We start from the raw sequence: 56,716 nt of genomic DNA on the forward strand, positions 1-56,716 counted from the left end.
TTAAATAAAATTTATATTAATATTCAATAAATGAAACATTTTAATTAAATAACGTATATTATTCATGGCTACAGCAGGTAACAAGGAGTTTGACATCAAGAGTTTTAAGCAAAGCATAGGACAGGCTCCCCAGCAGAAAAACGCAGAAGAGAAAGCTGCACAACCAGTTCCTGAGAAAAAAGAGGAGGATGCGGCGCCAGCAGTTTCAGAATCGGGCAAAAAAGGTGAAAAGCCTAAGGCTTCTTCTACCACTACAGCAGGCAAAAGGCAGGAGGCGCCTTCCTCGAAAAAGACGGCGGCAAAGGCTTCGGTTAAGGCAGCGTCAGGTTTGAGCTTTGAACAACTGCTTGCTGAGCTCGATAGTGCGAAGGATGAGTTTACCTTTACCTCCAAAACAGTCTATGTGGACGTGCATATACATGAAGTGCTAGACCTGCTGAAGAAAAAAGGAGGGATCAAAATCAATGTGCTGGCAAGCTACCTGTTTGCCAAATTTATTGAAGAGCATAAAGAGGAGATTCAAAGGCTCCGTGATAGAACGGATAACAAGTTTTTGAACTAAGCTGAATCTATAACATTAGGTAAAAAAGTATATAAATAAATAATCTAATCTTAAAATATACGTATAAGTATAAAACCGTATTTCATATCGATTATATATTTAAAGTAGGAATGTCTAGTTTGTAAATCGATGTTTTAACTTAAATTATATAGCTATGTCTTGGGGCGTTTTCTTTGCTACGGTAGCAGTACTCTATGTGCTTTATTATGCAGGTAACCTGTTGTTTGACCTGTACCTTCGAAATGCAAAAGGCGTAGCCGCAGATATGGTGGCGCAGTACAGTGTTTCAGATTTAGTAGACACTACAGAGACACCCCAAGACATTGTGGACGAGGATTACCTAGAGGAAGAATTCGAGGAGGATTATGAGGACTACGAGCAGGAGGAGTTACCCTTGGATAGCGGTTCCCAAGAATATCCTGTTGCAGCCGATGGGCACGCCTTTGCGCATCAGACGGCCTCTGAGAATAGTGTCGCCATGCCCGTGATAGGGCAGGGTATACCCCTAGAGGAGTTCCTTCAGAACGCCAGGCGACTTTCAAACGCAATACCTTTTTCTTCATAAATTTTTAACTCAATGACAGAGATTATGAAAAAGTTACTTGCTATGCTCGTATTGGTAGTCCTCGCTGTCCCATCTTCCTTTGCTCAAGGGGCCGGAGGCATTGATGCCGGAGCCTCTGAACTCCAAACTTACATTGACCCTGTAGGCAACCTAATCCTGGTCATCGGAGCTATTGTTGGCCTGATTGGGGGAGTTAGGGTGTACATCAAGTGGAACTCCGGGGACCAGGACACACAAAAGGCTGTCATGGGGTGGATGGGGTCCTGCGTATTCCTGATGGTGGTGGGGGTAGTAATCAAAGCCTTCTTCGGCTTGTAAGCCGTGGCTCCCGAAGATAACAGAGGATTTAATGTCTACAAGGGGCTGCAAAAACCCCTTGTATTTAAATCCTTGAAAGGTAGATATATCTACTGGGGCCTGGCCTCCGTTCTAACTGGCTTCTTTGCGGCAGTTGTCTTATCTGTTTCGCTCAACTTCTTTTCAGGTCTGGTAGCCTTGGTGATCGTGACTTTCGGTGGTATGGGGTTTACGGCTATGCAGCAGAAGAAAGGGTTGCATCATAAAACGAAGTCCAAAGGGGTATACATCATGCCCGCACAATGGAGGCGTTCTGCACGAAGATAGGAGTCTGGCCCTGGCAGCACAACTTTAACGTCATCACTTTTCTCAGCCATGAAAAAGCAGCGGTTTGGTCTGCCATACATTGGCATAGACCGTCATGCCCATGATATTCTATATCATGAGCGCGGAGATTATTCGGTTATCATCAAAGTACAAAATCCTGCCCTGCAGTACTGTGCAGACGTGGAGGCTTACCATCTCTTCCACCAGACCTTTGCCAACATTGTTAAAATTCTAGGCGCAGGCTATACCCTTCAGAAAACGGACATACTAGCCAGGAAGTGCTATGTGCCGAAGCAAATGGATGATCTCCTGAGTCAGAAATTTCAGGAGACATTTGCAGGAAGAGAGTACCTAGACGTCTCTACATACCTGACTATAACAAGGGGCGTGCGGCGCTCCAGCTTCTTTACATATGACGAGAAAGACTTCAAAGCATTCCAGCGGAACGTTGCCAAAGTGCTGGACATACTGGAGAGCAGGTCTTTCAAGCCCTATGCTCTGAAAGAGACCGAGGTGAAGCAATTTATTTCCCGCATTCTTGCCTTCAACTTTTCCGATGAGGTTTATGCGCTCAATAACCTCCTTGCCTCAGAGGAAGGCCTGCAAGTTGGTGGCAGCGTTATCCGATGTATCTCGCTTGTGGACATAGATGAGATCAACTTTCCATCCAATCTTAAGCCAAACACAGCGCTTCACATAGGGTACAGCCTCCCGGTAGACCTGATGCATTTTCTGCACCAGGTGCCTGGTTGTGACTGCCTGGTGTACAACCAGGTGATCCAGATTCCTGACCAGCGCCATGAACTGGCCAGGCTACAGGCCAAAAGAAAAAAGCACCTCTCCATGCCTGACCCGGCCAATGATTTAAGTGTGCAGGATATTGATCAGGTGATGGCCGATATCGCCAAGGATAACCAGCTGCTTGTGTACGGGCATTACAGCGTGCTGCTTTCAGCCAGAGAAAAGGAGATATACCGTGCCGTTAACTATCTGGAAAGCGCTTTGTTTTCCATTGGTATTATTCCCTCCCGAAACGCATATAACCAACTCGAACTATTCCGGTGTGCCTTGCCCGGCAATAGTTCGGAGCTTAAAGTATATGATAAATTTTTGACTACTTCAGACGCGGCCTTATGTCTGCTTTTTAAAGAACGTTTGCTGCAAAGTGAGTCATCCAGCTTTCAGGTATACTTCACGGACCGGCAGGGGATTCCTATCACGATTGACACGAGTGATGCGCCCATCTTCTCAGGCCGGATGAATAACCGTAACAAGTTCGTGTTGGGGCCTTCGGGAGCAGGGAAGTCATTTTTCATGAACCACCTGATCCGGCAGTATGCCCTGCAGCACACAGATGTTATTTTGGTGGATACCGGACACAGTTACTCCGGCCTGTGTGCCTACTACAGGGGCCGTTACATTACCTACTCCGAGGAGCAGCCTATCACCATGAACCCCTTCCGGATCTCTGCTGCCGAATTCAACGAGGAGAAGCGGGAGTTTCTCAAGTCATTGGTGGGCCTGCTCTGGAAAGGTGCCGAGGGCACTGTCAGCCAAATCGAGGACAGCGTCCTCTCTTCCGTTATCACTTCCTATTACCAATACTACTTTGAAAACGGCTTGGAGAGCAGCTACCTTTCCTTCCAGTCTTTCTATGACTTCTCCATCAGAAAGATCGACGAGATTACGCAAAAAGAGTCTATTAACTTTGACCTGACCAGTTATCGCTTTATCCTCAAGAAGTTCTGCAAAGGAGAGGCGTATGGCCAGATCCTGAACAACGAGATAGATACCACCCTGTTCGATGAGCCCTTTATTGTTTTCGAAATAGATGCCATCAAGGAGCATAAGGTACTTTTCCCGATCACCACCCTGATCATCATGGATGTGTTCCTTCAGAAGATGCGCCACAAGAAGAACCGTAAGGCGCTCATCATCGAGGAGGCTTGGAAGGCCATTGCCTCTCCGCTGATGGCCGGCTATATCCTCTACGTCTATAAAACGGTCCGTAAGTTCTGGGGAGAGGCCGTGGTCGTGACACAGGAGCTGGATGATATCATCGGCAATGTTGTGGTTAAGAACTCCATCATCAACAACTCCGATACCATCTGCCTGTTGGACCAGACCAAGTTCAAGGACAATTTCGACGAGATCGCCACGCTGCTCTCCCTCAATGAGGTGGAGCGCAAGAAGATTTTCACCATCAACAGCCTCGACAACAAAGAGGGGCGGGGCCGCTTCAAGGAAGTCTACATCAAGCGAGGGGCCATTGGTGAGGTATACGGGGTGGAGGTATCACTGGAAGAGTACCTGACCTTTACCACCGAGCGCCAGGAAAAAGAGGCCATGCAAGTATACCTGAGCAAGTATGGGGATTTCAGGGAAGCCTTGGAAAAGTTTGTCACAGACTTCAGGGCCTCGGGGCTCAAGCTAAATGAATTTGTTCAACTGATTTTGCAACGCAGCTATGAAAAAGTACCTCTACACGCTTAGCTTTCTGGGCCTGATAACAGGACATGTACTAGCCCAGCAGGTTGTTTTTGACCCAGCGGTCGTCTCCACACTTGTTGTGAACCATACGGCCCAGCAGGCGGCCTTAAACGACATTAAGGAAAATGAAGGAAAGATTGCGGCCCTGCAGACTACTATTAGCCTGAAGATGACGCAGATCAAGGAGCTGGAGGAAAAAATGTACAACTCTCTCAAATCCGTGCAATCCATTATCGGGCAGAGTAAAAACATTATCTATGCCTCCCAAATTGCCGCAGACATAGGCCATTACCAAAACCAAATGATGGAACTGGCGCGCGGTGATAACGAACTGCTCCTGATCGCTGCCAAGACAGAGCTGGAGCTGCTCAACCGTACATCCGATCTGTTTACCTATATCTACCAAGTTGCTGTCATCGGCACAGATGTGAACCTGATGAACAATGCCGACAGGCTCACCCTTATCCGCCATGTGGTGGACGAGCTGCGGGTGATGCGGGGCCTGGCCTATTCCATTACCCGAAAGATGCGCGTGGCCAAGTACGCGGGGCTTTTGAAGACCATGAATCCGATGGGACTTGCCTACCCTGACAACAGCCAGGCGATCATCCGTTCCCTGATGGATGAGTACAAGGCAATCAAAAAGTAAATTATCTCTATTGCTATGAAGACGTTATGTGTACCTGCTTTGTGCCTGGCCCTGCTTCCTGTACTCTTTACAGATGCCCTGGGGCAGGGCGTGCAGCCAGTTAACAGTAAAAACACAAGGTATCAGCTGGAGCGGGAGGTTATTACTCGTTGGGGAAAGTTCAACCCGAAATGGTACTTTATTCTTTTCCATAACAAGTACCGCAAAGGACCTGACAGGCGTAACATGCTGCAGCTTGCGCCTACCATGGCTTTGCTAAGCCAGAACAGGGTGAAGGCGGAGGCGCAGGAGGAAGCAGTAAGCCAAGTATATGAGCAGGAGATGTTCAAGTTTGCCGACAGGTCCCTGAATAAAGGATACCACCTGTTGTATAAAAAGAAGATTGATGAACTCAACACTGCCCTATTGGGGATGAATGCTGAGGCGGTGCAGGCCGGGGTGCAGGCAGATTATATTTTGGCCATCCATACCGAGCGGGACAGAATCAACGCCGATATTAAGATTATCCTGGACTCTTACCTGGACGATGCCAAAAAAGGGGAGCAGCTGCGGGTATACATCGGGGAGCTTACAGCATTGAGGAATGATTTCAGGCGGCTCATCTCTCTCTTTAAAACGAGCCAGAACTTAACCGACTGATGCCATGCGTGAATTGATAGATAAAGCCATATTTGACCTGTTCGACGGGCTCTTTCTCAATATACAGGAGCTGGTCAGCGTGTTCCTCTACGATGCGCAGGCGCTTTGCGCCATCAGCATGCTGCTGTACTTTGGCTTGGAGGCTTACAAAATGATGGCCGGGGATGAAACGCTTCGCATCATGCCCTTGCTGCGCCCTTTCGCCTTAACACTGGTGATTGTTTTCTGGCCAGGATTTATTGACGCTGTGAACCTGCCGCTGCAGCTGGTCAACGATCAGGCAAAAGGCATGTACGGCGCACAGGTAGACCAGGTGGAGGATTTGCACCGGGAACGCCTCGCGCTGGTGGACAGTGTGGCCCGGAAACTCTCTGAGAGCAGCGCCGAGTTTGAGCGGATTGAGAGCGAGGCGAGTGACGCGAGCTGGTACGAAACCATGGGGATTGACCTGCAACCCCTGTTTAACAAAATGAAAGGCTATTACCTGATGCTGATGGCCAAGCTACACTTTACGGCGATGATGGTGGTAGAGTGGGTTGTGATCAGCATCTTTCAGGTATGCTCCTACATTATCTATTTCCTGCAGATCATCTTTGCAGGCATCCTGGTGATCCTGGGCCCCTTCTCCTTTGCCCTTAGCGTGCTGCCGGGCTTTCGGGATTCTTACCTGGCCTGGATTGCCCGCTATATCTCCGTGGGGCTGTACTCGGGGCTGGGCTATATCATTATGTCCATCTCCTTTGTGTTGGTCAAGTATGGCTTGATGAAGGAAATAGACATCCTGAAGGCGGTACTGGGCAACGAAGAGATGTTTATTGCCTACGTTTCTTTCCCCTCGGGCGGCATCAGTTTCTACATCGTCTCCTTGATTGTGGGAGGATTGGCCATGCTGACCATTCCCATTATTTCCACCTGGATCGTGCACACCACGGGCGTAGGTAATGCCATTGGTACGATGGCAGGAGGAGCGGCGAAGGCGGCAGGAGGAATTCTAAAATAAACTGAAAAGCGCTTGCTATGATAAATAACCTCGAAAAGAAAATGAAGCTGGCCTTTGCGGTGAGTATCGGCAGCTTTATCTCCTCCATCATTATAGTAGGTACGGTTTGCACCTTTGCCTTTCGTTATGCCGAGGAGCAGCGGAAGAAGATTTATGTGATCGACCACTCGGTGCCGCTATTGGTGGAGCAGACCGAGCTGGGGGTAAACCGGACGGTAGAGTACAAGTCGCACGTGAATATGTTTCACCTGCTCTTCTTCACGCTACCTCCAGATGATGCCTACATCAGGAATAACATCTCCAAGGCCATGTACCTGATCGATGAGTCCGGGCTGGCACAATACAACAACCTGAAGGAGAAGGGCTATTACAACCAGATTCTGGCTAGTTCTGCGGTTTTGACGATCAAAACCGACAGCGTTAAAGTGGACGAAAACAGGCACTTTACCTACTACGCCACGCAACGCATCGAGCGGGAGACCTCTGTGATGAAAAGACTTCTTGTCACAGAGGGGGACCTCGAGGAAGTGCCGCGCACAGAGAACAACCCCCATGGACTTTTGATAAAGAACTGGAAAACGGTCCTAAACAAGGACTTGGAGTATGTCGAAAAGAAATCCTTTTAACGGTATCATAAAGCAAAGGCTTTCATCTCTCAAGGAAAGTGTCAGGGACTACTGTGCCTCGAATCCTAAAGCAGTGGTGCTGGCCATGCTGGTTTTACTGTCTGTGGCTGTCATGGGGCTATTAGTCGTCCGGCACCTGCACCAGGGGACCTATGCAGTGTCGGCTGGCACGCTGTACAGGCAACTTGGTACTTCTGGCAACAAGATGAATACAGGCAGGTCAAATACCGCAGATATGCTTGAACTGATAAAGCTCTATAACGCGGCCAGGCAGTTAAATCCTGACAGCCTGCGTGCCAAAGACAGTGTTTTCCTGAAAGATATTGATCAGCGTTTAAACCGAATCATCCATGAAGAGAATTAACTTTCGGCATCCCAGGTATGCCATCCCTCTCATCATACTGCCTTTCCTTGTCCTGCTTAATTACCTGTGGCTGGACATGACACCGGCGGCCACCGCAACACAAACGAAAGTAGAACTCAACGAGACAACAGCCCTTAATACCTCCCTTCCGGATGCCAACCTGAGAAAGCGGGACATGAAGGATAAGTTCTCGGCTTTTCAGGATGAGTTTAAGTATAAAACCGACTACTCGGCCATGCAGGAAATCGGACAGGATAGGGTAGACCCCAAGGACATTGCCTATGGCAGCGTGTACACGGAGGAGGAGCGGCGGATGCTCGACAGTCTCAATAACCGTATCCTATCGGATCAGCAGCCGGAGGGATTTATGGAGCGGGTAAGCCAGCGGCAGCGCCTCAGCCCAGAGCGCTATGCACCGGCCACTGCCTCTGTGCCTGGACGGTCAACCCGCCCTATGCGGAAAGTTGAATCGGCATATGAAAATGAAATGCGGCTGTTTCGGGAGCAGATGATGTTTATTGACAGCCTGAGCCGGGTAGGAGAGGACCCTGTGCCCTCGCGCAGGGATGCGCAGCCGAAAGCCCATGCGCCGGCTTCCGAGAAGCAAGAGCCGACACCGTTGCCCGTAACCAAATACAGAAATACGAACAAAGCCTTTTTCAACACCATTACAGCCGACGGTGAGGAGCAGTTTATCAGAGCTATCCTGGACGAAGGGTTGAAGGTGATGCAAGGCGGCAGGATCAGGATTCGCTTGCTGGATGACATCTATGTGCGGGACTACGAAATAAAGAAAGGCAGCTACCTCTACGGCACTGTTTCCGGTTTTAGTGCCCAACGAATTGAGATAGCCATCCGCTCTATACTCTACGGCAACCAAATCATCCCGGTAGACCTGAGTATCTACGACAACGACGGTTTGGCTGGGCTGTATGTCCCAGATTCACAGTTCCGGGACTTTACAAAAGAGCTTGCCGGGAATGTGAGCAGTGGTCAGACACTGACTTTTGAGGATTCACCTGACAATGCCAGCCAAATGCTTTATTCTATGCTGGAAAGGGTTTCTCAGACCACCACCCGCGCCGCAGGCAAAGCCATTCGGAAGAACAAAGCTAAGTTGAAATACAACACCATTGTTTATTTGATAGATAGTAAAGCCCCATAATATGAAAAAGCTACTGCTTCTATATGTGTTGTTTGCCCTGCTGTTTTCAGCCTCGGCACAGGATTCTCTTCAGGTAGTGCACGTGCATGAAAGCATCTCCACGCATATTGTGAGCCCTGAGCCAATACAGTATGTAGATATCTCCACAGATGATGTAGCCGGGGACATACCTGTTGCCAATATCCTTCGGGTCAAACCCAAGCACGGTGGCGCAAAACCGGGTATTATCACCATCGTTGGAGAGCGCTTCCTTGTACAATATAAGCTAGCCTACAGCCGAGCGGATCGGGCAGATACGGAGGTGCGTATAGACCCTACCCAGGTAGATGATTACCTGAACCCAGCTGTGGCCATGAGCCGGGAGGACATGGCACGGTTTGCGCTGCTGGCTCTCCAGCGAAAACCCCAGTTCAATAGTGTGAATTCGAAAGGGCAGGGGATGCTGGCAAAGCTGAACAACATCTATACTGTCGGAGACTATTTTTTTATTGATCTATCCCTTAGAAACGACACCAACATTCCCTATACAATCGATCAGATACGATTTAAAATAGAGGATAAAAAGGTTGTCAAGGCCACTAACTTTCAACAGGTAGAGATGCAGCCGACTTTTCAGCTTTATGACACAGGCAGCTTCAAGCGCAAGTACCGGAATGTGTTCGTGTTCAAGAAATTCACTTTCCCGGAGGAAAAGGTGTTCAATATTGAGGTGGCCGAGGAGCAGATTTCTGGGCGCACCATCTCCCTTAAAATTGACTATTCCGACATCCTTCATGCAGACACCTTATGAGAAAGACGTTACTCCTTTCCTTACTGCTCTTAGTTATGCTGCCGTGCCGAGCGCAAGAGGGCTACACCCACCTGAACCTAGCAGGCGGCTGGATGTACAAGGATGCCTTAACTGCTAACCTTGCCCTGGAGTTCAGCAAACGCCACTATAATTCCTATGAACTGTTCGCGGATGCCTATAAGAGCAACGTGGACGACAGCAAAAACTGGTTAGTGGGGGTTGCTTACAAACCCATGCTTACCCGTTCCAGAAACACGTTTCTCAAGCTGCGCCTGGGAGCGGGCATTGGCTCTAACACCGAGCACTTCATAGGAGCCCTGCAGGCAGGCCTGGAGCTGGGCTATGTGCTGCCAGGAAATTTGGTGCTGATGCTCCAACAGAAAAACGAGGGTGTACTCCGGGTAAACCACAACTTCAGAGCTGGTTTGCTGGCGGGCATCAAAATTCCATTGTGAGCAGGATTTGGCTAGTCGACGGGAATTTCCACAGGAAAGAAAGTTTGCTAAGACTTTCCCTCACATCTATCTGATAGTATTGGATAACCTTTGTAAGTAACGATATGGAAGAATCCAGCGAAATCAAAAAACTTTACTCCTTCCTGCAGGGGCTTATCTATTTCACTATTGTGGTAGAGATAGCTGTTTTCCTCTTTATGGATTCGGGCAGTATGTATCAGCTGCAGCCTGTACTGCGCAAGGTAAAGGGCATGGCTATTTATGAACACATCTACTTCTCCAAAGCTTTCACCTTCGGTATGATTCTGATCGTGAGCATTGGCACAAAGGCCAGGAAGAACCTGGACCTCGACCCGCTCCGGCATATCTTCCTTCCCTTGCTCATCGGCTGCGCCTTTTTCTTTGGCTCGGGTTTCTTTTATTTCTTTGAAAGCAGCCGTATTCTTTTCTGGGAGGTGTCCCTGTCTGATGCGGCTTACATCCTGCTCTCCTTCCTGGGTGCGATGATGATTCATATAGCCTTGGATAATATCTCCAAGCATATACAGCACCGATTGATGAAGGACAAATTTAACGTGGAAAATGAATCCTTTGAGCAGTCCAGTAAACCGGTGCATACGCCTTACTCGGTGAATATCCCAATGCTTTACTATTACCAAAAGCGGATACAGCGCGGGTGGCTCAATGTGGTAAATCCCTTTCGGGCAACACTGCTGATCGGTACGCCCGGATCTGGAAAGTCTTTCTCGGTGGTGTTGCCTTTTATCAAGCAGCTTCTGGGGAAAGGCTTCTCTATGATGGTCTACGACTTTAAGTTTCCAGACCTGGCCAGAACGACTTATTATCATTACCTGGTCAATAGAAAGAGAGGGGTATTGAAAAACCATAGGTTTCATGTGATCAATTTTAACAGCGTAGAGCACAGCAGGAGGTTTAACCCCTTGAAGCCGGAGTACTTGCCTACCCTGGCCGATGCCACCGAAACGGCTGAGGCGCTGCTGGAGGCGCTGCGGAAAGGAGACAGGGACTCTGGGACTGCGCAATTCTTCAACCAGTCAGCCGTTAATTTCCTGGCCAGCTGCATCTACTTTCTGAGCCGCCACGAAGGGGGGCTGTATTCTTCTTTTCCGCATGTACTTTCCTTCATTAACCTTAGCTATGATCAGATTTTCGAGGTGCTCTTTTCCGAACCTGAGCTGGAGAGTCTGCTTTCGCCTTTTGCCACAGCCTATAAGAACAGAGCCTTTGAGCAGCTGGAAGGGCAGATTGGTACCTTAAAGATTAATATTGGCCGACTGGCCACAAAAGAAACATTCTGGGTATTATCAGGAGACGACTTCAATTTAAAGATAACGGACCCGGAAAACCCTTCTGTTTTGGTGATTGCAAATGACCCGGCCACCCAGAGTATTAACAGCGCCTGCAATGCGCTTATCCTCAACCGCATGACACGCCTGATCAATACAAAGGGGAACTTGCCCTGTGGGCTGATTGTGGATGAGTCTCCTACGCTTTACATACACCGGGTGGAGAACCTGATCGCTACCGCCAGGAGCAACAAGATAGCTGTGCTGCTGGGCCTGCAGGAACTACCGCAGTTGCGGCAGCAGTATGGCAGGGAAACAGCCGACACCATTTGCTCCGTAGCGGCCAATGTACTCTCGGGCTCTGCCCGTAATAAAGAGACGCTTGACTGGCTGGAGAAACTATTTGGTAGGGTGAGGCAGCTAAAGGAGGGGCTCAGTGTGGACCGTAACCGTACCTCCGTCAACATGAACGAGGAACTGGGACCGCTTATTCCGGCATCAAAAATTGCCAATTTGCAGGCCGGTGAACTGGTAGGCCAGGTAGCTTCCGATAGCGAGGCGTATAGCGGGAAATATGTTGCCGGTACCTACCATTGTAAAATTAATCTCAACCTTGATAACATACAACTGGAAGAAAAGCAGTATCTTGACCTGCCAAAATTTTATAACTTTGGTACCCCCGACCAAAAAGACCAAATCCTGAGAGCGAACTACAATAAAATTAGAAATGAGGTTAAGACTTTAATCACAGCGTTACAGGTATGAGCGTAAGCATACAGGAGTTAGGCCAAAGGCTAAAGCTGCTGCGAAAGCAGCTTGATTTATCGCAGGAGAGCCTGGCAGAGTCCATGGGGGTGAACCAGAACCAGATATCCCGGCTGGAGAACGGGGTGGGAGGGACGATCGAATTGCTTTTACTTCTGTTCAGCTTCTACAGCAATCACTTTCACGTGGACCTTCTTTTTTCCGACAACTTCGACATCCTGGAGAAGCACGAAAAGCTATCCAACAGCCACAGCCTCAACAGCATTGCCGTTGAAAAGCTGAAGCTCGTCCAAAGTGAATTTTCCACGCAAATTGAGGAGGTGATACGGTTGTTGGATGTTCCATAATTCTGCATTTTCTTTCCGAAGCCAACTTTGTAATACCATTTAGTATACCTGAAAGGTTAATAAAAAAGGATCGAACATCATAATAGCTTGACTGTCATGTCAATACGTGTTTAAAGGATTGCCAAGAATTAAAGTGCTTTAATAATGTGAATTCTGAAATCAATCAACATTTGAACGATAGCTGCACATAGGTTTGCCTACCAAATCGAAGTAAAAGCTCTTCCAGTTTTACCGGGAGGCGCCTCGAGAGGCTCCGGTGACGAGTGATTGCGAGGCACGAGGGCAGGAAGCGAAAGCAGCGCCGAGTGGGAAAATGAGGCCTCTAAGCCTAGGAGAGCTCTAGAGCCAGCTATGCAAGAGAGTAAGAGAATTAAACGAATATAGCACGGCTGCCATTTCTACATTTCAACATCGATGAAGAAGCTGAGTTTGTGAAATAAAACAAATTCCTGTTGGCTGTAAGATTTGTGGCACTGCTCCTATGTCACAGCTCCTTACACATCTGTTCAAAATAGAAGGTCTGCTATTGAAGTTTAAAGTTTCCAAAAAGTAGTAGCCATATAGATATAGGTCTGGTTTAGACACTTCCCATACCTTCAGCTCTTTCTCTTAGCTAGTATGTAATCTTTAAAATATTGATAATTTCAGTCATAGGTCAGTTGAGGCAAGGTAGGTGGTGATTATGTAGGAGGTACGTTGGTAATCTTAATATTTGCAGGAGCATAATCAGTAACAAAGTAGTCGTAAACGTCGTTGTGATTGCTGAATTGAAAATTATCTTCTTAACACGTCTTGGATATGCAATAGCATTGCACGTAATTATTGATTATCTTTGTCTCACATGAGGTCTCTACTCTACATACTGATCCTGCTTTTGCTGACACTTTCCCTGAAACCGTGCCTGGACAGGGCAAATGCGGCTCCAGGTGAAGCACAAGCAGTGGCTACAGCTGATAGACACCAGGACCATCAGGATGACTTTGCAGACGGGTGTTCCCCATTCTGCGCCTGTCACTGCTGCCATTCTCATTTTCAGCCACAAAGTACGGATGTATCCGAATACGCTGATTTGCAGGAGGTGCCTCAAGAGGTTGATCTGTACAAGAGTAGTTTTGTCTCCTCCCTTTCCTATTCCATCTGGCAACCGCCGAAGGTAGCCTAACCCCTTTCCCCTTCCTTTTTTGTGGACAGACCCGTACATAGCCGGCCTCGGCGTGTATGTGCCTTTCTGTTCCTACCTACTCCATTCAAAACAAGAACCAGACGAGAGCAGTTTTAAAAAACTTTTTGTCTATCGGGAATTGAAGAAAAACAACAGAAGAAAAACCAGTAGTAAAAAGAAATCCAAAAGGAGAAAACGGCAGTACCATTGGCGGGGACGGCAGTCCAAGTGGCAGAAGCGGTTAAAAATAGCCGTGCTGATACTTGTCACCCTTCTGGGCATTTTAGCCGTCCTAGCCAAGGCGTACCATTTCTTCGCTATTCACACAAAATAACCCAACATGATAAACAGTATCATCGCTTTTTCCATTCGGAACAAGCTCATTATTGGCCTCATGATCGTCGCCTGGATCGGTGCGGGCGTCTGGGCCATGTCCACCGTTAATCTGGGTTCCGTTCCAGATATCACCAACAATCAGGTACAAGTCATCACAACATCGGAGAACCTTTCCACAGAGGACATCGAACAGTTTGTGACCTATCCAGTCGAGCTGACCATGGCGAACCTTCCGGGGGTGGAGGAGATTCGCTCCATTTCCCGCTTTGGCCTTTCCGTAGTGACCGTTGTGTTCGATGAGGGCATGGGCACATACCTGCCCCGGCAGTTGGTGCAGGAAAAGCTCAGCGAAGTAGAGATCCCTGAGCAGTTCGGGGAGCCCTCCATGGGTCCCATCAGTACTGGACTAGGGGAGATATACCAGTATGTTTTGGAGCCACAGCCGGGGTATGACAGCGTGTACACGCCCACAGAACTACGTACCATACAAGACTGGATCGTGGCACGGCAGATGGCGCTAGTGCCAGGTGTGGTGGAGGTAAATGCCTTTGGCGGAAACATCAAGCAGTACGAAGTCGCGCTGGACCCCGGCAAGCTTAACTCCATGAACGTGTCGATTTCTGAGGTATTCGAGGCGCTGGAGAAAAATAACGTCAACACCGGGGGCGCCTATATCGAGCGGAACAGCATGGCCAACTTCATCCGGGGAGAAGGCCTGGTTCGCTCGCTGGATGACATCCGCAACATCGTTGTCCGGAACGAGAATGGCACACCAATTTTGATCAGAGACGTGGCGGATGCCGTGCAGTTCGGCAGCCAGGTACGCTACGGGGCCTTTACTCAGGACGGAAGGGAGGCTGTGGGCGGTATGGTGCTCATGCTCCGCGGCGAGAGCCCGGACAAAGTCATCAATGCAGTGAAGGAGCGTATGGCAGAAGTACAAAAGTCGCTGCCGGAGGGGCTGGTGATTAAGCCTTTTATTGACCAAAGCAATCTGATAGCGCGTACCACCAGCACCGTTTCCAAAAATCTTACCGAGGGGGCGCTGATTGTCGTGTTCGTGCTCGTGCTGTTGCTGGGTAGCCTACGGGGCGGCCTTATTACCGCTTCGGTGATTCCGCTGGCTTTGCTGTTTGCCTTCATCCTGATGCGCATCTTCAATGTATCGGCCAACCTGATGAGCCTAGGCGCCATCGACTTCGGGATAATTGTGGACGGGGCTGTGATTATTGTAGAAGGCACTGTGCACATGATAGAAAAGAGAATGAAGGAAGGGAAGGGGAACTTTGGGCAGCAGATGGATGAGATTGCCTACGAGTCGAGTAGCACGATGATGAACTCCGCATTTTTCGGGCAGATCATTATCCTGATCGTGTTCGCCCCTATCCTTTTCCTGACTGGGGTGGAGGGCAAGATGTTCCAGCCGATGGCCTATACCTTCGGCTTTGCCGTGCTGGGGTCCATTATTCTGTGTCTAACGTATGTACCTGTGGTGTCGGCTTTATTTCTCAAGCCATCTCACGGCAAGAAGAACTTGCTCAGCAAATTTGAAAACAAAGTGGAACATGTTAGCAATAGGCTAATGGGTGGGGTAAACAAAGGCTATCTGCCTTTGCTGCGCAAGTCCCTTAACCACAAAGTTGTGGTGCTGATGTCTGCAGTGGTTTTATTGGTAGGTGCAGTCCTTACCTTCTCCCGTATGGGCGGTGAGTTTATCCCAAGTCTGGATGAGGGCGACATTGCCATGCAGGCGCTGCTGCGCCCGGGATCCTCTCTTTCTGAGAGCATTGAGCAGTCCAAGAAGATAGAAAAGATCGTTTTGGAGAACTTCCCGGAGGTGAAGACGATGGTGGCCCGCATCGGGGTGTCGGCCATTCCTACTGACCCGATGCCGATGGATATCCTGGACTCCTTCATTATCCTGGAAAAGGACATGGACAAGTGGGAAAGCGCGGATTCAAAAGAAGAACTGATCGGGAAGATCAAAGAAAAGCTGTCGGTGCTGCCGGGCATCAACTTTGTGTTCAGCCAGCCGGTGGAGCTGCGCTTTAATGAATTGATCAGCGGCGTGCGGGAGGATGTGGCCGTGAAACTTTACGGGGAGGACCTGAACGTACTGGCTTCTAAAGGTCAGCAGATGGCGCAAATTATCCAGACCGTGCCGGGCGTGGGTGATGTGAACCTGGAGGCTATATCCGGGCTGCCGCAGATGACGGTTCGTTTTGACCGGGGGAAAATAGCCCAGTATGGGCTGGACATCGAAAAGCTCAACAACTATATCAGCGCCGCCTTTGCAGGTGGGGTAGCCGGGGTGGTCTTTGAAGGGGAGAGACGCTTTGATATTGCCGTTCGCCTCTCGGAGGTGAACAGGCGCAGCATCGAGGACCTCAGAAACCTATACATCGACTTACCTAACGGGGAGCAGGTGCCCCTGCAGCAGGTGGCTGACATCAGTTATCAGCCGGGCCCCATGCAGATATCCCGCGACAATACTTCCCGAAGAATAAACGTGGGGGTAAATGTGCGTGGCCGTGACGTGGAGAGCATGGTGAATGAAATACAACAAAAGCTGGATGCGCAGCTGAACCTGCCGCCCGGCTACTATGTAACCTACGGCGGGTCTTTTGAAAACCTGCAGCGGGCCAAAGCGCGCCTGCAGGTGGTGGTGCCTATCGCACTGGCCTTAATATTTATCTTGCTGTATTTTGCCTTAAAGTCGCTTTCCCAGTCCATCATGATCTACATGGCGGTGCCGCTGGCAGCCATCGGCGGGATATTTGCCTTGGCCCTTAGAGGGATGCCTTTCAGTATCTCTGCTGGGGTAGGGTTTATCGTGCTCTTCGGGGTAGCTGTACTGAATGGGTTGGTCCTGGTCAGCCGGTTCAACAGCTTAAAAGAAGAAGGTATTACGGACCTGAAGCAACGTATCTTTATCGGTACAGAAGAACGGCTGCGACCTATCCTGCTGACGGCCACGGCCGCCATCATGGGCTTTATCCCGATGGCCTTTTCTGCCTCCGCTGGGGCTGAAGTGCAGCGGCCGTTGGCAACAGTCGTGATCGGCGGTTTGATTACCGCGACGTTCCTCACGCTCGTGGTGGTGCCTATTCTGTACTTCTTTGTTGAGTCTAAGGTTGGAAAAAGCGGAGGCAAAGGGAATATGGCCATGGCCCCCTCACTCGTTATACCTTTGGTAATCGGTGCCGGGTTGTTCTTTTCTCCGGCCGCAGCCACGGCACAGGATAAAAAAGCGCTTCCGGACAACATGCCGGCTATCTCCATGGAGGAGGCCGTGCAGCGGGCGGTGGCCAATTACCCCTCCGTTACAGCGGCCAGACTTGGCATAGAAAACCAGCAGGCGCTGAAAAGCACGGCCTGGAACTTGGGGAGTACCCAGGTCTTCACAGGAAAAGAAGAGGTAGGAAATGAGAGCCAGGGTGTTCAGAACCGTATCGGTATTCAGCAGCAGAATATAGAGGTATTCAGTATCGCGCCTAGGCTCAATCTGCAGCAAAAGCAGGTTAACCTGGCCCAGTCGGCGCTGAATCTGACCTCGCTGGAGGTAGCGCGTGAGGTGCGTATAGCCTGGAGCAACACCTACGCGGCCAGAAGCCAGTACCTGCTTTACCAGCGACTGGACTCTATTTTTTCAGAGTTCACCAGAGCTGCAAAGGTACGTTACGAAACAGAGGCCATTTCCCACTTGGAGTATCTGGCAGCGACAAACCAGGCCCGGCAGATAACGGTACAGCAGGAGCAGGCCTTCCGTAACTATCAGGCGGCCCTGCGCCAACTGAATCAGTGGCTGGTAAACGACACGCCCTTAACTGCGGCACTGACAGAGCCTGAGCAGTTGACAGCCCCTCTACCAGGTATAGCAGACACCCTGAGCCAGCACCCATTGCTGGACTATTCCCGCCAGCAGGTGGAGGTGGCCCAGGCCCGCCTGCGAGTGGCCAAAGCGGCTTACTTGCCGAGCCTGAGCGGGCAGTACGCTGACCAGAAGATAGCGGGCCAGTCAGGGTTCTACAGTTACCAAATAGGGATAAACTTCCCGCTACTCCCTTTTGCGGAGCGTGGCCGGGCCCAGTCAGCCAAGATAGAGCGTGAAATCGCAGAGCAGAACCTGCGCCGTACGCAGCTGGAGCTGCAGGCTGGCTACGGCAGTCTGCTGGAGGAGTACCGCAAATGGCTTAACTCCTGGCAATACTACCAGCAGGAGGCCTTGCCTTTGGCCGTAGAGCAGCGCAACGGGGCCATCATTGCTTACCGCGAAGGAGCCATCGACTACATTGGTTTTCTGCAAATCATTCGGGATGCCATACAGGTGGAGTTCAATGCCCAGGAGGCGCTTGGGAACTACCTGGATACGAAGGCGCGCCTGATTTATTTTCTTCAATCTTCCAATCAATAAAATAACTAAAGACGATGCATATCAAATCTAAAATAAACGTGCTGCTATTCGTGCTGCTATCAATTTTCGGTGCCTGTGGCTCTCCGGAAGAGCCGGTGGCGGAGCAGGAAACCCAAGGCGAGGAAGCTGAAGGACATGCAGAGGAGGAAGGTACTGTGCGCATGTCTCCTCAGCAAATGGAGTCTATTGGCCTTCAGCTGGGGACGCTTCAGAGCAGAAATTTGTCCGGTAACATAAAAGTAACAGGAGAGCTGGAGGTACCGCCTCAGAGTGAGGCTAACGTAAGTGCGACGGTTGGGGGGAACGTGCAGGAAATTAAAGTTATTGAAGGTGACAAGGTGCGGAAAGGGCAGACGCTTGCTTTGCTGGCACACCCCGAGTTGGTGCAGATGCAGGTAGACCTGCAGGAGGCAGCCAGCAGGCTACAGTACCTGGAGCAGGAGTATCAGCGTCAGCAGCGGCTGTATGAGCAGAAGGTGGGCTCTGGGCGGGACCTGCAGGAGGCCACGTCGAATTATAGCACCAGTAAGGCCCAGGTGGAAGGCCTCAAGTCCAGGCTTCGCATCCTGGGGCTCAACACAGGCAGCATCCTCTCAGGCAAGATATTCCAGTCAGTTCCAGTCGTTTCACCCATCAGTGGTTATGTGCAGAAGGTAAATATTACCAACGGGCAGTATGTATCGCCCCAGGAGCAGATGTTTTCCGTGGTGGATCGGTCACAGCTTCATGCAGACTTTATGGTGTTTGAGAAAGACGTTTCAAAGGTTAAGGTAGGACAAAAAGTAATATTTAGTGTTGCCAACGCGGCAGGTAGGGAGTATACGGCTACCATATATAATATGAGCCCCGCCTTTGAGAAAGATGTCAGAGCCGTGCATTTGCATGCTGACATAGAAGGTAGTACGGAAAACCTCATACCTGGTATGTACATTGAGGGCCGTATAGCAACGGATACCACAACAGCGCTAGCCCTTCCAGAGACAGCCGTTGTGCAGGAGGGAGAGCAGTCCTTCATCTTTGTGAAGACAGGAGAAGCAGATGCCGAGGCCCATGCTGATGAAGAAAATCATGCAGAGGAAGAAGCACCAGCTACAGGAGAACAAACAGCTGGAAAGGTTTGGGTGTTTAAGCAGGTTCCTGTTGTAACAGGAGCCAGTAGTAACGGATGGATAGAGGTAAAGCTGCTGCAGCCCCTTCCTGATAATGCACAGATAGCCTACACCGGTGCTTACAACCTTATTTCTGAAATGAATAAAGGGGCCACGGAACACGGCCATTAAAGATTAAGTGATGAGCATGGCCGCGCACATGTGTGCGGCCATGTCTTTGGCAGGCGATTGCCTGGAAAAGGTTCGGAGAATAGAAATGATACGCTAGGAGACAGAAATTAAATTATAGCATAGATAAGATTCAACATAATGAAAGAAATAAAAGCATTTATAAAACCATCCAGGGTACAGAAGGTAGTGGAGGCGCTGCGGGAAAACGGGTTTGAGAGCGTTACCCTCTCTCAGGGAGAAGGCACCGGGGCCTACAGCCGCCAGGATGCCTTTCCTTCACTCGACTTTCGCTTCACGGACAGCAAAATCGTGAAACTGGAGCTTGTCTGCCAGAATGAGGAAGCGGCCAGGGCTGTGCAGTTAATTAGCGACAACGGCCGGTCGCCGGAACCAGGCGATGGCATCATCTACACGACTGAAATTGAAAGCGCTTACCGCATCAAGACGGGAGAATCGATAAAGCGCTTTGATTGAAAAACATATGGTTCGGTTGGTTGTAAACAGATAAAAGCAATGCCGGAAGATCTTGAAATTAGGCTGAAAAGCAGGGGCATCCGGCCTACGGCCATGCGCCTGCTGGTGCTGGAAAAACTCACTGAGCAGCAAACAGCCGTTAGTCTGAGTGAAATGGAAGCGGGTTTTGAGCAAGTGGACCGTGTCACGCTATACCGCACGCTCAAGACCTTTGAGGAGAAAGGGCTGGTACATCAGATTATTGACGGAGCGGGACTAACCAAGTATGCCTTGTGCCAGGAAGACTGCACTTGTGCGATGGAGGACCTGCATGTGCATTTTTACTGCAACTCCTGCAAAGAAACTTACTGCCTTCCAAAGGTTAAAGTGCCTGGTATACAGCTCCCGCACAGATTTCGGTTAGAGGAGATAAACATGGTGGTGAAAGGCATTTGTGACCAATGTGTCACTTAAGGGTGTAGCAGTCTTCTCCCCAGTTTAACAGATGTGGGCTTTACCAGGCATGTATAGGCAGAAATATATACCAGGAAGAGTTATTTCCAAGGGTGTTGTCTATCAAAATAGATATTAGGGTAAAATGAGCAGAAAACTGACTATTGTGTGGATAGGGGCGTGGATAGCTGTAGCTGCGTTGTCCTTATTTCCCCTAATACTTTCCATAGGTGGTGTTGAGGCGCAACATCAGGAAGTATCCTGGCTGGGCAAAGCTGCCTTGACACTTAAAGGCAGCTCCCCGTTTCAGAAATCAGAGCCGTATCTAATCTGGGTATTAATTGGACTGCTAATAGCAGCTTTTATATTAAGAGTGCTGATCGGCAATAAAAAGCTTCAGGCAATGAAGGAGCTTTATGTCACACACCAGATGGCTACCCTCCTCACGAAAGGTGAAAGCCAAATGGTAGCCTTACTGCCACGGCTGTTGGGGCCTGATAGACAGCAAAGCTCCTATTCAAGCCCTGAACAGGCGGTAGCCAAAATTATTGCCGGACTGATGAACACGCAAGGAGGGTACCTCTTTATTGGTGTGAACAAAGAAGGCACATGCAGTGGACTGGAAGAGGATTATCAGGAGTTGGGAAAGCCACATCAGAAACATTTTAATCAGTATCTCCTGAAGGCGGTGCAAGATATGCTAGACCCTAGCTGTTGTCTTTTATTAAAGGTTAACTTTTACACAATTAGTGGGAAAGATATATGCCGCGTTCAGGTGAAACGCTCTCCCTCGCCTGTTTACGTGCATGTGGGGGAGCGGGCGCATTTTTACATACGTGCAGAGAAGCGTATACTGGAACTGGATGTCAGGGAGGTGCTGGAGTATATTGAAAAGGTGTTTTATTGAGCCTCAAGTTGAATGAAAGTTTAGAGGCGTATGCAGGAAAGGGCCTGCACATATATATTACATAACCACAAAAGTGAACAGGCTCAATAAAATAAGCTGCACGAACTGTCCGCTTACAATTGACTTATAAAAGGTTGTGTTAATAACTAATCAATAAACTATGAAAAAGGAACGGAATAAAAGCAAGAATATAGAAGAGGACTTTAAGCCCCTGGAGATCACCTCGCCCCGAACAGCCGAAGCTTCTGGACCCAATGTAGGCACAGAGTGTTGCTCAGCAGACGGTAAAGCAAAGTTTGCAGGAGCCGATGAGCATGATCATGCCGAAGAAGAGGCAAAGTCCTCGTATGTTCCTACGGCTATTAGCCTTGTTTTACTGCTGGGGGGTATCCTCCTGGATTACCTCGATACGCCCTGGTTCACCGGCTCTGTGCGGTTCCTGAGCTACGCCATTGCTTATGTGCTGGTGGGCTGGCGTGTGGTTTGGCACGCCATCAAGAGCCTTCGCAGTAGCTTCTTTAACGAGTTCTTTTTGATGAGCATGGCCACGCTGGGTGCCTTCTACATCGGGGAGTATGCAGAGGGTGTAGCCGTGATGCTTTTCTATGTGATCGGGGAACACTTTCAGGAGGCGGCTGTGCTGCGCTCCCGCCGCTCCATCAAAGCGCTGATCGACAACAGGCCTGATGAGGTGGGGCTGGTGACGGACAATGGTATAGTGACGGTGAAGGCCAAAGAAGTGCAGGTAGGCGAGGTGGTGCAGGTGAAGGCTGGCGAGAGGGTGGCCCTGGACGGGGAGCTGCTCTCCGAGCGCTCCTCCTTCAATACCGCCGCGCTTACCGGAGAATCAAAGCCCGATACAAAAAAGAAAGGCGAGACAGTGTTGGCGGGTATGATCAACCTGGACCGGGTGATCGAGCTTCGGGTAACCTCTGCCTATGAGAACAGCGCCCTTTCAAAAATACTGAAGCTGGTAGAGGAAGCTGGCAGCCGCAAGGCCAAAACACAGCAGTTCATCACCCGGTTCGCCAAAGTGTACACGCCCATCGTCTTCTTCCTGGCTGTGGGCCTTGTGTTCATCCCGTACTTTTTCGTGGAGGCTTACGACTTTAATCAGTGGTTGTACCGGGCGCTAATCTTCCTGGTGATCTCCTGCCCCTGCGCACTGGTGATCTCCATTCCACTCGGCTATTTTGGCGGTATCGGGGCAGCCTCGCGCAACGGCCTGCTTTTTAAGGGCTCTAACTTCCTGGACCTGATGACCCAGGTGGACACGGTAGTCATGGACAAGACCGGCACCCTGACGGAGGGGGTGTTTCAGGTGCGGCAGGTGGAAACTTTTCTGGATGATAAGGGATGGTTTCTCTCAGCGGTTGCTGCGCTCGAGAGTAAATCCACGCACCCGATCGCGCAGGCCATCGTGGCCGAGGCCGGAGATACGTACAGGCAGCACACAGTTGGCCAGGTGGAGGAAATATCCGGACATGGGCTGAAAGGAAAGGTGGACGGCAAAGAGCTGCTAGTTGGAAATACCCGGTTGCTGGAGAGGTTTGGTGTTCTTTATGACCCAAGCCTGAAGGAGATCGTGGAAACGATCGTGGTTGTGGCTGTGGGTGGTACCTACGCCGGCTACATCACTATTGCCGATAAGGTAAAGGAAGATGCTCCGCTTGCCGTGAGCCGAATGCGGGAACTGGGCGTGAAAAAACTGGTGATGCTCTCGGGTGACAAGGACTCCATTGTGCAGAAGGTGGCTGGCGAGCTGAAACTGGACGAGGCACACGGCGGCCTGCTGCCGCAGGATAAGGTAAGCCAGGTGGAGAAGCTCAAAGCGGAAGGCCGCACGGTGGCATTCGTAGGAGACGGCATCAATGATGCGCCCGTAATCACGCTGGCCGATGTAGGCATGGCCATGGGAGGTTTAGGCTCAGATGCGGCTATTGAGACAGCAGACGTCGTGATCCAGACAGACCATCCTTCCAAAATCGCCACGGCCATCAATATCGGGAAGAAAACAAAGCAGATTGTGTGGCAGAACATCTCGCTGGCCTTTGGCGTGAAGGCGATTGTGCTGATACTCGGTGCCGGTGGCCTAGCCACGATGTGGGAGGCGGTATTTGCCGATGTGGGCGTTGCCTTCCTGGCTATACTTAATGCCGTGCGGATACAGCGGATGAAGTTTAAATAATTTCACAACAATTTTAATAATTCGCAACAATTACATCTCCTATATGGCTCTTGTGTTTTCATTGGAAGCTACTGGTAACTTTCTGTTTAAGCGCAGAGGGTGGCTACCTGTCCTGCTGTTTGCGCTAGTTTTGCCCGCTATGTACTTCACTCCCTATTCTACCTATGCCCCATCTACCCGCCTCCTGCTAAGCTGGGGAGGGATTATGCTCTCGCTTGTTGGATTTCTGATACGGGCCTACGTGATTGGCACGACCCCGCGGGGCACTTCCGGCAGAAACACCAAAGGGCAGGTGGCAGAGGAACTCAACCAGGCAGGCATGTATTCCATGGTACGGCACCCGCTTTACCTGGGCAACTACCTCATGTGGATCGGGATAGTCGTTTTTGCCGGAAACATTTGCTTTATATTGATAGCCAGCTTATTATTCTGGATTTATTAAAAGCGCATCATGTTTGCAGAAGAACGCTTCCTGGAGCGGAAGTTTGGGGCGACTTACCTGCACTGGGCGCAGAAGACACCCGCCTTTGTACCATCACTCAGGCTTTACCGGCCAACCGCTATCCCCTTCTCTGTCAAGTCGGTCTTAAGGCGGGAGTACCCGGGGGCGCTGAACGCTGTGATTGGCTTTGCTTATGTGGAGATGTGGCGGCAGTATTTCCTTACAGGCCGGTTTGGCCTGAGCCAAGGGAGCTACACGATTCTCCTCTTGGCAGCTGTACTGGCCTTTGCCTTAAGAACAGTAAAGCGCCATACAGCCTGGCTGGAAGAGAGCGGGCGCTCCTGAGTCCACCCAAATTCTGCCTCATTGCAGGCTGATAGGTAATTTGCAAGAAGGTATTCACGTAGGCTGTATAAAACGTATAAGATCAATGGAAAAGCTTAAAATAGAAATACCTCTCATTCTTCCTGAAGTGCCGGATGAAAAAGACCGCTGTGTGCGTGAGCTAATGGGCCGGCTACAGGGCCGGGAAGGCATAGAAAGCGTACATGTCTCCACCGGGCAGGAGGACGGCGTGCCGCAGCTCTGCTTTCACTACAATCCGGATGAGATCTCCATGGCCCGCATTGAGGCACTGGCTAGGCAAACGGGGGCTTCACTTACCGAAAAAGTTGGGCATGGCCTTATCGCCATAGATGGCATACGCCATGCCCGCCATGCCCGCCACCTGGAGCAAACTCTGCTGCAGGCCGATGGCGTGCTGCAGGCCTCGGTAGCCGCCTCGGGGATGGTGCGCCTGGAGTATGACAGGTCCAGAACCAATAAAGAAAAGATACTCTCAGTCATCCGGGAAGAAGGATTAAGGATTACGGATACTTCCCTGAGCGCAGCAGATTATGCAAGCCGCACTGGCGAACGACAGGACGGGGCCGTAGCGGAAGAGATGGAAAGATTAGAAGAAAAGCTGGAGCCAGATAATGAACACGGCCATGAGCACACACATGGACACGGCGGGATCCTTGGAAAAAATACAGAGCTCATCTTTTCTATCACCTGCGGCGCTCTGCTGGGCACTGGCTTCGGGTTGAGTTTTGTAGAGGGGGTGCCTGGCGGGGTAAGCCTAGCGCTCTATATCGGGGCCTACTTCTTCGGGGGGTTCTTCACGGCCAAGGAGGCGGTAGAGGAGATACTTAAAAAGAACTTCGAGATCGACTTCCTGATGCTGGTGGCGGCTATTGGGGCCGCTATTTTGGGAGAATGGGCCGAGGGGGCGTTGCTGCTTTTCCTCTTTAGTCTGGGACATGCCTTAGAGCATTATGCCATGAATAAGGCCCGCAAGTCTATTGCAGCGCTGGCGGAATTGGCACCCAAAACAGCATTGCTCAAAAAGAACGGTAAAACCGAGGAGGTGGGCATCGAAACACTGCGCCTCGGCGACGTGATCATGGTAAGGCCTAACAGCAAAATCTCGGCTGACGGTGTGGTCGTTAAAGGGCAGAGCAGCGTAAACCAAGCACCTATTACCGGAGAGAGTGTGCCGGTGGATAAGGAGCCGGTGGGTGATCCGGAGCAAACGTATAATGCGGAAAGCGAGATTAAGGATGAGAACCGCGTGTTCGCCGGCACTATCAATGGGAACAGCACCTTGGAGGTGAAAGTGATCAAGGAAGCCAGAGACTCCACCCTTTCGCGGCTGGTAAAACTGGTAAACGAGGCGCAGACCCAGAAATCGCCTACCCAGCGGTTTACGGATAAATTTGAGAGGTATTTCGTTCCCTCCGTGCTTATACTCGTTGTGCTGCTGCACTTCGCTTTCCTGGTGATTGACGAGCCATTCAGCGCCAGCTTTTACAGGGCCATGGCCGTGTTGGTGGCCGCCAGTCCCTGTGCCCTGGCCATTTCCACGCCAAGCGCCGTACTGAGCGGAGTGGCACGGGCTGCCCGTGGCGGTGTGCTCATCAAGGGCGGAAGGCCCCTAGAAGATTTGGGCGTACTGACCGCCCTGGCCTTTGACAAGACGGGAACATTGACAGAAGGCAAACCTAAACTCACCAATGTTATTCCCTGGAACAATGAGCCAGAAGATGGCCTGCTGAAAAAAGCCGTAGCTGTAGAGGCATTGAGTGACCACCCTTTGGCCAAAGCCATCGTCAGGGACGGGAAAGAAAGGCTGAAGGATATTCCTGTTCCTGATGCGGAACACCTAGAGGCTGTACTGGGGAAGGGCATCAAGGCCTCTCTGGCTGGTAACAAGGTGTATATAGGTAATCTGGAGCTTTTTGAGGAGTTGGATGCCACCAAGCCCTCACAGAAACTGGTTGGCAAAGTGCAGTTGCTGGAGGCAGAAGGCAACACCACCATGCTAGTACGTGAAAACGACCGTTACATCGGCATTATCTCCTTAATGGATACGCCGCGGGCAGCGGCTAGAGCGACCCTGGAAGAGCTGAAAAAGATTGGTATCAGGCGGATGATTATGCTGACCGGCGACAACCAGAAAGTGGCGGATGCGGTGGCCAAACAGATCGGCCTCACTGATGCATGGGGAAGCCTGTTGCCCGAAGAGAAAGTGGAGGCCATTAAGGAGCTTCGGCAACAGGAAAGTAAGGTGGCCATGGTAGGGGATGGGGTAAATGATGCCCCGGCTATGGCCAATAGCACCGTCGGCATAGCCATGGGAGCTGCGGGCTCGGATGTGGCCCTGGAAACGGCCGATATCGCCCTGATGTCGGACAAACTGGAGAACCTGCCCTTTGCCATCGGCTTGAGCCGCAAGTCCAAAAGTATCATTAAACAGAACCTATGGGTAAGCTTGGGTATCGTTGCAGTACTAATCCCTTCCACCATATTGGGGCTCGCCAACATCGGCGTAGCAGTATTAATACATGAGGGCTCTACTTTGCTGGTGGTGTTTAATGCGCTCAGGCTGCTGGCGTACAAGAAAAAATAGACAATGTTAATAACAAATAAAGTACCTCTTGGCTTGCTGCTCAGTAAGACGAAGTACGAGCTATTGGCTATCGTAGCTTACTCGGTTGCAATTGGAATTCTCGATCACCATTCATATCTGGAGGAAATATCCCTCCCGTTGACAATTCCGACATTACTGGGAACGGCTTTGTCCTTGTTACTGGCATTCAGGATCAATCAATCGTACGACCGGTGGTGGGAGGCAAGAACTGTGTGGGGAGCCATTGTCAACGATTCCCGCACACTCATAAGGCAGCTGCAAACCTTTGTGTCTCCCCAAGATAATATGGTCAACTCCTTTGCAAAGCGACAGGCAGCCTGGTGCTATGCTTTAGGAGAAGCCCTGAGAAAGCTTCCATTCTCTGATAAGGTAAAGCAGTATGCTGAAGGTTATGAAAATCATGCTAATATCCCAAATGCGCTACTATCAAAGCATTCTGAGGAAGTCAGAATGCTTTATCTGGATGGGCAGCTAAATCCATTTCAGCAGATTCAGATTGATAGCACCATTGCAAGGCTATGCGACTCCATGGGGAAATGTGAGCGTATCAAAAACACTGTTTTCCCCGGGAATTATAGTATGCTGCTACATTTTCTGATCTACATCTTTGCTACACTGCTGCCTCTTGGCCTTAGCGACTATTCTATTGCGATGGAAGTAGTGGTTACTACCCTCTTTGCGGGAGTATTCCTGCTTATAGAAAGAACGGCCATATTCATGCAAGACCCTTTCGAGAACATGCCCACGGATACACCTGTTACAGCGTTGGCAAACACGATTGAGATAAACCTGATGCAAATGGTCGCGTGCGAACCACCAAAGTTGGCACCTACTACAGCTTATTATCAACTCTGAAAATTTACCAACAGAACCGGTAGTAGTGATGGCATTAACTTGCAACTGGAAGAACCTATTTAAAGTATGTATCAGAGTAAAAATAAGGGGACTGTATCCTAAATGCCGCAATGAAGATGAAATCGACGTAGGCAATTTACAAACTGTATAGGTTGCTATCAGGGGCATCACCAAAGCTGAAATGAGTCTTCGAAAACTTTAAACAGGTTTAACAATACTTAGGCTTGCCTTAGTTGTAGAAATTTTACTTGTCGCTATTAATGAGAAGAGAATCGGTACCCCAGCCTCAGTCTTATTCTGTCTCGAACTATTTGCGAAAATGCTTAACGGTTATTTCAGCGGGTTGCGATTGAAGCGCCTTCACTCCCCCTTTCCTGCGGCTCTATCTTGGCTAAAATGATTTTGGACAAGTAACCACTTCCCCCGTCTTGCACGACATGCCATCCCATCTCTTCTAGGTTCTGCTTTATATAGCGGTTTAGGAAACCGTGTGCTACCAGAACCACTTTAGACGTTTCTTCAGTTGCACTGGCCAACTGCTGTGCTGCCTTCCGTGCCCGTTTTCGGGCATCAGCAAAGCTCTCGGCTCCTTGCCGGTCTATGCCCAGCATCCATTTAATACGGGCTGTGGTGGTCCAAAAATTAATGGGCATGCTCATGTTGGGGCTGTGCTTGCCCATAGCCGTTTCAAATTCCCGAAAATCGGGTGAAACAGTCATTTCCCTGTCTGCCCCGAAAATATAGTTTGCTGTTGCCTTGGCGCGATTAATAGAGCTGGCGAAGACAGCGATGTCATCCGGGTTCTCAACTTTTAAAAAGGGAGTATCCGGCACTACTATCCCCACGCTATCATAGTCCTGAACGAACTGCCTGGCCTGGTTATAAGAAAATTTACCTGTTTTCAGCAAGTCAGGCTCTCCATGGCGAACCAGCGCTATTTGCCGAAGGCTGCTGTTTGCAGGCAGCTCCACTTCCTCTTCCTCCAAGAAACGCAACTCCTGAGCTACCGGCACGCCATTTGCGACAACATAGGTAGCCGTAGCCCCGATCTCCTTATATTTATCTTCCAAATTTTCAATGGCTGGCTGGTGCCCGTGATTTCCTTTCGCGTGTACAGATATTGCTGAAAGTAACACTACAACTAAAGTAAAAATCAAGTTTGATATTCTTTTCATACTTTTTGGTAATTAAAATGCGGCAAATAATAAAACCATGCTTCGAGTCGAAAGAAGTTCCTGGATTTGAAGCTTGCTAACAGTCTACTGGGTTTTGTTTTAAGTTTTTTAGGGTAAATATGTTATCCGACTCAAACGTTCCACCTTACAAAGAAGAAGGAAGTTAAAGTCGTACTAACGTCGCTTTTAGCTTTATCCGTTCCATACACTAATTAGTGCAACTTTCCTGCCAGAAGTAGCCTAAGTAAACCAATGGGTGGCAGTACATTAAGGCTGATCAATGTCTACTACTTTAGCCTATAACTTATACCTCTGTGCCCTATGTTATGCCTGAAGATGATCTTCGCCTTTTTTGTCCATGCTGAGGCAAAGGGCTGCCTGCTCTATATCTAAATAGGAAGAAGAATAGGTTTTAGAGGGGCCGTCAATGTAAAGCAGTGTTTTATTTTTTATAGTCTTGATGATGGGTTGAGCAAGATCCAAAGGCAGAGCAGGGCAGCCCTGGCTACGCCCAAGGCGTCCGTTGACCTTGATCCCATCTGCGTTTGCATAAGCCGCCCCATGCACGACAATGTATCTTTGCAGGGCGTTGGTGTTGAACCCCGTGTCAAGCCCCTCTAATTTCAAAGAATTACCATTCTTCCCTTCATAAGTGCCTCGGGTAAGATAAAAGCCGAGGCTGCTCTGGTAGGAACCGGGTGTGTTCGAGAAAGTAGTGGCGAATTCGCCACCGCTGCCTTGGCCGTGGGCCACCCAGGTATTGTACAACACCTCGCGTGCTTCCATGTCAATGACCCAGAGGCGACGCTTTTTGCTGGACTGATTGAAATCGATAACTGTAACCAAAGGTTTTTCTTTAGATAGCAAGCCAGCAGACATCATATTGTGGTAACCCGTTACCGCTTCCCGAAATGTTTCGAGCGAAAGCCCCGATTGTGCTAAACCAGCTGCTTGGTAACTGCTCTCTACATATCGCTCAAAAGTCTGTAAAGGGAAGGCATCTGCTTTGTAAGTATTAGCAGGTACGTACCCTGCTATCTTGCTCACTTTAACTGGCTCTATTGTTGCTGCCTTAACTGGCTCTATTGTTGCTGCCTTAACTGAGGTCGGCTCACTGCCTTTGAGGATAAAGCTCATGCTAAAGTAAACAACAAAGGCAGCTAAAATAAAACTTACGGATCGGATGAAATATTTTCTTTGCATATGGTTCTTTAATAACAGAACAAGTAGAACTAATCTGTTTGTTCCATTTTACAGTTTCCTGAAAGGCAGTGTAGTATTTTCTAGCGTATATGTGCGCCTTTCATGTTTTTAACACAGGAGTAGGTTGGCGAATAAGGGTTGGCGGGAAGAGCAATGGTACTGGTTGTAGGATTCGAAGGCATAGCTATTGAGTTAGTAACGGTGTTTGCCGATGGAGCATTGCCTTTCTGCCTATCCAAAATGTCGTAAGAATCCAACGGATGAAGTTTGACTAAAATTTAAACTGTTCTTCGATGAAGGTATCTCTATTGGACCGAAGTAGATTATTTCTATGAAACTATCTTGAGTGATAGCTAGGGTGTTGGCAGTTATTACAAGGCAGTTCGGGCCGTGCCAAACTATTTATGTCAACGGAGGGTATGATGTCCTTAGTAATAATAAATAAGTGCTCAGTGTGGGAGGCGACAATGTGGCACACTTTGCGCACCATGGCGGAATGGGTTTAGTTAAACCAGGGCCTGACATAGAGAATGGCCTACTCTGGAGGGAAAAGAGCAAAAGGACAGAAACAACAAAGCGATAAATTATGAAATATGATGTAACTGTGATCGGGTCAGGCCCCGGGGGGTATGTGGCCGCTATCCGCTGTGCCCAGCTAGGAATGAAGACTGCCCTTATAGAGAAATACAGCGCGCTTGGCGGAACCTGCCTTAACGTTGGCTGTATACCCTCCAAAGCGCTTCTGGATAGCTCGGAGCGTTTCTATGATGCAAAGCACAAGTTTGGGATGCACGGCATTGGGCTGGATAACCTCCGGGTGGACTTTGGGGAGATGGTTGCCCATAAGGCCGACGTTGTGCAGAAGACAGTAGATGGAGTGGCCTACCTGATGAAAAAGAACAAGGTGGACGTTATTCAGGGGGTCGCCAGCTTCATAAACCCCAGCAGGTTGCAGGTAAAGGGGGAAGGTGCACCTGTGGAGGTGGACACGGCGAAAGTAATCATTGCCACCGGATCAAAGCCTTCTTCCCTGCCATTCATCCAACTAGACAAGAAGCGGGTGATTACCTCCACCGAGGCCCTTTCATTAAAGGAGATACCCAAGTCCCTAATTATTATAGGGGCAGGCGTCATCGGAGCAGAGCTCGGTTCTGTTTATGCAAGGTTAGGGTCAAAGGTAGATGTTGTGGAATTTGCTGATGCCGTCATCCCGAGCATGGACCGGACTATGGGAAAGGAGCTGCAGCGCGCGCTGTCCAAGACGGGCATTAAGTTCCACCTGCAGCACAAGGTCAGGTCGGTACTGGCAGACGCGGACAGGGTGTTGGTGCAGGCAGAGAACGCTACAGGAGGCCAGTTAGAACTGGAGGGGGACATTTGCCTGGTGGCCGTAGGTAGAAAACCCTACACCAGCGGCTTGAATCTGGAAGCAGCCGGGGTAGCGTTAGATAACAAAGAAAGGATTGTAGTGGACGGGAACCTGGAGACAACCGCAAAGGGAGTATATGCTATCGGAGATGTGATACCAGGCCCTATGCTGGCCCATAAGGCTTCAGAGGAGGGAGTCTTTGTAGCGGAGCTGTTGGCAGGGCAGAAGCCACAGCTTAATCCGCTGCTTATCCCAAACGTGGTCTACACCTGGCCGGAGGTAGCCAGTGTGGGCTACACCGAAGAGGAACTTAAGGCAGCAGGTAGGGCGTATAAGTCAGGTTCCTTCCCCTTCCGCGCCAACGCCAGGGCACGTATGAACAACGACCTGGAGGGTCTTATAAAAGTGATTGCTGACAAGGATACGGATGAAGTGCTGGGGGTTCATATGATAGGTCCTCGCGTAGGGGACATCATTGGGGAGGCCGTGACAGCCATGGCCTTCAGGGCGGCGGCAGAGGACATCGCCAGGCTCTCTCACGCGCACCCTACTTTTTATGAGTCTGTGAAAGAAGCCAGTTTGGCCGTGGATAACAGGGCGATGCACTCTTGAGCATGCACAGGATCTTAGGCAGCATGTGTTTCCTCCTGTGCCTGGAAGGAACGCGGCCCCAGTTGTAATGTGAACCTGTAAAGTACAAATCCAGTATAGAGGCTAAATCCTTTGCTAAGTCGCCATGAATGATTACCTACAGGTGCTACTATACGCGGCCATGCCTGCTCTCGGGAACTTTTTCGGAGGCGTGCTGGCAGAAGTATTTAAAGTGTCGGAGAAAACTCTGAGCCTGGCCTTGCATACAGCCGCAGGCATCGTGTTGGCTGTGATCGGCTTGGAATTGATGCCGCAAGCCCTGGAGGCAGAGCAACCCTTCATTCCGGTGCTGGCGTTTGTGGCCGGGAGCGTGTTCTTTGTCTTTCTGGACCAGGGCGTTGGCTACGTGCAGAGCAGGTTTGGCGGGGAAAGCAAAAAAGGCATGAGTGCGGCGATAGCCATCTACATCGGCGTGGCGATTGACCTGTTCAGCGACGGCATTATGATTGGCACGGGCTCCACGGTGGCCGCGAGCCTGGGACTGCTGCTGGCCATTGGGCAGGTTCCGGCAGACATTCCAGAAGGCTTCGCCACCATCGCCACCTTTAAATCAAAGGGGGTGAAGAGAGGGAAGCGCCTGCTGCTCTCCGCCTCTTTTGCCATTCCTATCTTCTTGGGGGCAACTGTGGGGTACTGGGGCGTAAAAGACAGCAAGGAAGTGGTAAAGTTGAGTCTTTTGGCTTTTGTGGCGGGCATCCTGCTGACGGTATCTATCGAAGAGATGCTAACAGAGGCCCATGACAGGCCGGACTCGAAGTGGGCAGCGTTCGCTCTGGCAGGAGGTTTTGCCTTGTTTACGTTACTTGCAGTTTATTTGGAAGAATAGCACTTAACAGGGGCGAATGTGGTGATTGAGATAGAGCTTAACATGCTGGCAAATGCGTGCTACCCTCTGGGCATAACAGGATGACGATTTGAAGAGGCAATGCTTTTCCCATAGTGTTTCTTCCTATTTTGAAATAGTTTCGGGGAATAAATTTCCTGATTAATATTTTTCTGTACGGGATTCTCCGACGAGAGCGCCAGTTAATTCATCAAATGCCCATGCCTCGCATAGGCTTATACATTCCAGCCCAGATTTCAGGAAGGTCTTTACAAGTTCCATTTAAGAAAGGGGCTTGTTTTCTGAAGTAGACCTAAGATGAGAATAGTTAGGATGCTGAGCAGCTGGAGACAGCCGAGAAGACCGCACCATAGTGGCTTGTTTCCTTTTAGCCAGAGCCAAACAAGTAGCCGCTCCCGACTTCACATAGTACTTTAAGGAAAAATACTGAGCGATTTTAGAACAGGCACAGATGTGTATGTATTTAGAATTTAATATTTGGGTTTTTATTCAACAAATATAAATAACGATCAGTCATGCTTTGGCCTTGATACGTATAGGAGAAGAGCAAACAAAATAGCCAAGTGTATGAATGAGCAAAACAATAAAAGAGATCAGCTGAAATCAAATAAAGAGACACATGCAGGTGAAGAGACGCACGCAGACAGCCATACCCCGAGTACAGGTGACAAACCACATGTTGTGGCGGGCGGAAGGAGCCAGAACGTGGAGTCTATTGAGGATATGAAGGAGGATATAAATGCAGGGGAAGACGAGGGGAACGGAAAAAAATAATTTGCAGAATTGCTCGCCAGCGACTTAGTAACCGTCCACTCTATTGGCTGTGCATGTGCTTAAGAGCAGTTGCCGAGAATGGTTAAGGCAGCGTATACATATAAAGCTTAAGTATAAATTTTTCAGATAGTACCAGTAAAAGCTGCCGCACAAGTAAGAACCTGTCTGAGCCTAACGCTGCACTGCAAAATGGAATTTTGTTCGCCTAAGCCTAACTGATCTTCCTGCCGTTATATAAAGCCTTCCGGTCTCCCTTTAAGGCATGTAGCACGATCAGGGGAGCAGCCACAGGATATGCCGTTTCTTAGATTAATTGGGGCTGCATCCGCGACAATACATTTATTTGTAATTTAAGCTCGGGCACAGTATACACCACCCGACTCTGAAGGAGGTCTTATGCGAAAATCAGATCACTGACGCACCCATGCCATGGCCTCCTCCCTTTGCTGCAGGTCAAAGTACTTAACCTCTGCGCTCGTGAAAGGCTTCATTAGCTTTGTGATCCAATTTTCCCAATTCCTGTCACCGACGATTGCGATTCTGTTGAAATTGTTTGTGTGCTGAATATCAAATTTAAGGTCCTCCCACAGCCCCCCAGGCTCCCAGCCTTCCACATTATCCATCTCCCAGTAAAGACTGATTTTCCCGAAACGGTCGATCTTCTCCTCCATTGACGGAACGATTAGGGTATAGTCTTCTTTATCCAGTGAGCCTGTAAACTTCAAGGCCACCAAGTCGGATTTACCTGTTTCTATAGCTTGTACCATAACGCAGTTTGCTCTTGGACCTGTACGTATACACTGCTTCGTGTGTTCCCGTGAGTCTGCACTTAACATATTGAAAGCGCACCCCGTACAACCTTATCTGTACAATGAAAGATGAGTTTATGGCACATGGACATGCTGTATCTGCAAGTAGCCAAAACAAAGGACGGCTCAAGCTGGTACTGACCTTTACTTTGCTTTATATGATCGCCGAGGTGGTTGGAGGCCTTTTAACAGGTAGCCTTGCCTTGCTTGCTGACGCCGGTCACATGCTAACCGACGTAGGGGGACTGGCTTTTGCCCTCATTGCCATTATGTTGGCCGAACGGCCGGCTTCTCCTGAGCGCACCTACGGGTATTATCGCGCAGAGATTCTGGCTGCGCTGGCTAATGCGGTGATACTCATCGGTATCTCTCTTTACATTTTGTATGAAGCATACCAGCGCTTTCTGGACCCACCCGAGGTGGAAAGCAAAGCTATGTTGCTTGTGGCAACCATTGGCTTGGTGGTAAATCTGGCAGGCATGTATATCCTGCGCAAGGGGTCTCAGGAGAGCCTGAACATGAAGGGGGCTTACTTCGAAGTGCTCTCAGACATGCTCACTTCTGTGGGGGTTATTATAGCGGGTGTCATCATGTGGACGACCGGCTGGTACTATGCTGACCCCATTCTATCAGCTGGTATAGGGCTTTTTATTCTGCCCCGCACGTGGGTGTTGCTAAAAGAGGCCGTGGGAGTATTGCTGGAAGGTACCCCTTCAGACGTGAACATAGAGGAGCTGCGCAAAAGCATTGCGGCATTGGAGGGAGTTGAGGAAGTGCATGACTTGCATGTGTGGTCTCTGACATCAGGTGTCAATGCCATGAGTGCCCATGTCGTTGTGGCCACTGACAACAGTGCCTTAAATAATGAGATGCTTAAAAGAATAAGCCAAGACGTCACTTCCAGGTTCAAAATCTCGCACACGACAGTTCAGCTGGAGAGCAGAGGGTATGAGGAAAATGAGACACACCTGTAGTATAGTGGTGTGTGAGCGAATTATTTATAAGTAAAACGGAAAGCTTTAGATAAAAAGCATACATGAAGGAAACAGAAACCATCGGGATTATAGGGCTGGGCAGAATGGGAGGGAACCTTGCCCTGCAGGCCCTGGAGAAAGGCTACAGAGTAGTTGGATACGATAAAGCGGGCGCAACCAACGAGCTGATCGCCGCTGGCCTGAAGAACTGTCTCTCCCTGCAGGAGCTGCGGGAGAACCTGCCTGCAAACTGTGTGATCTTCATCTATGTCATCGCCGGCCCTATTGTGGAGGACATCCTAGCGGAAACCACCAAGGTGCTGCAGCCGGGTGATACAGTTGTGGACGGTGGAAACTCCTACTGGGGCGACTCCCTGAGAAGGCACCAATGGCTAAAAGCACAGGGTTTCAACTTCATAGACTGCGGCACGAGCGGCGGAGTGGAGGGCGCTCGCAACGGGGCCTGCTTTATGGTCGGAGGTGAGCAGGAGGTGGTAGCTCTCTTTGAGCCCCTGTTCAAGAGCCTTGCTGTACCCGGGGGGCTATGTCCATGCAGGCCCTCCGGGCGCCGGCCACTTCACAAAGCTGGTGCACAACGGGATTGAGTTCGGGATGCTGCAGGCGATTGGGGAAGGTGTGGACCTGCTTGCCAGCTACCGTGAGCAACTAAACCTGCCCGGTATCATAGAGGCATGGAATCATGGCTCTGTCATCCGGTCCTGGCTGATAGAGCTGCTCGGGAAAATCTACCACGAGCGGGGGGGCTTTGAGAACGTGCCGGGTTATGTGGAGGATACCGGGGAGGTCAATTGGCTGGTAAACGATGCCATGCACATGGAGGTGCCCGTGCCCGTCATTTCGCAGGCGGTTATGCAACTGATTGCCTCCCGCGAAAAAGACAAGGTATGGGCCAAGGCCATTGCCATGATGCGGAACGGCTTTGGCGGTCACCCGTTCGGGCCGAACGAGTACATTGCCTCCTACCGCTCCACCAGCAGGTTAGGCGGGTATCCCAGCATACCGGAACCGCCCTCTGGAATGTAAGCTGCGTCAAGCTTTAAACTCATCTGTCATGTACTGTTAACGATACAACTGAATGCAATACCAGCCTATTGAGAACTACGGCGTGATCGGTGACCTTAACACGGTTGCCCTCGTCGGACTGAACGGGTCTATCGACTTCCTCTGCTTCCCTAACTTTGACTCGCCTTCTGTTTTTGCCGCCCTGCTCGACAGTGAGAAAGGCGGTGCGTTCCGAATTTGCCCTACTGATGGCGAGGTGAGGAACAAGCAGGTGTACCTCCCGGAGACGAACGTGCTCCTAACCCGCTTTCTCTCGGATGAGGGCGTGGCGGAGGTCACGGACTTCATGCCCGTGGATCCTTTGTACCCTGGCCATGTACTCATAAGGCGCGTCAGTGGCGTGACAGGGTGCATGAAGTTCAGAATGGAGTGCGCGCCGCGCTTTAACTACGGCAGGAGCGCCCATCGGCTGGAGCAGAACGACCGGGAGCTTATCTTTCGCAGCGAGGGTCCGGATGGTGTTGTGCTCCGGCTGGTCAGCTCAGTTCCCCTTGAGGTGCGTGCGGACGACGGCTGCGCAGAGTTCACGCTGAACCTAAATGAGCATGTGGATTTTACACTGGAACTGCTAACCGATCCGAATACCCCGCTGGATGATCTCTCCGAATTTGTGGAGGAAAGACTGTTTGAGACGGTAAACTTCTGGAAGGATTGGGTGGCGCAGTGCTCCTATAGTGGGCGTTGGGTGGAGACAGTTCACCGGTCAGCCCTGGTGCTGAAGCTGATGACCTCCTGCAAGTACGGCTCTATGGTCGCGGCCCCTACCTTCAGCCTTCCGGAAGAGCTGGGAGGCTCGCGCAACTGGGACTACCGCTTTACCTGGATCCGCGATGCCTCCTTCACTGTCTATTCCCTCCTGCGCATGGGGTACACCAAGGAAGCAGAAAGCTTTGTAAACTGGGTGGAGCGGCAGTGCCATGACATAGGCAACGCCGGCGCCCTCGGATTGATGTACACCCTGGACGGCAGACAAGAGCTGCAGGAGACAATCCTTCCGAACCTGGAGGGATACAAGGGCTCCAGCCCAGTGAGAATAGGGAACGCAGCTTATGCGCAGGTACAGCTGGACATTTACGGCGAACTACTGGATTCGGTGTACCTGTTCGATAAGTACGGGGAGCGCATCTCCTACCACTTTTGGCAGGACCTTTCGCGCCAGGTAGAGTGGGTGTGCGACAATTGGCACAGGGAGGACGAGGGCATATGGGAGGTGCGCGGCGGGAAGCGGGAGTTCCTCTACTCCAGGCTCATGTGCTGGGTCGCCATCGACAGGGGCATGAAAATCGGCCGCAGGCACTCCTACCCCTTTCCTAAAAGGTGGAAGAAGGAGCGGAACAGGATTTTTTTCTCCATCCACACAGACTTCTGGAGCGAAGAGTTGCAGACCTTTGTCCAGTTTAAGGGGGCAAAGACGGTGGATGCGGCCACCCTATTGATGCCTTTGGTGAGGTTCATCAGTCCCAAGGACCCTCGCTGGCTCTCCACCCTCGACAGGATCGAGAAAGAGCTCGTCTCGGACTTTCTGGTTTACCGCTACCGGCCTAATGAGGAGGTAGAGGGGCTCTCGGGGGGCGAGGGAACTTTCTCCATGTGCACGTTCTGGTATGTGGAGTGCCTGGCCCGCGCGGGGCAGCTGCACAAGGCGCGGCATTACTTTGAGAAAATGTTGGGCTATGGCAACCATCTGGGCCTTTACGCCGAGCAGCTTAGCCTGAAGGGGGAGCACCTGGGCAACTTCCCGCAGGCTTTCACCCACTTAGGGCTCATCTCTGCCGCTCTGTCTCTTAATGAGCAGCTAAACGATGAGCGGAATAATACCTCTGCCTGAACAGGCAGAGTCGGGAAAGTAAAAAATATAACAGGAAGATACCATGAAAGCACTGTCCCTAACACCTCATTCCTGGCAGCTGGATTTAATCGATGTGCCTGAGCCCAGGATAGTTTTCCCTAATCAGGTTAAACTAAGCGTACTGGAGGTGGGTATCTGCGGCACAGACAGGGAGCAGGTCGTGCAGAAGAACGTGGAAGAGCCTGCCGGGCCCCAAGGGCTGGTGATAGGGCATGAGATGCTGGGGCAGGTGGTGGAGATAGGCACAGAGGTAAGAAGCGTTCGCGTAGGGGACCTGGCCGTGGTAACAGTCAGGAGGGGTTGCGGGCTGTGCAAGCCCTGCAGGAATAACCGCAGCGACATGTGCTACACGGGTCTCTATAAGGAAAGGGGAATCAAAGGCCTGAATGGCTATGAGACGGAGTACGTGGTGGAGGAGGAGCTTTACGTGGTGAAGGTTCCGGAAAGTATAAGGGAGCTGGGCGTGCTGACGGAGCCGATGTCTGTGGCAGAAAAGGCAATCGACGAGGCGCAGAATGTGCAAGCGGCGCGCCTGCCAGAGGTCGCCGGGGAAGGGTGGCTTGCGGGGAAAAAAACGCTGGTGGCCGGTCTTGGTCCCATCGGCTTGCTTGCAGCGGTAGCCCTAAGACTTCGTGGCGCCGAGGTGATCGGAATGGACATCGTAGACGAGACTACGAAGAGGCCTTTGATACTGAAGGAACTGGGAGGCCAGTATTTAGATGGCCGAAAGGTGAGTGCCTTGGAGATAGATGAACGGTACGGACAGGTTGACTTTATCTTTGAGGCCACGGGTATAGCCAAGCTTGGCTTTGAGCTGATCGACGCGCTGGGAGTCAACGGAATATATGTGATGACAGGCATTCCGCACGGCGACCGCCCCGTCTGCATACTTGGAGCAGAGCTCATAAAACAGATGGTTCTGAAGAACCAAATTATCCTTGGGAGCGTGAACGCGGGAATACAGCATTTTGAGCTGGCCATTGAGGACCTGCAGCGGGCCAAGCAGCGGTGGGGGAACCTGACTACAAATATTATTACTACCCGTGTCAGTTATCAGCAGTTCAGCAGTGCCCTCAATTTCAGGTCTGTGGATGACATTAAGACGGTGATAGAGTGGAACGGCACGGACTAAAAGAAATGGTGGTCCCTGCTACCAGTAAGCTGAAACCTATGCGTAAAAAAGGTTGAGCGTCACCGGAATATTCATTAGCACATTCACATGTCAGAAGACCGTTGCTTAGGCTCTTCTGTTAGCTTTCCTGTCCGCCTCCCTCTTTGGTCCAGCTTGTGAATTCGCTTTGACTTATTTGTCTGTTCTGGTCTTTGTCCACCACTTCAAATAGACCTTCCCTGAACTCTTCCTCAGAAACTTGGCTGTCGCCGTTCAGGTCCCACTCACCGAACTTTTCCACTGTGGAAACCTTGTACCCGCCCAGATAATTATTTACCCCGGCCCTCCACTCGTCTTCGCTCAAAGAACGGTCTCCGTCTTGGTTCCACCTCTCAAAGTACTTCTCTTCGGCAACCGCGTTGTAGAACTCTTTATCATCTAAAAAGTCGTTCTTGTCCTTATTGTAGGCCTTATATAACTCTTTTCCTTCGCCGCCTTGGTTACAGGCAGAAAGACCTAAACTAAAAAGGCTTATCAGTATCCAAAAAGGCAAGCCATATAACTCTTTTTTCATAGCATGAGAGGTTTTATGAAACACTTGTTTAATAAAGATTATAGGTTCAGCTTTATCAACAGAGAGTTCTTGATTTTTGCTTTATTTCCCTTTCTGCGACCTGATACCCTCCCTATACAGGCTTACAAACTCGCTTTCGCTTATCTGCCTGTTCCCGTCCTTGTCTACAGCCTCGAACAGGCCCTCCCTGAACTCCTCCTCCGAAATCTGGCTATCGCCGTTCAGGTCCCACTCACCGAGCTCTTCTATCTGGTTAACCTTGTACCCGCCCAGGTTCTCGCTGATGCCAGCCCGCCACTCTTCTTCGCTAAGGGACGCATCGCCGTCCTGGTTCCAGGTCTCGAAGTAACCTATCTTGGCCACGGCCTTGTAGAACTCCCCGTCCTCCAGGTAGTCGTTCTTATCCTCGTTGTACACCTTAAAAAGGTTAGCTCCTTCACCAGACGGTCCGCCAAACACCTGGAGCACCCCAAACAGCATGACCCCAACATACACCGGCACGACAGCCCCCAGGGTGTAGACCTGCCAGCGGTTAAAGCCGTGCCGCCCGTTCTTTCCACCCCAGTGGATAAAGGCGGAGTACAGAATGCCCACTAGTCCCGCAAAGCTCAGGATGGTGATGTACAGGGTGAGATCTTTAACAGGCACGGTCACCAAGGCAAGGGGCAGGAAGGCGACGGTCATCGTGACGGCGTGGTCCCCGATCACACTGGTGACTGCAGAGGTGATCTGCCCAGTTTTAGCCACACTCCAGGTGGCGAATATCTCCGGCAGGGCGGCCATGGGAGCTGTAATAAACAGGCCGCCTACTATCTTGGAGATACCCAAAGCGGCGACGATATTCTCGGTAGCCTTTACCGTGAAGAAAGCCCCCAGCCCCAGGGCGACAAGGCCAGCCACTGCTAGGTAAATTTCCTTCTTTTTCCACTCCACCTTTTCCCCTTCCTTCCTGCCCCGAAGCAGGGCCTGCGCTAGGTACACCAGGTACACGCCCAGCATGATCCAGCCATCCGTGGGCTGCAGCCCACGCCACTGCGCTGGCACGGTGAGGATGGCCACTACGGCGACTATTACCAGGTAAGGGAGTGCCTGTACGGTTACGGCGGTGTGATCTACTTTCAGCAGGTGCTCCTTCACATGCTGCTCATGGTCTTTGCCCGCATTTCCCTTTTTAAGGTGGCGGGTGGCAATGTAGGCGGTTACCACCATGAAGGGAATAGCAATGACATTGGATCCGAACATAGTCCCCAGGCCGATATCGGCTACGCCTGTAACAGCGCTGGCAATGTTGATGCCGATCTCAGGGCTCGCGGCGGCCACGCCCACCAAGGCTCCTCCAGCCGCTACGGAGAAGCCCCACTGCTTCCGCAGCTTCTTCAGGGGCTTTGCCAAATGTTCTGCTCCCCACTGCGCTGCCCATATGGCCGCAATCAAGACAAGGACCCAAATCCATACGCTCATGCAGCACCTCCTTCAACTGTGGGGGACTGAACATAAGTTTTAGATTTATTCATAATTATCTACTAATGACTACGAACATTAGGTGCGGTTCTCGTTTACGCAGATAAGCATCTAACAGTTAAATAAGCCCCGCAACATGTAAGCGAACACTCCCTTATCAGCAGCTTGGACGGCACCAAACGCTCTGGTGGAACTTCCGCTGATGGTCTATTTCACTTCCTTTGCATAGGCTCCACTAGTCCTGGTTGCTTTCTGAACCTGATTTTACAACTTCTTGACTTTGCTTCATCTAAAATTACTTGGTGGTAATTGTTATAGGGTAAGACTATGCCCTTCTTTTAAACAAGCCTGAAAGAACGAGTGTTATTTTGCCTAGAGATGTGAAGTTTAAGAAGTGATGGACCCAGTGTAGTAAAGACCCAAGAGTAGAATAATCTGGAGGAGAAGCATCTATTTAAGTTGATACCGGGTAAGTATAGCAAAGGGCCGAATAGAGGGAATAAATATTAACCCGCTTTGGTGGACTGAATGGCTATAAACTGACAAGTCCGCAGCCAGGGATGGTGTGAATCAGAAATGGACACAGCGGAAAGCCTTTTTCCTATTTCAACTTTAAAAGCAAATGGACGAAAACAACGTTGGGATTCCTTTAGCAGCTGGGGCAGGCCTTGCAGCAGTTCATATCTTCTCTAATTACCTGAGGGTGCTGGACGGGGTGCCTAGGAATCGCTTTCTATCGGTTGCCGGAGGTATGTCCGTGGCCTTTGTTGTGCTACGCCTGCTACCAGGGATAAGCAAAGGACAGGAAAAGGTTCTTAAGAACATAAATAAGGACTCCTTATTATCAGCCTTAGACCAGCATGTGTATATCCTGGTGCTGCTAAGCATGTTCATCTTTTACGGCTTAGAGCATTGGGCAAGGGCATCAGTGGAAAGGCAGAGGCAAAAGCAGCGGAAGGGCGTTACGAGCGCAAGGGTCTTTTGGATTCACATGATGACGTTTGCATTCATGAACGCACTGATAGGCTATTTGCTTGTTCACAGGATGAACGAGGGGCTTTTGCCCTTACTGCTTTTCTTCGTGGCCATGTTTCTCAAGTTTATCGTCAATGATAACGGGCTACACAACCTCCATAAGCAGGGATATGATCAGAAGGGACGTTGGCTACTTGCTGCTGCCGTGTTACTGGGCTGGGGCATTAGTGTTCTTACTGTACTGCCAGAAGTAGTGCCCGTGCTCCTGCAGGCGTTTTTAGCCGGGGGGGTGCTGTTGAACGTTCTCAAAGAAGAATTACCAAGTGCTGGAAAAAGCAGCTACTGGGCCTTTGCCATAGGAGGTTTGAGCTACGCCGCCCTTTTGCTCTTCCTGTACTACCAGAGGCCGGGTTAAGGCTGCTATTCGCTTTTACTAAGTAATAAAATGCGAGCTCAATTGTTGGCTGCGGAGCTGTGGAGGCAGGTGACAGAAATGTAGCCTCCTTAGGTAGCCGCTGCCATGGGAGGGAAAGAAGGTTTTTTGCCAGATCTGCCTGAGCATAGTAGGTCAGGCAGATCTGGCAAGAGAGGTACCACAATAAGTCATTTATGGAATTCAAAACTTATAGAGATGAAGCGCTCTACTGCTACCTAAGTGCAGCTAAGCCACCTTTCGTTCAGGATGTACTGAGTGTTGGCAGCAGCGACAGCAGTGGCGATCCGCGTAAAAGGCTAAAGCAGTATTTAAGCAAGGCTGCGGATCTGTCGGAAGGGAAAAACCTGTGGGTGATGATAAGAGAGACCCCGGAGAGCGCAAGGCAGTTCCGCCACCTGCAGCCCCTGCGCATCGGCTGGAAGTACGATGTGGTTGCCAACGACACAGAAGGTGTGGGGGTTGACAAGGGATTCGTGCCGGTGGAGGCCCCGTACAGTCCGCTGCATAGCGATCAGGGCCAGGCAAGCCTCCTTTTCCAGGTACCGGGCCTCATACTTCTCCTGAGGCTGACAGAGGATGCCTTGGGTGATGCTGACTCGCATGTCACAGTACTGGCCCTGCAGCAGGAAGAAGAAATATTCAAGGAGGTACTCATGGGCAGCCGGACGCCCCAGCTGCCGACCATGCTTGGGGACGGGGACCTTTTTATTAACATCGCAGTTGGGAAAGCACAGGGATACTATGATACCTTCCTTTTGAAGGCCAAAAGTGATATGGAGAATCCGCTGCTGGCCCTTACCTCCTGATAAACAATTTCAAGACATAAGGCTATCAAGAGAGCATGAATAAAGTTCTACAAGTTCTGATGAATGTGGCTATGCAGGCGCCGAGGAACTGTATAGTTAGGAGAAATGCTCAAAGGAGTAGGCGTTGGAAAGGGGTATTACAAGAGCTGAAATGAGCTCAAGCAACATTTAACGAACATTCACGATGCTACAGATTTTAGACTTTACGCGAGGCAACATCATCGCCACCAAGGCTGATGGGATACTGAGAGAAGAAGACATGGAGCGCATACACCCGCTCATCCACAGCATAATAGACAGTGGCCAGAAAGTGAGGTGGTATTTTGAGATGGATCGATTTACCGGCTGGGACGCAGAGGGGCTTTGGGAAGACTTGAAAATTGACCTGAAACACGTAAACGATTATGAGAGAATCGCTATGGTGGGCGAAAAAAAGTGGCAGGACTGGATGACGCAACTCATGAAGCCTTTTACCTCCGCAGAAATTAAATATTTCGATTTAACCGAAAGAGAGACCGCCATAGCCTGGATGAGAAAATGAAGCCTCAAAGAAGCTTAACTTTGTGTTATCTGCAGGACTAATTTGCTTGAGGTTGATATACTTTAAAGGCAAGTGTGGAGGTTCAGCGGGTTGCCTACAGCTTATCTCTTGAAGAGGTTTTTAAGGCACTACCGCTGCGCTGAGGATGAAGCGCATTTGTTGGGAGGGCTCTGTGCCAACATCACTTGGCCTGTGCTCCCTTTAGGGCCGCTATCGCTTGCCTGGGGTCACTGGAGTCAAACACGCTGCTTCCCGCCACAACGGCGTCTGCCCCTGCGCTAACCACGTCTGTTACATTTGTCTGATTGATTCCTCCGTCCACTTCAATCAAAGCAGCAGCGCCTTTCCTTCTAATCAACTCTTTAAGCTGGCTTATCTTTTCAAGTGTTTGGGGAATGAACTTTTGTCCGCCAAAGCCGGGGTTTACGGACATCAGGCACACCATGTCCAGGTCCTGTATTACGTACTCCAGGTACCCGAGAGGCGTGTGCGGGTTCAGGGCAACACCAGCTTTACAGCCTAAACGCTTTATCTGTTGTACCACACTGTGCAGGTGCGTGCAAGCCTCTGCGTGCACGGTCATTTGGTTTATGTTGAAGCGGGCAAAGGTCTCCAGGTAACGCTCAGGCTGCACAATCATCAGGTGCAGCTCCACGGGCTTTTTAGTGTGCTGCTGAATTGCTTTGAGTACAGGGGTACCAAAGGAAATGTTCGGGACGAATACCCCGTCCATCACGTCTACGTGTAGCCAGTCAGCCTTACTCTCGTTCACCGCTGCTAAAGTTCTGCTGAGATGGGCAAAGTCTGTTGACAGTATGGAGGGAGCAACGAAGGTCATTTTAGGAAGCAGTTTAAGATTCTGTGATGCAATTAGAAAACCATGCACAGCCTGTTAACTGCAGAAACAGCAATCTTGTTACCTCCACCATGGTTCTGCCGCTGCTCTATGCGGTCTCTTTGGTTTTTGCAGCTCATTGGTAGATAGCACTTACACAACTAGAGAGAGTTCCCAAAACAACTTTCATGTTTAGTAAAAGGATTATCTTCAGTAATAGAAGTAGTCAAAGTTAAAACTAGAGCTGAGCCACAATGGTAAGTGAAACAATAGTTTTACATTTTATACAAATAATGTATAATGCCTTATTTTTTATATAATTATTTACTAAATAAATCAATAATTAACTAATAATATATACTTAAATAATATTTAAACGTATATTTAGTTAAAGATATCCATGATCTAAGTAAACTATGAACTTCGATATAAAAGACCTTCCTTATGGTCAATTTGAGCGTCTTGGAATGAACAAGAAAGACGTGCTCTCCATGAAGTCTGACGATTTGGTCAGCCTGCTGACGGGCAGGCGCACAAGCCTGCATACCTTTACTATCAAGGAAGCCAGTCTGGAGCCTCTTACTGTGGATGCAAAATTGAGCCTGAAGATGAATCCAGACAACACCCTATCACTGCTGATCCACCCCATACGGAGGGAGATTCAGAACGAGATTGGCGCCAGTAAGCAGGAGTTGGAGAAACTGCAAAACGGGGAGCTGCTGGTAAAGCCGTTTAAGTCGCTCAATGGGGAGAAGGAGCTGTATGTTTTCCAGCTGGATAAGGAGACCAATGAGATTCTGCGGGTGAGGGTACGGGATATCCAAGTGCCTAGTGCTATCAGGGATATCGTGTTGAGTACTGATCAGAAAGAGCACCTGCGGCAAGGAGGTACCCTGGAGCTTTATTCCAAAGCAAAGGATCAGCTGATCTCGGCCCGCTTGGATCTGAATGATCCTAAAGGACTGAAGATAGTGGAGGGGCAGGTCTCCCTAAAAGAAAGCCACACCTTGGCAGTGAAGGAAACCCCTGTTGTGTCTATCAAACGTTAACTTGCCTATGACCTTTCAGGAATACAGAGAGCAGGTATCGATTATTCAGGTCGCCGAGTCGCTAGGCTATGTGTTTGACCCCTTGAAGGGCAGAAAGAGCCCTGAGTTCAAGCACCCTGACGGAGACAGAATCATCATCAACAACCCGGGCGACAGCTCCCGGCAGATGTACTTCAACCGTGATGGAAGCAACGACAAGGGCTCTGTGATAGATTTTGTGGCCAACCGGCTGCACCGCTTCCAGGGAAGCTTTCGCAATGAGATTGACGGTATCAATAAGGTACTATCTAGGTATGCCTATGCCTCTCAACCCAAAGCTCCAATCTATAATGTTACGGAAGCAAAGCCTTTTGACAAAAGCAGGTTTGTCGAATCCGAGGCCTCTGTTTTTAAGCTGCATTACCTGATCAAGGAACGAGGTCTCTCTAACGAGACCGTGCAGCTGTTCCTGCCTTACATTAGGCTAGTGCGGGACGCAGAGAAAGATAATGCCTATACCAATATCGCCTTCCCGCTGCAAAGGCCAGGTGGCAGCGAAACGATAGGCTACGACCTGCGCAATTATGGCTTTAAGGGCGTGGCAGCGGGCAGCGACCGCAAGCACGGTGTCTGGGTAGCCGACTTTGCGCAGAATCCGGTTCTTACACGCCATGTCTACTTTGCGGAGAACCCTATAGATGCCATGAGCTTCTATCAGCTGGAGAAGGATAAGCGGGACTTCAGCAACTCCGTGTTCGTCTCGTTTGGCGGGGGAATGTCGAGAATGCAGGTGGAGCTTTCCCTACAGGCGTGGCCGCATGCTCAAAAGCATACCATTTTCGATAACGATTACCAGGGAAAGATCTATGATATCTATCTGGCCACGGCGATAGTAGGTAAGCCTTACACCTTTACAAAGAATGCCGACAGTATCACCTTCAGCTTGGATGAAAAGAAATTTGATATTCCTGTAGACAAGCTGAGCCTTTTTGCCTTTGAGAAGAACTCCGGTATTCGTTCCGGACTTCAGGTGCATAAGCCCCTTGGCCATAAAGACTATAACGACATTATACATCCCAAAAATGACCAGGAGAACCGTATCCCTATGAAAGTGAAGTTATGAGCTGGGATCTAGTATAGTAGTCAAAGACTGTAGGAGATGAAATGCAGTTTCTGTGTTTCGCATGGCTGTTACGGTTAATTAAGTCTCTGTAGAAAATATTTTTCACCTAACTATAAACCATTTAATTTTTAGGCTATGAAAAAGCTATCTCTCTTCTCCCTTCTGTTATGTACAGTTCTATTTTTTGCTGGGTGTGACAAAGAAAGTGATGATCCGATCCTGCCTGATACTGCTGCCTATCGGGTCGATTACAGCCAGTCTGGGGATTATGAGAAGTTCATCAAGATTATTACCATTGGAGGTGGCGATTTCAAAGTGAGGGGTACTGGCGAAGCTATGCCGCCCGTGTTATTTGACGGGAACCTTTCGGAGACGTCCTATTCTTTTGAAGCGGATAATGTAAGGGAACTTACCATTCATGCTGCCAATGAGTTTAGTGCCGTAGAGGAAGGTCCTGCTTCCATGCAGATGCGCTTTGTTATTTACAAGAACGGCAAGCAAATTGATGAGAAAACCTTTAATTACAATGAAGCTTCAGGGGAGAAAAATGAGTACTTGAATTACAAAGCTAAGTAGTAGGTGCTGTTCATACTTATCCTGCTCATTTCATGCCGCGCCATTTGACTGAATAGATTATCAAAGCAGTAAAGGCTTAGTTATTTCTTCTACACAGTGCGCGAGTTTCCATAGGTAGAACCCTTTGCTGTAGTTATATAACAAAGGCATTACTCTTAAGAGATACATTGTTATGGATAATAAATATTATTTAATACTTATTACATAATACATGATAAGTAAAAACAATTGTCGATAATCATTTTATGTACCTACCTTGCAGGACCTATTCTAGCCATATATAATAGAGATGTGTCCTTACCTTGGGTATGGCTTTGGAATCGATGAATCCTATGAACCCAAAACAAGCTGAAAGGCTCCAGAAGAAGATTTCCGATATCAGGCGTGCGCTTGCCGCGGAGAAAAGAAAGTTTGGGGCCTATGACGATAGCCGCGGGCTTCGCTACCTGCCTACCAAGTATTACCTGCAGCTGGGTGACTACAGGGGCGGGCTAACCTACCTGAGATGGTTCGACAAAAATTTTCCCGATGACGGCGGCTTCCCCGATTTCCTGTTCGAGTGGACCGTCATTCTCTTCAAATCCGGCAAGCTGAAAGAGGCAGCGCAGAAAGCCTTTGAGACGTTTTGCGCCAACACCTATCTCTTCGACAGATTTTTCGGCAGGCCAGTAGTTCCTATTGACAAGTATGAAGGTTCGAACCTAGCAACACCATCCTTTACCGAGCACTTTCCCTATTCCAGTGGACAGGCAGAACTTGCCGATTTCAGTGTATGGCTGGAAAATCTTGCTTTGTCTGAGGACTTTACATACCGAACCAGCAGGTATATTGAGGTTTATAAGCGGCTAAAAACAGAGAAAGATAGGGAAGCACGGTTTGAGCTGCTCATGCAGGCAAGGCAGCTGGGAAAGGGACAGTAACGGCGGTATAGTATATATCAAGCCTTGGCTATTACCTGGTAGGCGGCATAGTCTTCCGCGCCCATGTGCTGCATAGTATACTCCTCCATGCCCACATCATGCTTCTCCATTACGTAGCGTGTGAAGGAAAGCACATTCCTGCAGCCCTCAAAACCCAGTTGCTCCATTCCTCTGCGGACATTCTCCGGGAGGCCCTCCAGCCACTCCTGATAGTCTTCCAGATTAGGAGAATACTCCCTTGCCTCATGGTGGTACCGATAGGAGATGTTACCCACTGTGAACACCAACTCGTGGTAGCGGCGCTCCTCTGCGGGGCAGGCAGCCAGGAGCTTCTCCTGGCTGATGTTGCATTCCTCTACAGGGTGCTTCACCTTGATCATATAGGTTTCTCTTTATGGTGCAGCCTTAAGAATGGCCGCTTTGGTTCGATGTTCAAGATAAGCATTCTCTGTCAGAATCTCACCGCACTTTCAGGACATCTTCTATTCTTGTGGTATAGCATGGAGGAGAGAATTCAGCTTTAGGCTCCCAAATATGACTCACCCCCTCAGCAGCTACCTTTACCGTGCCCTTTCCCATAGACTTGTTAAGTTGATCCAATGTGAGCATGAGGCTTGCATGCTTACTCCGATCCACCCTGTCAAAGATATTCATCTGTGCGCCGTCTGCCGGTCCAATCTCCGTGATGTACACGCCAGCTTTCTTGTAGGCAAACCCGTCCCGGTAGATGTGTTCCAGTGCCATGGTAGCGTACTGAACTAATTCTATAGTGGAGGAGGAAGAAACGGGCAGGTTGATGGTTTTGGTATTGTAGTATTGCGGCTCCTGTTCCCGAAATGGATTAGTATGAATGAACACGGTTACCACGCGACAGGCGCTTTTTTGCTGCCGTAGCTTGTAGGCGCACCGGGAGGCGTAGACAGCCACTGCTTCCTTTAGGTCGTCGAGCGTTGTGACCGGCTTCCCGAATGAGCGAGAGGAGCAGATCCCTTTTTTTGCCGGAGGCTCGATCTCTAAGTCAGCACATGGCTCCCCACGCAACTCTTTCACCAGCCGCAGCCCCACCACCGTTAAATGTTTTTTAGCAAAAGCATCCGTGACATTGGCTAGCTGCCAGGCATTGTTTATGCCGAAGCTATGGAGTTTTGTGGCATAGCGGGAGCCAATGCCCCATACGTCACCGACGTCGGTTCTTTTTAGTGCCGCCTCCAAATGCTTAGCTTCCGTCAGCACCAGCACACCATTGGCCTTCTCAGACTTTTTGGCAATCCGGTTCGCAAGCTTCGCCAGGGTTTTCGTGGGCGCGACACCTATACTGACGGGTATGCCTGTCCACTTTTTAACGGTGTTCCGGATGGTGCGTGCATAATCCGGTATAACTATTCCTTTAAAGCCACCTAGGTCCAAAAAAGCCTCGTCAATGGAATAAATCTCCACATTGGGAGTGAAGCGGGCCAAAGTACTGTGCACCCTGGCAGACATGTCACCTATAAGCGTGTAGTTAGAGCTAAAGTAGACTACATTATATTTGTCTATAGTTGTCTTGGCTTCGAAAAAGGGCTGCCCCATCTGCAGGCCCAGTGCTTTGGCCTCATTGCTTCTAGCGATGATCGAGCCATCGTTGTTAGAAAGCACTACCACAGGCACATTGTTTAGCTCAGGGTGAAAGACGCGTATCACAGAGCAGTAAAAGTTATTGCAGTCTACAAGGGCAAACAAACTAGTCATTGACGTATCCTCCTGGCTATACCCCGCACTACGCCCCAGACCAAAAACTCCAAATCCTCCGTGATCTCTACAGGGTTGTACTTTTTATTACCAGGGAGAAGCCGGACTCCAGTTTCTGTTATCTCCAGCTTCTTTACCGTATATTCGCTGTTGACATTAGCCAGCACGATGTCGCCGCTGCGCACGTGCAGTGAACGGTCTACGACGAGCAGATCGCCTTCCAGCAGGTTGTAATCTATCATAGAATCCCCTTCTAGCTGAACGTAGAATGTAGCGTCTGGATGTCCATTTAAATAAGATGATAGACTAATTCTATCCTCAATGTGCTCTTCTGCCGGACTGGGAAAACCCGCCGGGACACGTGCCGCGAAGAGCGGGCACTTTGTTTCCGTGTCACGACCTAGCAGAACAAAGCTTACTGTTTCCGAGGGTAATAGTATTTCTTTATTCATGTTGCGGTGTTTTATTGGCTAATGTATTTAGCTAATACGCAACATTAGGAAATTTTACTCGCTTAATAAAAATGAAATGCTAAAAATATTAGCCATGTGTTTTAATTGTACCCAAATAAACTGAACATGTAATAGTATGAGGAACAGGTTCATTGAAGCAAGCCGTTAGTCTTCCCAGATAATGCTTATTGTGTAGTTAAAGGATTTAACGTGTAGGCAGTATTCATAAAAATTTGAGTCCTGTTCGTCATCTCTCATTCTGAACCAATCCGACTTATATATCTGCTGCTGCCGTTCATCATTTAAGTATACTTTACCTTTTGTAAATACCTCATAAGCAACAGATCCTGTCGGAGGATTTTTATCATATTCAAACTCGATGAATGGTCTAAAGTCATAAGATGATTTCCACCATTTCATCTTGTTGTCCTTACAATAAACAACACATACAGGGTGATTTCCTCTCTTAACAAACTTTAGGATTGCAGCAGTCTTGCTAACTAGAAACCTTTCGGCAAGGTGTTCAATGACATGAGGGCCAAAACGTTTAGACTTACATTCTTTGTAGAATGTATCGGAAGGCATCAAAAACTCAGAGGCAAACTCATTAGCTTCAGTTTCCTGTGGCCCAGCCTTATACCAGTTAATTAGATCATACTCTGTATCAAATATGATGGGAGTTAGGTTCCGGTGCATCTCATAATGCCCAAGTTCATGAGCTGCGGCAAATCTTTTCTTAGTTTCAAAAGTGATATCTGAGTTAACAGTTATCATAGAGTGCCCACCAGCGGAAACAATTTCTCCTTCTTTTCCTATTAAAGGCTTCTCTTCATAATAGGCTCCTCTCCCAAGTATAATGTCACTGAGAGGTAACTCTGTAGGGTCATCCAAGCCACAATCAGATAATACCTTTTTGGCGATCAATTCCGCTTTAGAGTACTTATTGTTCATTTGATTGTTTGTTCTCTTGTTCCATGAACTTGAGGTAATAATATTGGGTTAAAGTGCTTTTAATATCATCCTTTGTTAACTTCTCAAGATTGCGATTTTGAAGAACAAGATTCTCAGTTTTAACAAATTGAGGAAAGGAAAAATTGACGTCATTTAATAGTTTTTCCACCCATTCCATTGCCTTCTGTTTAATAGCAGCGGTAGAAGACATTTCTTTCCGTGTACTGTTTGCTTGTGCCTGAAGCTTTAATTTCTTAATACGCTTTATGCCTTCCGCTCTAATTGAATCAGGGTCAAGCCCTTCTTCTAACAGATAATCCCTGGCATTTTCTTTATTACAGCTTATCGAATCAACGCTAGACATCATCAAACTGATGAAGTCGGCTTTTCTTTGTTTTGCGTCTCCAGTCATAATGATAATGGCTTTAAGTTAAATTTTAATGCAGTATTCTTGAGAATGGTATTTAATCTTCTGTGACCATTATCGAACTCTTTTGTGCTCATGTTGAATTCTTCGATGATCTCTCTTCTTTTTAAACCGGCACTGATACCAATGTAAATGTTTTCTACATCGGCGTCACCTTTGACCTCATTCTCTATATGAGACATAATAGTATCATAATCTAGCTGTTGATCAAATAATGCTGCAGCATAAGGTAGCATTGAGTCAAGATAACTCGAGTCATTATCATCATCTTCATGAGGGGCAAAGGCCGAAATGTCTAGGCTGGTTTTGTTCTCAGCTGAAATGGAATCGTTACCAACTAAGGTGCGAATAATGTTAAACTTGATATAATCCGCCAAAGATCCCTTAGTTGGATTAAACTTATCTGGTTCAGATAAATATCTCTCGATACCATCTGTAACGTAGTCATGAACCTGCTTCCCTTTTATGAAGGAACCATCAGACGATTTCCTGAACCAATGTTTTCTTTTTAAAAGCCTGTCAGTAAAGGCGTAGAGGCATTCGTACAAATCCCCCCAGTCGATGTCATTGTGCTCTTCGCTCACATCATATCATTTAAGCAATAGGCCCATACCTATCTATGTTACCAAAATAATTTTTTTTACAGTCACCTGCAAAAAAGATTTGTTGCCTAGCATAATATAGTATATGCCAGTTTTAGCATATTAAATAATCACTAAGAAACATTGATAGGCTGATCAAAAACAAAACCCCACCTAGCTAATGGCACAGCTAAATGGGGCATCGGGAACTGAGTTTGGCGACTTGCGTGAGGTTGATCACCTCAGAGCGTTTCCCTGTATAGAATTCGACACAAGGTACATAGTTGTATCGGGTTTAACAAATATCGTCGTTTTCTGCCTGAGCAGTTCCGCTCCGGGATGCTTTAAAGAAGTGGAGGATTATTTCAACTTTTAAAGCCGAATAGGATGAATAACGAGAAAAGTACTGGCAAACCGGAGCATAAGCCTGGGCCAGAAAACAAGTACCACATATTGGTGGATCGAGACAACATAAAGGTCGATAAAGAGTGCCTCACAGGGCGTGAAATACTTACTCTTGCCAAGAAATCGCCGGTTGAAGGTTATCAGCTAAATGTGAAGAGAAAGGGAGGTAAAGTAGCCAAACTTGGTTACGATGACACCATATGCCTGAGCGAACCGGGTATTGAGAAGTTCCTGACTTTGCCACTGGATCAGAGGGAAGGGGAGGCACTTAGAAGACATTTTGCGCTCTTGGAAGAAGATGAAGAGTTTCTGGAGAGCTTGGAGCTGCCATGGGAGACTGTGAACCTGCAAAATATACTTTGGGTCTTTATTCATGATTACCCTGTAAGAGATGGCTATAACGTTAGTAAGGCCACCTTGGGAGTTAGGATTACTTCGGGCTATCCGGTAGCCCAACTAGACATGGTTTATTTTTGCCCGCCTCTCAGTCGAGCAGATGGACAGCCTATAGGGGCACTTTCTCCTCTTTCCCTAGATGGAAAGGTATTCCAGCAGTGGTCACGTCACCGTACGGGTCAAAACCCTTGGAGGCCCGGTGTAGATAGCCTGAGTACTCATATGCCTCTGGCTGATTTTTGGTTAGATCAGGAGTTCCTAAAGCGCCCGAGCCATGCAGTATCAGCTTAGAGTATCAGGAAACCTTTACAAGGAGCTACAGCAGCACCTCTTTCCCGGAGACGGGAAAGAGGCCGTTGCCGTGGCATTGTGCGGCCGATATGAACGGGACGGTATATCTATCTTGCTAGTGCATGAGCTCATGCTAATTCCGCACAAGGAGTGCTACCGTGCTGAAGATGTAGTTTGCTGGAAGACTGAAACCATTTTGCCTTTTTTAGAAAAGGCCTCTAAGAAAGATATGGCTATTCTCAAGATACATAGCCACCCAGGAGGATTTCCCGCCTTTTCTGATGTAGATGATGAATCTGACAAAGATCTTTTTTCTTCAGTATTTGGATGGTGTGAGTCAGATTCAGTACATGGGTCTGCCGTTATGCTGCCAGAAGGGAGAATCTTCGGTAGAGTGATCACCCCAAAATTAGAGTCATTCCCTTTCGATAAAGTGTCTGTAGCAGGGGATGAGATAAAAGTTTGGGAACATAATACCTCTTCATATAGTCCAGATGACTTTGCGGTCCGTACCGCACAAGCATTTGGTGAAGGTACCTATTCAAAACTAAGAAGGCTTAAGGTGGGTGTTGTCGGCTGCTCCGGCACAGGTAGCCCGACCATAGAACAGTTAAAAAGGCTTGGAATAGGGGAACTGGTATTGATTGATCCAGACGAAGTAGAGCATAAGAACCTAAACCGTATCTTGAATACAACTCGGGAAGATGCTAATTTGAGAAGGCTTAAAACAGAAGTCCTGTCCAGTCACATACGGGAAACCGGGTTAGGCACAAAAGTAGTAGCATACCCATTTAATTTGTATGATTCCCCAGAGGCCTTGCAGGAGCTTATTACATGTGATATCATTTTCGGATGCGTCGATAGCGTTGATGGAAGGCACCTAATTAGCCAGCTAACCAACTTCTATCTTATTCCTTATTTTGACCAGGGTGTAAAGTTAGATGCTGACGGGAAAGGTGGCATTGATAAGGTTTCTGGGACAGTACACTTCATCCAACCAGGAAGTTCGTCCTTGCTTAGCCGAGGGCAGTACACCAGGCAGATCTTGTTCGATGAATGCCTAAGAAGGCAGGACCCTGTTGAATACAGTAAGAGGCTTAAGGCCGGTTATGTACACAACGCTGACGTGGACCGTCCAGCAGTTATAAGTATTAATATGCAAATCAGTAGCATGGCCATCAATGAATTTCTCAATCGCCTACATTCCTTTAAGAATGAGCCTGCCCGTAACTATGCGCAGGTAAGTATGGATTATAGTGATGGCTCAATTTGCAATGTGGCAGAAGATGACTTACCAGTAGATGACTATCAGGTAATGTGGGCCGGAAGAGGGGATTTATCTACCTTTCTGAGGATGATTGAACTATCTGCTGTGAAGGTATGAAGCAATTTATTAAACTAGTAGAGCAAGCTTATAAGCAGCTTGCTCTATTTTTTCACCCAAGTTACAGCTTTACAATCGCAGATGACTTGCCGGAGAAACTGGAAAAGCACAGAGTCTACATCCTCGGGGAACCATCTGATCCATGGGCTGTGGCTTTAGAATGCCCTTGCGGTTGCCGCTCGATAATCCAGCTTAACCTTTTAAGGGAAGCGAAGCCCAGGTGGGAATACAGTATTTCACATAACAGAGCTATCACAATAAAACCATCTATCTGGCGAAAAGCTGGCTGCATGAGCCACTTCTTTATAAGGAAAGGGAAAATTGTCTGGGCTTAGCTAATTATAAAACTATATTTTTATAGTCTTATGATTTGTGTTACGTAAAGCAAACTTTACACAGTTTTTGATCACATATGTACCGCCCGATGAGTAAGCACTGTGGAAACAAGCCAACAGCCACATCTGAAAGGGCGGTGGCAGCATTAAGGCGCTAGATGGCTACTGCTCCATTCTGCTAACCAATCATTCGGCTCCTGATGCCTCGTAGGCTGATGGAGTAGGTTAAAGCTGGCAGTGTCATCAACTGAATCAAAGGGGACAGACCTATCCCCACCACAACCGGCATGTTTCTCGCATAGCTCCACTCTCCTTTCTCTAGAGCCCACAGCTCAAAGCCTACAGCAAGCGCGCCGCCAATCACTGCTACAAAAGTGTACCGGATAAGACTGTTGCGCCTTGGCCAGAAAAGGTTTTTGTAATAGAGCGCGAAAAAGAGATAAATCAGCAGAATCACAAGTGCATCCACGATAGAGGCTACAAAACAAGCCCAAAAGTGCTCTTTAAAACCGCTATAGCCTGTATAGAGGAATGCTTGGGCATTTTCCCAGATAAGATTCACTATGAATCCTATGATCAAAATGCGGGCGTAGAGCAGGAGGCCTTCCTTGCTGTCTATCCTTTTTTTCATAAACAATTACTTTGTTGCCAGCTTTCTCAGAAAAGCCTTTCCCTAATAACAAAGAATAATACTGAAGTTAGAACCTGCTCAGACATCAGCATGACACTGGTTCTTCTGCTAAAGCCATCTTCTATTTTCTTATCTGCTTGACTAGCCACACAATCAAAAGAACAAGAATGGCTAAGAGAAGCACTCCTCCCAGTATCATCCAGATTCCC

Annotated in this window: 57 protein-coding genes; 44 read left to right on the plus strand and 13 right to left on the minus strand. The window is 49.1% G+C overall.

Going from position 1 to position 56,716, the window contains the following annotated elements; all coding sequences use genetic code 11:
* The first annotated feature begins 64 nt into the window (after positions 1-64).
* The 26 genes from CA264_RS21020 to CA264_RS21150 all read left to right on the plus strand — a co-directional run bounded on the left by CA264_RS21020 (position 65) and on the right by CA264_RS21150 (position 27,809).
* A complete protein-coding gene (locus CA264_RS21020) occupies positions 65-562 on the plus strand; it encodes a hypothetical protein (protein WP_025603776.1) in 498 nt (165 codons plus the stop codon).
* Between the two features lie 154 nt (positions 563-716).
* On the plus strand, positions 717-1,127 hold the full coding sequence (locus CA264_RS21025) for a hypothetical protein (RefSeq protein WP_025603777.1): 411 nt from the start codon (positions 717-719) through the stop codon (positions 1,125-1,127).
* Positions 1,128-1,151: 24 nt separating this feature from the next.
* Positions 1,152-1,445, plus strand: coding sequence for a DUF4134 domain-containing protein (locus CA264_RS21030; protein ID WP_025603778.1), 294 nt, complete (start codon positions 1,152-1,154; stop codon positions 1,443-1,445).
* Positions 1,446-1,448: 3 nt separating this feature from the next.
* Entirely contained in the window at positions 1,449-1,751 is a 303-nt protein-coding gene (locus tag CA264_RS21035) for a hypothetical protein (RefSeq protein ID WP_018480020.1), read from the plus strand.
* A gap of 48 nt (positions 1,752-1,799) precedes the next feature.
* Positions 1,800-4,244 carry a TraG family conjugative transposon ATPase gene (locus CA264_RS21040; RefSeq protein ID WP_025603779.1) on the plus strand — a complete coding sequence of 815 codons (2,445 nt, stop codon included), beginning with the start codon at positions 1,800-1,802 and terminating at the stop codon, positions 4,242-4,244.
* Entirely contained in the window at positions 4,219-4,890 is a 672-nt protein-coding gene (locus tag CA264_RS21045; protein ID WP_025603780.1) for a hypothetical protein, read from the plus strand. The genes CA264_RS21040 and CA264_RS21045 overlap by 26 nt, the downstream gene beginning before the upstream one ends.
* Positions 4,891-4,905: 15 nt before the next feature.
* Complete coding sequence (locus CA264_RS21050; protein ID WP_157593595.1) at positions 4,906-5,529, plus strand: hypothetical protein; 624 nt, start codon at positions 4,906-4,908, stop codon at positions 5,527-5,529.
* Positions 5,530-5,533: 4 nt separating this feature from the next.
* Complete coding sequence (locus tag CA264_RS21055; RefSeq protein WP_025603782.1) at positions 5,534-6,529, plus strand: TraJ family protein; 996 nt, start codon at positions 5,534-5,536, stop codon at positions 6,527-6,529.
* A 17-nt stretch (positions 6,530-6,546) separates the two neighbouring features.
* Entirely contained in the window at positions 6,547-7,155 is a 609-nt protein-coding gene (traK, locus tag CA264_RS21060) for a conjugative transposon protein TraK (protein WP_025603783.1), read from the plus strand.
* Positions 7,133-7,519 (plus strand): hypothetical protein, encoded by a 387-nt coding sequence (locus tag CA264_RS21065; RefSeq protein ID WP_025603784.1) that lies wholly within the window; start codon positions 7,133-7,135, stop codon positions 7,517-7,519. Before traK ends, CA264_RS21065 begins: the two co-directional genes overlap by 23 nt.
* The gene (gene traM / locus CA264_RS21070) at positions 7,506-8,684 is read left to right on the plus strand and encodes a conjugative transposon protein TraM (protein WP_025603785.1); all 1,179 of its coding nucleotides are present in this window, start codon (positions 7,506-7,508) and stop codon (positions 8,682-8,684) included. Before CA264_RS21065 ends, traM begins: the two co-directional genes overlap by 14 nt.
* 1 nt (position 8,685) lies before the next feature.
* Positions 8,686-9,474 (plus strand): conjugative transposon protein TraN, encoded by a 789-nt coding sequence (gene traN / locus CA264_RS21075; RefSeq protein ID WP_025603786.1) that lies wholly within the window; start codon positions 8,686-8,688, stop codon positions 9,472-9,474.
* Positions 9,471-9,929: a hypothetical protein gene (locus CA264_RS21080; RefSeq protein WP_157593596.1), complete on the plus strand. Its 459-nt coding sequence runs from the start codon at positions 9,471-9,473 to the stop codon at positions 9,927-9,929. Before traN ends, CA264_RS21080 begins: the two co-directional genes overlap by 4 nt.
* A 104-nt stretch (positions 9,930-10,033) precedes the next feature.
* A complete protein-coding gene (locus CA264_RS21085; RefSeq protein WP_025603788.1) occupies positions 10,034-12,001 on the plus strand; it encodes a type IV secretory system conjugative DNA transfer family protein in 1,968 nt (655 codons plus the stop codon).
* Positions 11,998-12,348 (plus strand): helix-turn-helix domain-containing protein, encoded by a 351-nt coding sequence (locus tag CA264_RS21090; RefSeq protein ID WP_025603789.1) that lies wholly within the window; start codon positions 11,998-12,000, stop codon positions 12,346-12,348. Before CA264_RS21085 ends, CA264_RS21090 begins: the two co-directional genes overlap by 4 nt.
* A gap of 841 nt (positions 12,349-13,189) precedes the next feature.
* Positions 13,190-13,510, plus strand: a complete 321-nt coding sequence (locus CA264_RS22530; protein WP_340411374.1) for a DUF6660 family protein — start codon at positions 13,190-13,192, stop codon at positions 13,508-13,510.
* Between the two features lie 340 nt (positions 13,511-13,850).
* Complete coding sequence (locus CA264_RS21105; RefSeq protein ID WP_025603792.1) at positions 13,851-18,260, plus strand: CusA/CzcA family heavy metal efflux RND transporter; 4,410 nt, start codon at positions 13,851-13,853, stop codon at positions 18,258-18,260.
* A gap of 14 nt (positions 18,261-18,274) precedes the next feature.
* Positions 18,275-19,540 (plus strand): efflux RND transporter periplasmic adaptor subunit, encoded by a 1,266-nt coding sequence (locus tag CA264_RS21110; protein ID WP_051364246.1) that lies wholly within the window; start codon positions 18,275-18,277, stop codon positions 19,538-19,540.
* 138 nt (positions 19,541-19,678) lie between these two features.
* Positions 19,679-20,014 carry a P-II family nitrogen regulator gene (locus CA264_RS21115; RefSeq protein WP_025603794.1) on the plus strand — a complete coding sequence of 112 codons (336 nt, stop codon included), beginning with the start codon at positions 19,679-19,681 and terminating at the stop codon, positions 20,012-20,014.
* Positions 20,015-20,053: 39 nt separating this feature from the next.
* The gene (locus CA264_RS21120; RefSeq protein WP_025603795.1) at positions 20,054-20,467 is read left to right on the plus strand and encodes a Fur family transcriptional regulator; all 414 of its coding nucleotides are present in this window, start codon (positions 20,054-20,056) and stop codon (positions 20,465-20,467) included.
* Between the two features lie 124 nt (positions 20,468-20,591).
* Entirely contained in the window at positions 20,592-21,353 is a 762-nt protein-coding gene (locus CA264_RS21125) for an AlbA family DNA-binding domain-containing protein (protein ID WP_025603796.1), read from the plus strand.
* 160 nt (positions 21,354-21,513) lie between these two features.
* The gene (locus CA264_RS21130) at positions 21,514-23,541 is read left to right on the plus strand and encodes a heavy metal translocating P-type ATPase (protein WP_025603797.1); all 2,028 of its coding nucleotides are present in this window, start codon (positions 21,514-21,516) and stop codon (positions 23,539-23,541) included.
* A 43-nt stretch (positions 23,542-23,584) separates the two neighbouring features.
* Positions 23,585-23,983 (plus strand): methyltransferase family protein, encoded by a 399-nt coding sequence (locus CA264_RS21135; RefSeq protein ID WP_025603798.1) that lies wholly within the window; start codon positions 23,585-23,587, stop codon positions 23,981-23,983.
* Positions 23,984-23,992: 9 nt separating this feature from the next.
* Positions 23,993-24,328, plus strand: coding sequence for a hypothetical protein (locus CA264_RS21140; protein ID WP_025603799.1), 336 nt, complete (start codon positions 23,993-23,995; stop codon positions 24,326-24,328).
* Positions 24,329-24,413: 85 nt separating this feature from the next.
* The gene (locus tag CA264_RS21145) at positions 24,414-26,933 is read left to right on the plus strand and encodes a heavy metal translocating P-type ATPase (RefSeq protein ID WP_025603800.1); all 2,520 of its coding nucleotides are present in this window, start codon (positions 24,414-24,416) and stop codon (positions 26,931-26,933) included.
* A 3-nt stretch (positions 26,934-26,936) separates the two neighbouring features.
* On the plus strand, positions 26,937-27,809 hold the full coding sequence (locus CA264_RS21150; protein WP_025603801.1) for a bestrophin family protein: 873 nt from the start codon (positions 26,937-26,939) through the stop codon (positions 27,807-27,809).
* A gap of 335 nt (positions 27,810-28,144) precedes the next feature.
* On the opposite strand, the gene CA264_RS21155 is transcribed toward CA264_RS21150, so the two are convergent.
* The gene (locus tag CA264_RS21155; protein WP_025603802.1) at positions 28,145-28,984 is read right to left on the minus strand and encodes a histidine phosphatase family protein; all 840 of its coding nucleotides are present in this window, start codon (positions 28,982-28,984) and stop codon (positions 28,145-28,147) included.
* Between the two features lie 324 nt (positions 28,985-29,308).
* Complete coding sequence (locus CA264_RS21160; protein ID WP_084196112.1) at positions 29,309-30,187, minus strand: murein L,D-transpeptidase catalytic domain family protein; 879 nt, start codon at positions 30,185-30,187, stop codon at positions 29,309-29,311.
* Positions 30,188-30,773: 586 nt separating this feature from the next.
* Between CA264_RS21160 and lpdA the strand changes: the two genes are divergently transcribed.
* The 3 genes from lpdA to CA264_RS21175 all read left to right on the plus strand — a co-directional run bounded on the left by lpdA (position 30,774) and on the right by CA264_RS21175 (position 33,825).
* Entirely contained in the window at positions 30,774-32,168 is a 1,395-nt protein-coding gene (gene lpdA, locus CA264_RS21165; protein ID WP_025603804.1) for a dihydrolipoyl dehydrogenase, read from the plus strand.
* 124 nt (positions 32,169-32,292) lie between these two features.
* Entirely contained in the window at positions 32,293-33,033 is a 741-nt protein-coding gene (locus CA264_RS21170) for a ZIP family metal transporter (protein ID WP_025603805.1), read from the plus strand.
* A gap of 585 nt (positions 33,034-33,618) precedes the next feature.
* Complete coding sequence (locus tag CA264_RS21175; RefSeq protein ID WP_025603806.1) at positions 33,619-33,825, plus strand: hypothetical protein; 207 nt, start codon at positions 33,619-33,621, stop codon at positions 33,823-33,825.
* Positions 33,826-34,235: 410 nt separating this feature from the next.
* On the opposite strand, the gene CA264_RS21180 is transcribed toward CA264_RS21175, so the two are convergent.
* Positions 34,236-34,592, minus strand: a complete 357-nt coding sequence (locus tag CA264_RS21180) for a SpoIIAA family protein (RefSeq protein WP_025603807.1) — start codon at positions 34,590-34,592, stop codon at positions 34,236-34,238.
* A gap of 104 nt (positions 34,593-34,696) precedes the next feature.
* On the opposite strand from CA264_RS21180, the gene CA264_RS21185 reads away from it, so the two are divergent.
* From CA264_RS21185 to CA264_RS21200, 5 genes are all read left to right on the plus strand, one after another.
* The gene (locus CA264_RS21185) at positions 34,697-35,608 is read left to right on the plus strand and encodes a cation diffusion facilitator family transporter (protein WP_237151225.1); all 912 of its coding nucleotides are present in this window, start codon (positions 34,697-34,699) and stop codon (positions 35,606-35,608) included.
* Positions 35,609-35,670: 62 nt separating this feature from the next.
* Complete coding sequence (locus CA264_RS22280; RefSeq protein ID WP_211233370.1) at positions 35,671-36,213, plus strand: NAD(P)-binding domain-containing protein; 543 nt, start codon at positions 35,671-35,673, stop codon at positions 36,211-36,213.
* Positions 36,197-36,652, plus strand: a complete 456-nt coding sequence (locus CA264_RS22285; protein ID WP_211233371.1) for a hypothetical protein — start codon at positions 36,197-36,199, stop codon at positions 36,650-36,652. The genes CA264_RS22280 and CA264_RS22285 overlap by 17 nt, the downstream gene beginning before the upstream one ends.
* A 52-nt stretch (positions 36,653-36,704) precedes the next feature.
* Positions 36,705-38,519, plus strand: coding sequence for a glycoside hydrolase family 15 protein (locus CA264_RS21195; RefSeq protein WP_025603809.1), 1,815 nt, complete (start codon positions 36,705-36,707; stop codon positions 38,517-38,519).
* 43 nt (positions 38,520-38,562) lie between these two features.
* A complete protein-coding gene (locus tag CA264_RS21200) occupies positions 38,563-39,672 on the plus strand; it encodes a glucose 1-dehydrogenase (RefSeq protein WP_025603810.1) in 1,110 nt (369 codons plus the stop codon).
* Between the two features lie 118 nt (positions 39,673-39,790).
* Here CA264_RS21200 and CA264_RS21205 read toward each other — a convergent pair whose 3' ends face one another.
* Both CA264_RS21205 and CA264_RS21210 read right to left on the minus strand, forming a co-directional pair.
* Positions 39,791-40,225: an EF-hand domain-containing protein gene (locus CA264_RS21205; protein WP_025603811.1), complete on the minus strand. Its 435-nt coding sequence runs from the start codon at positions 40,223-40,225 to the stop codon at positions 39,791-39,793.
* A gap of 81 nt (positions 40,226-40,306) precedes the next feature.
* Positions 40,307-41,686, minus strand: coding sequence for a sodium:calcium exchanger (locus tag CA264_RS21210; RefSeq protein ID WP_025603812.1), 1,380 nt, complete (start codon positions 41,684-41,686; stop codon positions 40,307-40,309).
* Positions 41,687-42,308: 622 nt separating this feature from the next.
* On the opposite strand from CA264_RS21210, the gene CA264_RS21215 reads away from it, so the two are divergent.
* The 3 genes from CA264_RS21215 (at position 42,309) to CA264_RS21225 (ending at position 44,444) form a co-directional block, all read left to right on the plus strand.
* Positions 42,309-43,076 carry a hypothetical protein gene (locus tag CA264_RS21215; protein WP_025603813.1) on the plus strand — a complete coding sequence of 256 codons (768 nt, stop codon included), beginning with the start codon at positions 42,309-42,311 and terminating at the stop codon, positions 43,074-43,076.
* 194 nt (positions 43,077-43,270) lie between these two features.
* Positions 43,271-43,903, plus strand: a complete 633-nt coding sequence (locus CA264_RS21220) for a hypothetical protein (RefSeq protein WP_025603814.1) — start codon at positions 43,271-43,273, stop codon at positions 43,901-43,903.
* 184 nt (positions 43,904-44,087) lie between these two features.
* Entirely contained in the window at positions 44,088-44,444 is a 357-nt protein-coding gene (locus CA264_RS21225) for a SpoIIAA family protein (RefSeq protein ID WP_025603815.1), read from the plus strand.
* Between the two features lie 181 nt (positions 44,445-44,625).
* Here CA264_RS21225 and rpe read toward each other — a convergent pair whose 3' ends face one another.
* Entirely contained in the window at positions 44,626-45,282 is a 657-nt protein-coding gene (rpe, locus tag CA264_RS21230) for a ribulose-phosphate 3-epimerase (RefSeq protein WP_025603816.1), read from the minus strand.
* Between the two features lie 413 nt (positions 45,283-45,695).
* Here rpe and CA264_RS21235 point away from each other — a divergent pair, with 413 nt between their 5' ends.
* The 4 genes from CA264_RS21235 (at position 45,696) to CA264_RS21250 (ending at position 48,926) form a co-directional block, all read left to right on the plus strand.
* Entirely contained in the window at positions 45,696-46,328 is a 633-nt protein-coding gene (locus CA264_RS21235; RefSeq protein WP_025603817.1) for a DUF4099 domain-containing protein, read from the plus strand.
* A gap of 7 nt (positions 46,329-46,335) precedes the next feature.
* Positions 46,336-47,430, plus strand: a complete 1,095-nt coding sequence (locus CA264_RS21240) for a DUF3991 domain-containing protein (RefSeq protein ID WP_025603818.1) — start codon at positions 46,336-46,338, stop codon at positions 47,428-47,430.
* A 135-nt stretch (positions 47,431-47,565) separates the two neighbouring features.
* Positions 47,566-48,006, plus strand: coding sequence for a beta-barrel fold lipoprotein (locus tag CA264_RS21245; protein ID WP_025603819.1), 441 nt, complete (start codon positions 47,566-47,568; stop codon positions 48,004-48,006).
* A 332-nt stretch (positions 48,007-48,338) separates the two neighbouring features.
* Positions 48,339-48,926 carry a hypothetical protein gene (locus CA264_RS21250; RefSeq protein WP_025603820.1) on the plus strand — a complete coding sequence of 196 codons (588 nt, stop codon included), beginning with the start codon at positions 48,339-48,341 and terminating at the stop codon, positions 48,924-48,926.
* Positions 48,927-48,943: 17 nt separating this feature from the next.
* Here the strand turns inward: CA264_RS21250 and CA264_RS21255 are convergent, their stop codons facing one another.
* The 6 genes from CA264_RS21255 to CA264_RS21280 form a co-directional block, all read right to left on the minus strand.
* A complete protein-coding gene (locus CA264_RS21255; RefSeq protein ID WP_051364253.1) occupies positions 48,944-49,306 on the minus strand; it encodes a hypothetical protein in 363 nt (120 codons plus the stop codon).
* 79 nt (positions 49,307-49,385) lie between these two features.
* Positions 49,386-50,654, minus strand: a complete 1,269-nt coding sequence (locus tag CA264_RS21260; protein ID WP_025603822.1) for a Y-family DNA polymerase — start codon at positions 50,652-50,654, stop codon at positions 49,386-49,388.
* Positions 50,651-51,106 (minus strand): LexA family protein, encoded by a 456-nt coding sequence (locus CA264_RS21265; protein WP_025603823.1) that lies wholly within the window; start codon positions 51,104-51,106, stop codon positions 50,651-50,653. Before CA264_RS21265 ends, CA264_RS21260 begins: the two co-directional genes overlap by 4 nt.
* Positions 51,107-51,271: 165 nt before the next feature.
* Positions 51,272-52,057, minus strand: coding sequence for an ImmA/IrrE family metallo-endopeptidase (locus CA264_RS21270; protein ID WP_025603824.1), 786 nt, complete (start codon positions 52,055-52,057; stop codon positions 51,272-51,274).
* Entirely contained in the window at positions 52,047-52,469 is a 423-nt protein-coding gene (locus tag CA264_RS21275; RefSeq protein ID WP_025603825.1) for a hypothetical protein, read from the minus strand. The genes CA264_RS21270 and CA264_RS21275 overlap by 11 nt, the downstream gene beginning before the upstream one ends.
* A complete protein-coding gene (locus tag CA264_RS21280) occupies positions 52,466-53,068 on the minus strand; it encodes a hypothetical protein (protein ID WP_025603826.1) in 603 nt (200 codons plus the stop codon). Before CA264_RS21280 ends, CA264_RS21275 begins: the two co-directional genes overlap by 4 nt.
* A 384-nt stretch (positions 53,069-53,452) precedes the next feature.
* Here CA264_RS21280 and CA264_RS21285 point away from each other — a divergent pair, with 384 nt between their 5' ends.
* Genes CA264_RS21285 through CA264_RS21295 form a run of 3 tightly spaced genes read left to right on the plus strand, consistent with a single transcriptional unit; the run spans position 53,453 to position 55,876 of the window.
* The gene (locus CA264_RS21285) at positions 53,453-54,157 is read left to right on the plus strand and encodes a multiubiquitin domain-containing protein (RefSeq protein ID WP_025603827.1); all 705 of its coding nucleotides are present in this window, start codon (positions 53,453-53,455) and stop codon (positions 54,155-54,157) included.
* Complete coding sequence (locus tag CA264_RS21290; RefSeq protein WP_025603828.1) at positions 54,141-55,541, plus strand: ThiF family adenylyltransferase; 1,401 nt, start codon at positions 54,141-54,143, stop codon at positions 55,539-55,541. The genes CA264_RS21285 and CA264_RS21290 overlap by 17 nt, the downstream gene beginning before the upstream one ends.
* Positions 55,538-55,876, plus strand: a complete 339-nt coding sequence (locus CA264_RS21295) for a ubiquitination-like system serine protease family protein (RefSeq protein ID WP_025603829.1) — start codon at positions 55,538-55,540, stop codon at positions 55,874-55,876. The genes CA264_RS21290 and CA264_RS21295 overlap by 4 nt, the downstream gene beginning before the upstream one ends.
* Positions 55,877-56,054: 178 nt before the next feature.
* On the opposite strand, the gene CA264_RS21300 is transcribed toward CA264_RS21295, so the two are convergent.
* Positions 56,055-56,507: a hypothetical protein gene (locus CA264_RS21300; RefSeq protein WP_025603830.1), complete on the minus strand. Its 453-nt coding sequence runs from the start codon at positions 56,505-56,507 to the stop codon at positions 56,055-56,057.
* Positions 56,508-56,716 lie beyond the last annotated feature (209 nt).

The sequence above is a fragment of the Pontibacter actiniarum genome (genome assembly GCF_003585765.1).
GTDB classification, from domain to species: domain Bacteria; phylum Bacteroidota; class Bacteroidia; order Cytophagales; family Hymenobacteraceae; genus Pontibacter; species Pontibacter actiniarum.

What these genes read in the sequence shown, in the direction of transcription:
- CA264_RS21050 (WP_157593595.1), top strand. Translation starts at nt 4,906, where the DNA reads ATGAAGACGTTATGTGTACCTGCTTTGTGCCTGGCCCTGCTTCCTGTA.
- CA264_RS21245 (WP_025603819.1), top strand. Translation starts at nt 47,566, where the DNA reads ATGAAAAAGCTATCTCTCTTCTCCCTTCTGTTATGTACAGTTCTATTT.
- CA264_RS21265 (WP_025603823.1), bottom strand. Translation starts at nt 51,106, where the DNA reads ATGAATAAAGAAATACTATTACCCTCGGAAACAGTAAGCTTTGTTCTG.
- CA264_RS21170 (WP_025603805.1), top strand. Translation starts at nt 32,293, where the DNA reads ATGAATGATTACCTACAGGTGCTACTATACGCGGCCATGCCTGCTCTC.
- CA264_RS21185 (WP_237151225.1), top strand. Translation starts at nt 34,697, where the DNA reads ATGAAAGATGAGTTTATGGCACATGGACATGCTGTATCTGCAAGTAGC.
- CA264_RS21125 (WP_025603796.1), top strand. Translation starts at nt 20,592, where the DNA reads ATGAGCAGAAAACTGACTATTGTGTGGATAGGGGCGTGGATAGCTGTA.
- CA264_RS21300 (WP_025603830.1), bottom strand. Translation starts at nt 56,507, where the DNA reads ATGAAAAAAAGGATAGACAGCAAGGAAGGCCTCCTGCTCTACGCCCGC.
- CA264_RS21270 (WP_025603824.1), bottom strand. Translation starts at nt 52,057, where the DNA reads ATGAACAATAAGTACTCTAAAGCGGAATTGATCGCCAAAAAGGTATTA.
- CA264_RS21135 (WP_025603798.1), top strand. Translation starts at nt 23,585, where the DNA reads ATGGCTCTTGTGTTTTCATTGGAAGCTACTGGTAACTTTCTGTTTAAG.
- CA264_RS21275 (WP_025603825.1), bottom strand. Translation starts at nt 52,469, where the DNA reads ATGACTGGAGACGCAAAACAAAGAAAAGCCGACTTCATCAGTTTGATG.
- CA264_RS21020 (WP_025603776.1), top strand. Translation starts at nt 65, where the DNA reads ATGGCTACAGCAGGTAACAAGGAGTTTGACATCAAGAGTTTTAAGCAA.
- traN (WP_025603786.1), top strand. Translation starts at nt 8,686, where the DNA reads ATGAAAAAGCTACTGCTTCTATATGTGTTGTTTGCCCTGCTGTTTTCA.
- CA264_RS21250 (WP_025603820.1), top strand. Translation starts at nt 48,339, where the DNA reads ATGAACCCAAAACAAGCTGAAAGGCTCCAGAAGAAGATTTCCGATATC.
- CA264_RS21255 (WP_051364253.1), bottom strand. Translation starts at nt 49,306, where the DNA reads ATGATCAAGGTGAAGCACCCTGTAGAGGAATGCAACATCAGCCAGGAG.
- CA264_RS21085 (WP_025603788.1), top strand. Translation starts at nt 10,034, where the DNA reads ATGGAAGAATCCAGCGAAATCAAAAAACTTTACTCCTTCCTGCAGGGG.
- CA264_RS21175 (WP_025603806.1), top strand. Translation starts at nt 33,619, where the DNA reads ATGAATGAGCAAAACAATAAAAGAGATCAGCTGAAATCAAATAAAGAG.
- CA264_RS21155 (WP_025603802.1), bottom strand. Translation starts at nt 28,984, where the DNA reads ATGAAAAGAATATCAAACTTGATTTTTACTTTAGTTGTAGTGTTACTT.
- CA264_RS21080 (WP_157593596.1), top strand. Translation starts at nt 9,471, where the DNA reads ATGAGAAAGACGTTACTCCTTTCCTTACTGCTCTTAGTTATGCTGCCG.
- CA264_RS21090 (WP_025603789.1), top strand. Translation starts at nt 11,998, where the DNA reads ATGAGCGTAAGCATACAGGAGTTAGGCCAAAGGCTAAAGCTGCTGCGA.
- CA264_RS21180 (WP_025603807.1), bottom strand. Translation starts at nt 34,592, where the DNA reads ATGGTACAAGCTATAGAAACAGGTAAATCCGACTTGGTGGCCTTGAAG.
- CA264_RS21285 (WP_025603827.1), top strand. Translation starts at nt 53,453, where the DNA reads ATGAATAACGAGAAAAGTACTGGCAAACCGGAGCATAAGCCTGGGCCA.
- CA264_RS21030 (WP_025603778.1), top strand. Translation starts at nt 1,152, where the DNA reads ATGAAAAAGTTACTTGCTATGCTCGTATTGGTAGTCCTCGCTGTCCCA.
- traK (WP_025603783.1), top strand. Translation starts at nt 6,547, where the DNA reads ATGATAAATAACCTCGAAAAGAAAATGAAGCTGGCCTTTGCGGTGAGT.
- CA264_RS22530 (WP_340411374.1), top strand. Translation starts at nt 13,190, where the DNA reads ATGAGGTCTCTACTCTACATACTGATCCTGCTTTTGCTGACACTTTCC.
- CA264_RS21130 (WP_025603797.1), top strand. Translation starts at nt 21,514, where the DNA reads ATGAAAAAGGAACGGAATAAAAGCAAGAATATAGAAGAGGACTTTAAG.
- CA264_RS21040 (WP_025603779.1), top strand. Translation starts at nt 1,800, where the DNA reads ATGAAAAAGCAGCGGTTTGGTCTGCCATACATTGGCATAGACCGTCAT.
- CA264_RS21120 (WP_025603795.1), top strand. Translation starts at nt 20,054, where the DNA reads ATGCCGGAAGATCTTGAAATTAGGCTGAAAAGCAGGGGCATCCGGCCT.
- CA264_RS21045 (WP_025603780.1), top strand. Translation starts at nt 4,219, where the DNA reads ATGAAAAAGTACCTCTACACGCTTAGCTTTCTGGGCCTGATAACAGGA.
- CA264_RS21150 (WP_025603801.1), top strand. Translation starts at nt 26,937, where the DNA reads ATGTTAATAACAAATAAAGTACCTCTTGGCTTGCTGCTCAGTAAGACG.
- CA264_RS21055 (WP_025603782.1), top strand. Translation starts at nt 5,534, where the DNA reads ATGCGTGAATTGATAGATAAAGCCATATTTGACCTGTTCGACGGGCTC.
- rpe (WP_025603816.1), bottom strand. Translation starts at nt 45,282, where the DNA reads ATGACCTTCGTTGCTCCCTCCATACTGTCAACAGACTTTGCCCATCTC.
- CA264_RS21205 (WP_025603811.1), bottom strand. Translation starts at nt 40,225, where the DNA reads ATGAAAAAAGAGTTATATGGCTTGCCTTTTTGGATACTGATAAGCCTT.
- CA264_RS21065 (WP_025603784.1), top strand. Translation starts at nt 7,133, where the DNA reads ATGTCGAAAAGAAATCCTTTTAACGGTATCATAAAGCAAAGGCTTTCA.
- CA264_RS21290 (WP_025603828.1), top strand. Translation starts at nt 54,141, where the DNA reads ATGCAGTATCAGCTTAGAGTATCAGGAAACCTTTACAAGGAGCTACAG.
- CA264_RS21260 (WP_025603822.1), bottom strand. Translation starts at nt 50,654, where the DNA reads ATGACTAGTTTGTTTGCCCTTGTAGACTGCAATAACTTTTACTGCTCT.
- CA264_RS21240 (WP_025603818.1), top strand. Translation starts at nt 46,336, where the DNA reads ATGACCTTTCAGGAATACAGAGAGCAGGTATCGATTATTCAGGTCGCC.
- CA264_RS21160 (WP_084196112.1), bottom strand. Translation starts at nt 30,187, where the DNA reads ATGCAAAGAAAATATTTCATCCGATCCGTAAGTTTTATTTTAGCTGCC.
- CA264_RS21220 (WP_025603814.1), top strand. Translation starts at nt 43,271, where the DNA reads ATGGAATTCAAAACTTATAGAGATGAAGCGCTCTACTGCTACCTAAGT.
- CA264_RS21215 (WP_025603813.1), top strand. Translation starts at nt 42,309, where the DNA reads ATGGACGAAAACAACGTTGGGATTCCTTTAGCAGCTGGGGCAGGCCTT.
- CA264_RS21105 (WP_025603792.1), top strand. Translation starts at nt 13,851, where the DNA reads ATGATAAACAGTATCATCGCTTTTTCCATTCGGAACAAGCTCATTATT.
- CA264_RS22280 (WP_211233370.1), top strand. Translation starts at nt 35,671, where the DNA reads ATGAAGGAAACAGAAACCATCGGGATTATAGGGCTGGGCAGAATGGGA.
- CA264_RS21225 (WP_025603815.1), top strand. Translation starts at nt 44,088, where the DNA reads ATGCTACAGATTTTAGACTTTACGCGAGGCAACATCATCGCCACCAAG.
- CA264_RS21195 (WP_025603809.1), top strand. Translation starts at nt 36,705, where the DNA reads ATGCAATACCAGCCTATTGAGAACTACGGCGTGATCGGTGACCTTAAC.
- CA264_RS21235 (WP_025603817.1), top strand. Translation starts at nt 45,696, where the DNA reads ATGAACTTCGATATAAAAGACCTTCCTTATGGTCAATTTGAGCGTCTT.
- CA264_RS21110 (WP_051364246.1), top strand. Translation starts at nt 18,275, where the DNA reads ATGCATATCAAATCTAAAATAAACGTGCTGCTATTCGTGCTGCTATCA.
- lpdA (WP_025603804.1), top strand. Translation starts at nt 30,774, where the DNA reads ATGAAATATGATGTAACTGTGATCGGGTCAGGCCCCGGGGGGTATGTG.
- CA264_RS21200 (WP_025603810.1), top strand. Translation starts at nt 38,563, where the DNA reads ATGAAAGCACTGTCCCTAACACCTCATTCCTGGCAGCTGGATTTAATC.
- CA264_RS21210 (WP_025603812.1), bottom strand. Translation starts at nt 41,686, where the DNA reads ATGAGCGTATGGATTTGGGTCCTTGTCTTGATTGCGGCCATATGGGCA.
- traM (WP_025603785.1), top strand. Translation starts at nt 7,506, where the DNA reads ATGAAGAGAATTAACTTTCGGCATCCCAGGTATGCCATCCCTCTCATC.
- CA264_RS21025 (WP_025603777.1), top strand. Translation starts at nt 717, where the DNA reads ATGTCTTGGGGCGTTTTCTTTGCTACGGTAGCAGTACTCTATGTGCTT.
- CA264_RS21295 (WP_025603829.1), top strand. Translation starts at nt 55,538, where the DNA reads ATGAAGCAATTTATTAAACTAGTAGAGCAAGCTTATAAGCAGCTTGCT.
- CA264_RS21145 (WP_025603800.1), top strand. Translation starts at nt 24,414, where the DNA reads ATGGAAAAGCTTAAAATAGAAATACCTCTCATTCTTCCTGAAGTGCCG.
- CA264_RS21115 (WP_025603794.1), top strand. Translation starts at nt 19,679, where the DNA reads ATGAAAGAAATAAAAGCATTTATAAAACCATCCAGGGTACAGAAGGTA.
- CA264_RS21140 (WP_025603799.1), top strand. Translation starts at nt 23,993, where the DNA reads ATGTTTGCAGAAGAACGCTTCCTGGAGCGGAAGTTTGGGGCGACTTAC.